This is a genomic window from Mycobacterium sp., from assembly GCF_036273375.1.
Taxonomy (GTDB): Bacteria; Actinomycetota; Actinomycetes; order Mycobacteriales; family Mycobacteriaceae; genus Mycobacterium.
Genome location: NZ_DASUHS010000027.1, coordinates 1 through 56,580, shown reverse-complemented (window position 1 = coordinate 56,580; position 56,580 = coordinate 1). Strand labels below are relative to the sequence as shown.

At 66.4% G+C, this 56,580-nt stretch carries 59 protein-coding genes and 1 pseudogene (1 of these 60 only partly in view); 31 read left to right on the top strand and 29 right to left on the bottom strand.

What is annotated here, in order from left to right:
* On the top strand, positions 1-133 hold the 3' end of the coding sequence (locus tag VFW69_RS03070; protein ID WP_526498046.1) for a TetR/AcrR family transcriptional regulator. Its footprint begins 581 nt before the window's first position; only the last 133 of its 714 coding nucleotides appear in the window; its start codon lies beyond the left edge, outside the window; the stop codon is at positions 131-133.
* Between the two features lie 187 nt (positions 134-320).
* Positions 321-1,184, top strand: a complete 864-nt coding sequence (pcaA, locus tag VFW69_RS03065) for a cyclopropane mycolic acid synthase PcaA (RefSeq protein ID WP_526498044.1) — start codon at positions 321-323, stop codon at positions 1,182-1,184.
* Positions 1,185-1,331: 147 nt separating this feature from the next.
* On the opposite strand, the gene VFW69_RS03060 is transcribed toward pcaA, so the two are convergent.
* The 3 genes from VFW69_RS03060 to VFW69_RS03050 form a co-directional block, all read right to left on the bottom strand.
* Positions 1,332-2,195, bottom strand: coding sequence for a 3-hydroxyacyl-CoA dehydrogenase family protein (locus tag VFW69_RS03060; protein WP_526498042.1), 864 nt, complete (start codon positions 2,193-2,195; stop codon positions 1,332-1,334).
* Between the two features lie 177 nt (positions 2,196-2,372).
* Positions 2,373-3,659: an isocitrate lyase gene (gene aceA / locus VFW69_RS03055; RefSeq protein WP_526498040.1), complete on the bottom strand. Its 1,287-nt coding sequence runs from the start codon at positions 3,657-3,659 to the stop codon at positions 2,373-2,375.
* Between the two features lie 269 nt (positions 3,660-3,928).
* Positions 3,929-4,723 carry an acyl-[acyl-carrier-protein] thioesterase gene (locus VFW69_RS03050; protein WP_526498038.1) on the bottom strand — a complete coding sequence of 265 codons (795 nt, stop codon included), beginning with the start codon at positions 4,721-4,723 and terminating at the stop codon, positions 3,929-3,931.
* Between the two features lie 159 nt (positions 4,724-4,882).
* On the opposite strand from VFW69_RS03050, the gene ramB reads away from it, so the two are divergent.
* Positions 4,883-6,307, top strand: coding sequence for an acetate metabolism transcriptional regulator RamB (gene ramB / locus VFW69_RS03045; protein ID WP_526498036.1), 1,425 nt, complete (start codon positions 4,883-4,885; stop codon positions 6,305-6,307).
* Positions 6,304-6,864, top strand: coding sequence for a carboxymuconolactone decarboxylase family protein (locus VFW69_RS03040; RefSeq protein ID WP_526498034.1), 561 nt, complete (start codon positions 6,304-6,306; stop codon positions 6,862-6,864). The genes ramB and VFW69_RS03040 overlap by 4 nt, the downstream gene beginning before the upstream one ends.
* On the opposite strand, the gene VFW69_RS03035 is transcribed toward VFW69_RS03040, so the two are convergent.
* From VFW69_RS03035 to exaC, 6 genes are read right to left on the bottom strand one after another with little or no spacing between them, the layout of a single operon-like run.
* On the bottom strand, positions 6,865-7,146 hold the full coding sequence (locus tag VFW69_RS03035) for a hypothetical protein (RefSeq protein ID WP_526498032.1): 282 nt from the start codon (positions 7,144-7,146) through the stop codon (positions 6,865-6,867). It lies immediately after the preceding gene.
* An 8-nt stretch (positions 7,147-7,154) separates the two neighbouring features.
* The gene (lpdA, locus tag VFW69_RS03030) at positions 7,155-8,552 is read right to left on the bottom strand and encodes a dihydrolipoyl dehydrogenase (RefSeq protein WP_526498030.1); all 1,398 of its coding nucleotides are present in this window, start codon (positions 8,550-8,552) and stop codon (positions 7,155-7,157) included.
* A gap of 49 nt (positions 8,553-8,601) precedes the next feature.
* Positions 8,602-9,192: a hypothetical protein gene (locus VFW69_RS03025; protein ID WP_526498028.1), complete on the bottom strand. Its 591-nt coding sequence runs from the start codon at positions 9,190-9,192 to the stop codon at positions 8,602-8,604.
* Complete coding sequence (locus tag VFW69_RS03020; protein WP_526498026.1) at positions 9,185-9,463, bottom strand: putative holin; 279 nt, start codon at positions 9,461-9,463, stop codon at positions 9,185-9,187. The genes VFW69_RS03025 and VFW69_RS03020 overlap by 8 nt, the downstream gene beginning before the upstream one ends.
* Positions 9,460-9,960: a DUF779 domain-containing protein gene (locus VFW69_RS03015; protein ID WP_526498024.1), complete on the bottom strand. Its 501-nt coding sequence runs from the start codon at positions 9,958-9,960 to the stop codon at positions 9,460-9,462. Before VFW69_RS03015 ends, VFW69_RS03020 begins: the two co-directional genes overlap by 4 nt.
* Positions 9,960-11,483, bottom strand: a complete 1,524-nt coding sequence (gene exaC / locus VFW69_RS03010) for an acetaldehyde dehydrogenase ExaC (protein WP_526498022.1) — start codon at positions 11,481-11,483, stop codon at positions 9,960-9,962. Before exaC ends, VFW69_RS03015 begins: the two co-directional genes overlap by 1 nt.
* Before the next feature lie 66 nt (positions 11,484-11,549).
* Between exaC and VFW69_RS03005 the strand changes: the two genes are divergently transcribed.
* Entirely contained in the window at positions 11,550-13,598 is a 2,049-nt protein-coding gene (locus tag VFW69_RS03005) for a prolyl oligopeptidase family serine peptidase (RefSeq protein WP_526498020.1), read from the top strand.
* A gap of 146 nt (positions 13,599-13,744) precedes the next feature.
* On the opposite strand, the gene VFW69_RS03000 is transcribed toward VFW69_RS03005, so the two are convergent.
* Complete coding sequence (locus VFW69_RS03000; RefSeq protein ID WP_526498018.1) at positions 13,745-13,960, bottom strand: hypothetical protein; 216 nt, start codon at positions 13,958-13,960, stop codon at positions 13,745-13,747.
* A 200-nt stretch (positions 13,961-14,160) separates the two neighbouring features.
* Here VFW69_RS03000 and VFW69_RS02995 point away from each other — a divergent pair, with 200 nt between their 5' ends.
* The 4 genes from VFW69_RS02995 (at position 14,161) to VFW69_RS02980 (ending at position 16,266) form a co-directional block, all read left to right on the top strand.
* On the top strand, positions 14,161-14,472 hold the full coding sequence (locus tag VFW69_RS02995; RefSeq protein ID WP_526498016.1) for a hypothetical protein: 312 nt from the start codon (positions 14,161-14,163) through the stop codon (positions 14,470-14,472).
* Between the two features lie 7 nt (positions 14,473-14,479).
* On the top strand, positions 14,480-15,391 hold the full coding sequence (locus tag VFW69_RS02990; RefSeq protein ID WP_526498014.1) for a crotonase/enoyl-CoA hydratase family protein: 912 nt from the start codon (positions 14,480-14,482) through the stop codon (positions 15,389-15,391).
* 79 nt (positions 15,392-15,470) lie between these two features.
* On the top strand, positions 15,471-15,923 hold the full coding sequence (locus tag VFW69_RS02985) for a DUF5078 domain-containing protein (RefSeq protein WP_526498012.1): 453 nt from the start codon (positions 15,471-15,473) through the stop codon (positions 15,921-15,923).
* A gap of 70 nt (positions 15,924-15,993) precedes the next feature.
* Positions 15,994-16,266, top strand: a complete 273-nt coding sequence (locus VFW69_RS02980; protein WP_526498090.1) for an MmpS family transport accessory protein — start codon at positions 15,994-15,996, stop codon at positions 16,264-16,266.
* Here VFW69_RS02980 and VFW69_RS02975 read toward each other — a convergent pair.
* The 3 genes from VFW69_RS02975 to VFW69_RS02965 form a co-directional block, all read right to left on the bottom strand.
* Complete coding sequence (locus VFW69_RS02975) at positions 16,217-19,147, bottom strand: MMPL/RND family transporter (RefSeq protein ID WP_526498010.1); 2,931 nt, start codon at positions 19,145-19,147, stop codon at positions 16,217-16,219. The genes VFW69_RS02980 and VFW69_RS02975 overlap by 50 nt on opposite strands.
* On the bottom strand, positions 19,144-19,692 hold the full coding sequence (locus VFW69_RS02970) for an MmpS family transport accessory protein (RefSeq protein WP_526498088.1): 549 nt from the start codon (positions 19,690-19,692) through the stop codon (positions 19,144-19,146). Before VFW69_RS02970 ends, VFW69_RS02975 begins: the two co-directional genes overlap by 4 nt.
* Before the next feature lie 81 nt (positions 19,693-19,773).
* Positions 19,774-20,460, bottom strand: a complete 687-nt coding sequence (locus VFW69_RS02965; protein WP_526498008.1) for a TetR/AcrR family transcriptional regulator — start codon at positions 20,458-20,460, stop codon at positions 19,774-19,776.
* A 120-nt stretch (positions 20,461-20,580) separates the two neighbouring features.
* On the opposite strand from VFW69_RS02965, the gene VFW69_RS02960 reads away from it, so the two are divergent.
* From VFW69_RS02960 to VFW69_RS02940, 5 genes are read left to right on the top strand one after another with little or no spacing between them, the layout of a single operon-like run.
* Positions 20,581-22,320, top strand: a complete 1,740-nt coding sequence (locus VFW69_RS02960) for a cytochrome c biogenesis protein DipZ (RefSeq protein WP_526498006.1) — start codon at positions 20,581-20,583, stop codon at positions 22,318-22,320.
* Positions 22,321-22,358: 38 nt separating this feature from the next.
* Positions 22,359-23,657: an NAD(P)/FAD-dependent oxidoreductase gene (locus VFW69_RS02955; protein WP_526498004.1), complete on the top strand. Its 1,299-nt coding sequence runs from the start codon at positions 22,359-22,361 to the stop codon at positions 23,655-23,657.
* Positions 23,651-24,373: a DUF1365 domain-containing protein gene (locus VFW69_RS02950; protein ID WP_526498002.1), complete on the top strand. Its 723-nt coding sequence runs from the start codon at positions 23,651-23,653 to the stop codon at positions 24,371-24,373. Before VFW69_RS02955 ends, VFW69_RS02950 begins: the two co-directional genes overlap by 7 nt.
* Complete coding sequence (locus VFW69_RS02945; RefSeq protein ID WP_526498000.1) at positions 24,370-25,653, top strand: SAM-dependent methyltransferase; 1,284 nt, start codon at positions 24,370-24,372, stop codon at positions 25,651-25,653. Before VFW69_RS02950 ends, VFW69_RS02945 begins: the two co-directional genes overlap by 4 nt.
* Entirely contained in the window at positions 25,650-26,450 is an 801-nt protein-coding gene (locus VFW69_RS02940; protein WP_526497998.1) for a DUF1295 domain-containing protein, read from the top strand. Before VFW69_RS02945 ends, VFW69_RS02940 begins: the two co-directional genes overlap by 4 nt.
* A gap of 123 nt (positions 26,451-26,573) precedes the next feature.
* Here VFW69_RS02940 and VFW69_RS02935 read toward each other — a convergent pair whose 3' ends face one another.
* From VFW69_RS02935 to VFW69_RS02925, 3 genes are read right to left on the bottom strand one after another with little or no spacing between them, the layout of a single operon-like run.
* A complete protein-coding gene (locus VFW69_RS02935; RefSeq protein WP_526497996.1) occupies positions 26,574-27,428 on the bottom strand; it encodes a hypothetical protein in 855 nt (284 codons plus the stop codon).
* 10 nt (positions 27,429-27,438) lie between these two features.
* A complete protein-coding gene (locus tag VFW69_RS02930; RefSeq protein ID WP_526497994.1) occupies positions 27,439-27,957 on the bottom strand; it encodes a mycothiol transferase in 519 nt (172 codons plus the stop codon).
* Between the two features lie 10 nt (positions 27,958-27,967).
* Entirely contained in the window at positions 27,968-28,339 is a 372-nt protein-coding gene (locus tag VFW69_RS02925; RefSeq protein WP_526498086.1) for a VOC family protein, read from the bottom strand.
* 47 nt (positions 28,340-28,386) lie between these two features.
* On the opposite strand from VFW69_RS02925, the gene VFW69_RS02920 reads away from it, so the two are divergent.
* Genes VFW69_RS02920 through VFW69_RS02905 form a run of 4 tightly spaced genes read left to right on the top strand, consistent with a single transcriptional unit; the run spans position 28,387 to position 31,775 of the window.
* Entirely contained in the window at positions 28,387-30,117 is a 1,731-nt protein-coding gene (locus VFW69_RS02920) for an N-acyl-D-amino-acid deacylase family protein (protein ID WP_526497992.1), read from the top strand.
* A gap of 38 nt (positions 30,118-30,155) precedes the next feature.
* A complete protein-coding gene (locus VFW69_RS02915; RefSeq protein ID WP_526497990.1) occupies positions 30,156-30,743 on the top strand; it encodes a PPE family protein in 588 nt (195 codons plus the stop codon).
* Between the two features lie 54 nt (positions 30,744-30,797).
* Positions 30,798-31,193: a pyridoxamine 5'-phosphate oxidase family protein gene (locus VFW69_RS02910; protein WP_526497988.1), complete on the top strand. Its 396-nt coding sequence runs from the start codon at positions 30,798-30,800 to the stop codon at positions 31,191-31,193.
* Positions 31,194-31,211: 18 nt separating this feature from the next.
* Positions 31,212-31,775 (top strand): carboxymuconolactone decarboxylase family protein, encoded by a 564-nt coding sequence (locus VFW69_RS02905; protein WP_526497986.1) that lies wholly within the window; start codon positions 31,212-31,214, stop codon positions 31,773-31,775.
* On the opposite strand, the gene VFW69_RS02900 is transcribed toward VFW69_RS02905, so the two are convergent.
* The 3 genes from VFW69_RS02900 to VFW69_RS02890 all read right to left on the bottom strand — a co-directional run bounded on the left by VFW69_RS02900 (position 31,764) and on the right by VFW69_RS02890 (position 35,136).
* The gene (locus VFW69_RS02900) at positions 31,764-32,588 is read right to left on the bottom strand and encodes an SDR family NAD(P)-dependent oxidoreductase (RefSeq protein ID WP_526497984.1); all 825 of its coding nucleotides are present in this window, start codon (positions 32,586-32,588) and stop codon (positions 31,764-31,766) included. The two genes, VFW69_RS02905 and VFW69_RS02900, sit on opposite strands and share 12 nt — an antisense overlap.
* Before the next feature lie 178 nt (positions 32,589-32,766).
* The gene (groL, locus tag VFW69_RS02895) at positions 32,767-34,392 is read right to left on the bottom strand and encodes a chaperonin GroEL (protein WP_526497982.1); all 1,626 of its coding nucleotides are present in this window, start codon (positions 34,390-34,392) and stop codon (positions 32,767-32,769) included.
* A gap of 177 nt (positions 34,393-34,569) precedes the next feature.
* A complete protein-coding gene (locus tag VFW69_RS02890; protein WP_526497980.1) occupies positions 34,570-35,136 on the bottom strand; it encodes a TetR/AcrR family transcriptional regulator in 567 nt (188 codons plus the stop codon).
* 104 nt (positions 35,137-35,240) lie between these two features.
* Between VFW69_RS02890 and VFW69_RS02885 the strand changes: the two genes are divergently transcribed.
* Positions 35,241-36,155 carry an SDR family oxidoreductase gene (locus VFW69_RS02885; protein ID WP_526497978.1) on the top strand — a complete coding sequence of 305 codons (915 nt, stop codon included), beginning with the start codon at positions 35,241-35,243 and terminating at the stop codon, positions 36,153-36,155.
* A 54-nt stretch (positions 36,156-36,209) separates the two neighbouring features.
* Here VFW69_RS02885 and VFW69_RS02880 read toward each other — a convergent pair whose 3' ends face one another.
* Positions 36,210-36,908, bottom strand: a complete 699-nt coding sequence (locus VFW69_RS02880) for a M24 family metallopeptidase (protein ID WP_526497976.1) — start codon at positions 36,906-36,908, stop codon at positions 36,210-36,212.
* 29 nt (positions 36,909-36,937) lie between these two features.
* Between VFW69_RS02880 and VFW69_RS02875 the strand changes: the two genes are divergently transcribed.
* Entirely contained in the window at positions 36,938-37,432 is a 495-nt protein-coding gene (locus VFW69_RS02875) for a cupin domain-containing protein (RefSeq protein ID WP_499917969.1), read from the top strand.
* 4 nt (positions 37,433-37,436) lie between these two features.
* Positions 37,437-37,733 carry a hypothetical protein gene (locus VFW69_RS02870; protein WP_526497973.1) on the top strand — a complete coding sequence of 99 codons (297 nt, stop codon included), beginning with the start codon at positions 37,437-37,439 and terminating at the stop codon, positions 37,731-37,733.
* A 110-nt stretch (positions 37,734-37,843) separates the two neighbouring features.
* On the opposite strand, the gene VFW69_RS02865 is transcribed toward VFW69_RS02870, so the two are convergent.
* Positions 37,844-39,295, bottom strand: coding sequence for a flavin-containing monooxygenase (locus tag VFW69_RS02865; protein WP_526497971.1), 1,452 nt, complete (start codon positions 39,293-39,295; stop codon positions 37,844-37,846).
* Entirely contained in the window at positions 39,286-39,765 is a 480-nt protein-coding gene (locus VFW69_RS02860) for a VOC family protein (RefSeq protein ID WP_526497969.1), read from the bottom strand. The genes VFW69_RS02865 and VFW69_RS02860 overlap by 10 nt, the downstream gene beginning before the upstream one ends.
* Before the next feature lie 120 nt (positions 39,766-39,885).
* Here VFW69_RS02860 and VFW69_RS02855 point away from each other — a divergent pair.
* Positions 39,886-40,084: pseudogene (locus VFW69_RS02855) on the top strand (short-chain dehydrogenase); the annotation flags it as partial.
* Positions 40,085-40,103: 19 nt separating this feature from the next.
* A complete protein-coding gene (gene moeA, locus VFW69_RS02850; protein ID WP_526497967.1) occupies positions 40,104-41,309 on the top strand; it encodes a molybdopterin molybdotransferase MoeA in 1,206 nt (401 codons plus the stop codon).
* A gap of 67 nt (positions 41,310-41,376) precedes the next feature.
* Here the strand turns inward: moeA and VFW69_RS02845 are convergent, their stop codons facing one another.
* Positions 41,377-42,591 (bottom strand): MFS transporter, encoded by a 1,215-nt coding sequence (locus VFW69_RS02845; protein ID WP_526497965.1) that lies wholly within the window; start codon positions 42,589-42,591, stop codon positions 41,377-41,379.
* A 65-nt stretch (positions 42,592-42,656) separates the two neighbouring features.
* Here VFW69_RS02845 and VFW69_RS02840 point away from each other — a divergent pair, with 65 nt between their 5' ends.
* The 3 genes from VFW69_RS02840 to VFW69_RS02830 are packed head-to-tail and all read left to right on the top strand — an operon-like array spanning position 42,657 to position 46,431.
* On the top strand, positions 42,657-43,379 hold the full coding sequence (locus VFW69_RS02840; RefSeq protein ID WP_526497963.1) for a phosphatidylserine decarboxylase: 723 nt from the start codon (positions 42,657-42,659) through the stop codon (positions 43,377-43,379).
* A complete protein-coding gene (gene pssA / locus VFW69_RS02835; RefSeq protein ID WP_526497961.1) occupies positions 43,376-44,239 on the top strand; it encodes a CDP-diacylglycerol--serine O-phosphatidyltransferase in 864 nt (287 codons plus the stop codon). Before VFW69_RS02840 ends, pssA begins: the two co-directional genes overlap by 4 nt.
* The gene (locus VFW69_RS02830) at positions 44,236-46,431 is read left to right on the top strand and encodes an AAA family ATPase (RefSeq protein WP_526497959.1); all 2,196 of its coding nucleotides are present in this window, start codon (positions 44,236-44,238) and stop codon (positions 46,429-46,431) included. Before pssA ends, VFW69_RS02830 begins: the two co-directional genes overlap by 4 nt.
* Here VFW69_RS02830 and VFW69_RS02825 read toward each other — a convergent pair.
* Positions 46,405-47,001, bottom strand: a complete 597-nt coding sequence (locus VFW69_RS02825; RefSeq protein ID WP_526497957.1) for a TetR/AcrR family transcriptional regulator — start codon at positions 46,999-47,001, stop codon at positions 46,405-46,407. The two genes, VFW69_RS02830 and VFW69_RS02825, sit on opposite strands and share 27 nt — an antisense overlap.
* Positions 47,002-47,022: 21 nt before the next feature.
* Between VFW69_RS02825 and VFW69_RS02820 the strand changes: the two genes are divergently transcribed.
* The 5 genes from VFW69_RS02820 (at position 47,023) to VFW69_RS02800 (ending at position 52,367) form a co-directional block, all read left to right on the top strand.
* Entirely contained in the window at positions 47,023-47,853 is an 831-nt protein-coding gene (locus tag VFW69_RS02820; protein ID WP_526497955.1) for a DUF2867 domain-containing protein, read from the top strand.
* Between the two features lie 86 nt (positions 47,854-47,939).
* Positions 47,940-49,376 (top strand): long-chain-fatty-acid--protein ligase, encoded by a 1,437-nt coding sequence (locus tag VFW69_RS02815; RefSeq protein ID WP_526497953.1) that lies wholly within the window; start codon positions 47,940-47,942, stop codon positions 49,374-49,376.
* Positions 49,373-50,830, top strand: coding sequence for an acyl-CoA reductase (locus VFW69_RS02810; protein ID WP_526497951.1), 1,458 nt, complete (start codon positions 49,373-49,375; stop codon positions 50,828-50,830). Before VFW69_RS02815 ends, VFW69_RS02810 begins: the two co-directional genes overlap by 4 nt.
* On the top strand, positions 50,827-51,747 hold the full coding sequence (locus VFW69_RS02805; protein ID WP_526497949.1) for an SDR family NAD(P)-dependent oxidoreductase: 921 nt from the start codon (positions 50,827-50,829) through the stop codon (positions 51,745-51,747). The genes VFW69_RS02810 and VFW69_RS02805 overlap by 4 nt, the downstream gene beginning before the upstream one ends.
* Positions 51,744-52,367 (top strand): TetR/AcrR family transcriptional regulator, encoded by a 624-nt coding sequence (locus VFW69_RS02800; protein ID WP_526497947.1) that lies wholly within the window; start codon positions 51,744-51,746, stop codon positions 52,365-52,367. The genes VFW69_RS02805 and VFW69_RS02800 overlap by 4 nt, the downstream gene beginning before the upstream one ends.
* A 12-nt stretch (positions 52,368-52,379) precedes the next feature.
* Here VFW69_RS02800 and VFW69_RS02795 read toward each other — a convergent pair whose 3' ends face one another.
* The 5 genes from VFW69_RS02795 to sodC all read right to left on the bottom strand — a co-directional run.
* The gene (locus tag VFW69_RS02795; protein ID WP_526497945.1) at positions 52,380-53,198 is read right to left on the bottom strand and encodes an enoyl-CoA hydratase/isomerase family protein; all 819 of its coding nucleotides are present in this window, start codon (positions 53,196-53,198) and stop codon (positions 52,380-52,382) included.
* Positions 53,195-54,217: a TIGR03617 family F420-dependent LLM class oxidoreductase gene (locus tag VFW69_RS02790; protein ID WP_526497943.1), complete on the bottom strand. Its 1,023-nt coding sequence runs from the start codon at positions 54,215-54,217 to the stop codon at positions 53,195-53,197. Before VFW69_RS02790 ends, VFW69_RS02795 begins: the two co-directional genes overlap by 4 nt.
* Positions 54,218-54,248: 31 nt before the next feature.
* The gene (locus VFW69_RS02785) at positions 54,249-54,887 is read right to left on the bottom strand and encodes an LON peptidase substrate-binding domain-containing protein (protein ID WP_526497941.1); all 639 of its coding nucleotides are present in this window, start codon (positions 54,885-54,887) and stop codon (positions 54,249-54,251) included.
* Positions 54,887-56,017 carry a glutamate--cysteine ligase gene (locus VFW69_RS02780; RefSeq protein WP_526497939.1) on the bottom strand — a complete coding sequence of 377 codons (1,131 nt, stop codon included), beginning with the start codon at positions 56,015-56,017 and terminating at the stop codon, positions 54,887-54,889. Before VFW69_RS02780 ends, VFW69_RS02785 begins: the two co-directional genes overlap by 1 nt.
* Positions 56,007-56,580 (bottom strand): superoxide dismutase[Cu-Zn] (sodC, locus tag VFW69_RS02775; RefSeq protein ID WP_526497937.1); only part of this gene is annotated, 574 nt, incomplete at its 5' end. The genes VFW69_RS02780 and sodC, both read right to left, overlap by 11 nt.

The window sequence follows — 56,580 nt, the reverse complement described above, 5'->3', positions numbered from 1 at the left end:
CGACTACCTGACCATGCTGAGCTGGAATGCGCTCAAGGGAATCGTCGAGGTCGGCGGATCGCTGGAGAAGTTCCGCGAGGAACCCCATCCTTCACCGATCGTGCCGCCCCGAGACGGCGAGTTCGGACCCTAGAGATGGCCTCGGTACGCACTGCGCGTTTTGGGGATTACGCCCGTCCCGTGTGACGCTACGCACGCGACTTGCAGGGCGACCTGGACCATCGCAGGCACTAGCATCCAGGGGAGCATCGGGGGATATAGCGGGGTCGGCGTTCGGCTGCCTACCCCTGTCCCCCGCATATAGAAAGGCTCGAATCGACATGTCTGTGCAGCTCACGCCGCATTTCGGAAACGTGCAAGCTCATTACGACTTGTCCGACGACTTCTTCCGGCTGTTTTTGGATCCCACCCAGACCTACAGCTGCGCGTACTTCGAGCGGGATGACCTGACCCTCGAGGAGGCGCAGATCGCGAAAATCGATCTGGCGCTCGGAAAGCTCAAGCTCGAGCCCGGGATGACGTTGCTGGACATCGGCTGCGGCTGGGGAGCAACCCTGCGCCGAGCCATCGAGAAATACGACGTCAACGTCGTCGGCCTGACGCTGTCGGAGAACCAGGCCGAGCATGTCCAGAAATCCTTCGACCAGATGAACAGCCCCCGCACCAGGCGGGTGCTGCTGGAGGGCTGGGAAAAATTTGACGAGCCGGTGGACCGCATCGTGTCGATCGGCGCGTTCGAGCACTTCGGCCGCCAGCGCTACGGCCGCTTCTTCAAGATGGCCTACCAAGCGCTGCCGCCCGGCGGAGTGATGTTGCTGCACACCATCGTTCGGCCCTCGTTCAAAGATGCCCGCGCCAAGGGCTTGACGCTGACCCGCGAGATCGTTCAGTTCTCGCAATTCATCCTGACCGAGATCTTCCCGGGCGGCGCGCTGCCCACGCCCCAAACCGTCGGCGAGTACGGGGTCACGGTGGGCTTCGAGTTGACTCGGGTCCAGTCGCTGCAGCTGCACTACGCGAGGACATTGGATCTGTGGGCCGAGGCACTCGAGGCGAATCGCGAGCGGGCTTTGGCCACCCAGTCCCAAGAGGTTTACGACCGCTACATGAAGTACCTGACCGGCTGCGCGGACCTGTTCCGGCAGGGCTACACCGACGTCAATCAGTTCACGCTGGAGAAGTAGCCGGCTCATCAAAGCAATCAGCCCCCACCGGAGCACCGTTGGGGGCTGAATTGATTTGCCCTACTTAACCATTGTGAATTGCCCCACATTGCTGATGCCCTGCGGAAGAAGTTCTCGCACCCCGTCCGGTGGGACATCAGTTATTACTCAGTAGGTATAGAAGCCCTGGCCCGTCTTCTTGCCGAGCCTGCCGGCCTCCACCATGCGCAGCAACAGCGGCGGCGGGCCGTACTGCGGTTCCTTGAACTCCTCGAACATCTTGTCCGCGATCAGTTTCAAGGTGTCCAGACCGACCAGGTCGGACAGCCGCAGCGGGCCCATCGGGTGCGACAGCCCGGCCACCACGGCCTTATCGACGTCTTCGACGGTGGCAAAACCGGCTTCGACCATGCGGATTGCCGACAGCAGGTACGGCACCAGCAGCGCATTCACCACGAAGCCGGACCGATCGGAGCAGCGCACGACCTGCTTGCCCAGCACCGCGCTCGCGAATTCCTCGGTGCGCGCGGCGGCGGCGTCGTCGGTGACCAGCGTGCTGACCAACTCGACCAGCGGCAGCACCGGGACGGGGTTGAAGAAGTGCAGGCCCAGCACGCGTTGCGGGTTCTTGGTGGCCGCGGCGATCTTCATGATCGGGATGCTGGAGGTGTTGGACGCCAGAACCGCGTCCGGGTCGGTGATGAGCCGGTCGAGTTCGGCGAAGACCTGCGCCTTGACGGCGTCATCCTCGATGATCGCCTCGATGACCAGTTGGCGGTCGACGAGGTCCTTCAGGTCTGTCGTGAAGGTGAGCTTGCTCAGCGCCCGGTCGCGTTCCCGCTCGGTCACCTTGCCGGCACTGACGCCGCGCTCCAGCGACTTCACGATGCGGTTGCGTCCGGCCGTAATGAGGGACTCGGTGGTTTCGAACACGATCACGTCGACACCGGCGCGGACCGAGACCTCGGCGATGCCGGAACCCATCTGGCCGGCCCCGACAACTCCTACCCGCTGAATCGTTGCGTCACTCACTGATCTCTCTCCGGTGTCGTATCGTCTTGCACCGCAATAGGCCCCGCCCAGATTTAGCTGGGCGGGGCCTACGCTACTTCATCTCATTTCACGGCGCGGCTTGCGCCGCGGGGGCAGTGGCTCAGTGCCTCGCGGGCCAAAGCCCGCTTGTCCTCGCGGGCCAAAGCCCGCTCGTCCTCAGTGAAACTGGCCCTCTTCGGTGGAGCCGGTCAGCGCGGTGGTCGACGAGGTCGGGTCCACCGTGGTGGCGATGCGGTCGAAGTAACCGGCGCCCACCTCACGCTGGTGCTTGGTGGCGGTGTAGCCACGCTCCTCGGCGGCGAACTCGCGCTCCTGCAGCTCGACGTAAGCGCTCATCTGGTTGCGGGCGTAGCCGTAGGCCAGATCGAACATCGAGTAGTTCAGGGCGTGGAAGCCGGCCAGCGTGATGAACTGGAACTTGAATCCCATTGCCCCGAGCTCCTTTTGGAACTTCGCGATGGTGGAATCGTCAAGGTGCTTGCGCCAGTTGAACGACGGCGAGCAGTTGTAGGCCAGCATCTGATCGGGGAACTCGGCCTTGACGCCCTCGGCGAATTTGGCGGCGAGCTCGAGATCCGGAGTTCCGGTCTCCATCCAGATCAGGTCGGAGAACGGCGCGTAGGCCTTGGCCCGGGCGATGCAGGGCTCCAGGCCATTGCGGACCCGGTAGAAGCCTTCCTTGGTCCGCTCACCGGTGATGAACGGCTGGTCGCGCTCGTCGACGTCGGACGTGATCAGCGTGGCGGCCTCGGCGTCGGTACGGGCGATGACGACGGTCGGAACGTCGCACACGTCGGCAGCCAGGCGGGCCGAGGTCAGGGTCCGGATGTGCTGCTGGGTCGGGATCAGCACCTTGCCGCCCAGGTGACCACACTTCTTCTCCGAGGCCAGCTGGTCCTCCCAGTGCGATCCCGCCACGCCGGCGGCGATCATGGCCTTCTGCAGCTCGTAGACGTTGAGCGCACCACCGAAACCGGCCTCCCCGTCGGCGACGATCGGCGCCAGCCAGTTCTCCACCGAGGTGTCACCCTCGACCGCGGCGATCTCGTCGGCGCGCAGCAGCGCGTTGTTGATCCGGCGCACCACCTGCGGTACCGAGTTGGCCGGGTACAGGCTCTGGTCGGGGTAGGTGTGGCCAGACAGGTTGGCATCGCCGGCGACCTGCCAGCCCGACAGGTAGATGGCCTTCAGGCCGGCGCGCACCTGCTGCACGGCCATGTTGCCGGTCAGGGCGCCCAGCGCGTTGATGTACTCCAGGTCGTGAAGCTGCTCCCACAGCACCTCAGCGCCGCGGCGCGCCAGGGTGGCCTCCTCGACCACGCTGCCCTGCAGGGCGACGACGTCCTTGGCGGTGTAGGTCCGGGTGACATCCTTCCAACGCGGGTTGGTGTCCCAGTCCCTCTGGATCTGTTCGGCGCTCTTGGGGGTGCCAACGACAGACATTGGGCATGCTCCTTCACGATCTTCACTACTGAGTTGCTGGATGCCTCACCGGCGGTAGCTAGCGGCTCAACTTCACTGGTGTGCTAACTCGAAGATGGCACAGCTCGTGGGGGGCGGTCTACCCGTTTCAGTTGCCAATTTAAGCAACGGGAACGCACGAATTTGCCAAGCTTGCTAACTTGCTAACAAACTTAACCGTTTCAGAAGCTACCCGTCAGTAACCCTATCGCCGCAGGTCAAAGCACAATTTAACCGGGACGCTTGTCCTGTTACCGAGCAAAGATCGCGGCGACGGCTTTGGTCTCGTCGCCGACGGCATATGTGAGCGTTGTAACAGCGCGATCGGCCAGCCCGGGGCCGAATTGTTCGGTGGATCCGGCGGGGTGGACGTGCGAAATGATCTCCAGCTTGTCGCCCAGCGCCACCGGCGCCTCATGTTCGATGGTGATGCGCAGCGGTGCCCGCATGAGCTCCTGATGCGACGCCAGGTAGTCCTCGATCACGCTCCAGTACACGGAGTTGTTCATGTGGTCGAACAGGTCGATATCGGTGACACGGACGGGAAACTCGTGGATCTCCGCCGCGTCGTCGCGGCTGCCCGGCTTGAGGTAGGACTTCCACCGCAACCGGTCGACGGAGGTCGTCTTGTGCAGGCCCGCCAGGAAGTCGTCGGCGATCCGCGAGGGCATCTGGGTTTCGCGGTTGATGTTGATCCAGAAAGCCTCCGACTCGATGAGCCCGCCCTTGCGGCCATCGATGCGAACCCGCATCTCACACCAGCGGTTCGAGGTGCCCGAGCACCACCTACGCATGCGCAGCATGTCCTGGAATTCGATCGGACGCAGAAAATCGAGCATGGTGCGCCGGACGATCCACAGGGGATGAGTCTCCTCGAAACCCATCTCACGCAGCTGGTCCTGGCCGATGTCCTGGATGTGGCGGGCGGCAGCGTCCAGCCGCAACCGGCCCGTGCGGTCGATATCGCCCACCCGCAACGGCCACTGGCGATCGAAAACGTCAGGGTGACCGTCGGGCACCGGCATCATTTGTTTATCCAGGCTCACGCCGTCGCTCCCCGTTCCTCCTCGTGGTTGCCCCAGGTTAAGGCCGAAGGCCCGGTCGAATCATGCCAACGAGGTGCGTCGAATACTAATCCCGACGAGACCGTACCCGATGCCAAGTCTGCGAATTGATTCTTCGCATGGACCGGTAATCTTGGAGAAGTGTCCAAAACGTTCGTCGGCTCACGCGTTCGCCAGCTGCGCAACGAACGCGGGTTTTCCCAGGCCGCGCTGGCTCAGACGCTGGAAATCTCGCCGAGCTACCTCAACCAGATCGAGCACGACGTTCGCCCGCTGACGGTGGCCGTGCTGCTGCGCATCACCGAGGTGTTCGGGGTGGACGCGACCTTCTTCTCCTCCCAGGACGACACCCGACTGGTGGCCGAGTTGCGCGAGGTCACCATGGACCGTGATCTGGACATCGACGTCGACCCGACCGAGGTCGCCGAGATGGTCAGTGCCCATCCCGGGTTGGCCCGCGCCGTGGTCAATCTGCACCGGCGCTACCGGATCACCACGGCGCAGCTTGCGGCCGCTACCGAGGAGCGGTTCTCCGATGGCAGTGGCAGCGGCTCGATCACCATGCCGCACGAGGAAGTGCGCGATTACTTCTACCAACGCCAGAACTACTTGCACGAGTTGGACACCGCCGCCGAGGACCTGACCATCAAAATGCGGTTGCATCACGGCGATTTGGCGCGGGAGCTGACCCGCCGTCTCACCGAGGTGCACGGAGTGCACATCAACCGCCGGATCGATCTGGGCGACACCGTGCTGCACCGCTTCGACCCCAAAACCAAAACGCTGGAATTCAGCAACCATTTGTCGTTGGGCCAGCAGGTTTTCAAGATGGCCGCGGAGTTGGCCTATCTCGAGTTCGGCGATCTCATCGACACCTTGGTCGAGGAGGGCAAATTCACCAGCGACGAGTCACGCACCCTGGCGCGGCTGGGGTTGGCCAACTATTTCGCCGCGGCCGCCGTGCTCCCCTACCGCCAATTTCACGACGTCGCAGAGAATTTCCGCTACGACGTCGAGCGGTTGTCGTCGTTCTACTCGATCAGCTACGAGACCATCGCGCACCGGCTTTCGACGTTGCAGCGCCCGTCGATGCGCGGCGTGCCGTTCTCCTTCGTCCGGGTCGATCGGGCCGGGAACATGTCAAAGCGGCAGTCCGCTACCGGCTTTCACTTCTCGTCCAGTGGAGGCACCTGCCCGCTGTGGAACGTCTACGAGACGTTCGCCAATCCGGGCAAGATCTTGGTGCAGATCGCGCAGATGCCCGATGGCCGCAACTACATGTGGGTGGCCCGCACCGTGGAACGTCGCGCGGCCCGGTATGGTCAGCCGGGTAAGACCTTCGCGATCGGGTTGGGCTGCGAGCTTCGGCACGCTCACCGGCTCGTCTACTCGGAGGGACTCGACGTCTCGGGGGAACCAGGAACAGTGGCCACACCGATCGGCGCGGGTTGCCGGGTCTGCGAACGCGACAATTGCCCGCAGCGCGCCTTTCCCGCGCTCGGACGCGCACTCGATCTCGACGAGCACCGCAGCACGGTGTCTCCCTACCTGGTGACGCAACCGTGAGCGGCCTGCCGGACGGTCGCATCCCGTCGGGGCGGTTTCGCGAACTGGGACCGATCAATTGGGTGATCGCGAAGCTGGGTGCGCGCACCGTGGCCGCCCCGGAGATGCACCTGTTCACCACGCTGGGTCAGCGCCGGTTGCTGTTCTGGACCTGGCTGGCCTACGGGGGCCGGCTGTTGCGCGGGAAGCTTCCCACCATCGACACCGAATTGGTGATCCTGCGGGTGGCGCATCTGCGCGCGTGCGAATACGAACTGCAGCACCATCGCCGGATGGCACGGGCGGCCGGGTTGGATGCGGACCTGCAGGCCGCCATCTTCGCCTGGCCCGAGAAGCTGGACCCGGTCGGTGCGCGCCTGACCGTGCGCCAGCAGGCGCTGCTGGCGGCGACCGACGAATTCGTCAAGGACCGGACCGTCACCGCCGGCACCTGGCAGCAGCTGGAGACTCACCTGGATCGGCGGCAGCTGATCGAATTCTGTTTACTCGCCAGCCAATACGACGGCCTTGCCGCGACCATGTCAGCGCTCGACATTCCGCTGGACCATCCGCATTAGCTACAGGTAGACGTCGGCGAGGATAGCCAGCGTCAGTATCACGGGAAGTACCGGCAGCGCGAAGGCGAACGCCGCCCATGCCCGCTTGGCGCGACGGCGCTGCGTGAAGCCCCATGCCGCGGCGCAGATCCCCAGCACCACCGAGGCCAGCAGTACCAGTGGTCCCCACTGGCCGGCCGTCGCATTGTCGCCGTTCGAAATGGCCAGCAACCACAGGACATAACCGGTCACCAGGCCACCGACGGCACCCGCGATGGCCTCAAGCGTGACGGTGCGCATCATCTCTTGTCTCAGAAATTGATCATGTGTCCGGTGAGGCCGTGGAAGCATTCCTGCAGCGCCTCGGACATGGTCGGGTGGGTGTGCACGTTGCGGGCCAGCTCGGTCGCGGTCAGGTCCCACTTCTGGGCCAGCGTCAGCTCCGGAAGCAGTTCGGAGGCGTCGTGGCCGACCAAGTGTCCACCCAGCAGCTCACCGTATTTGGCATCGGCGACCAGCTTGACGAACCCACTGGGGTCACCCACACCGTGGGCCTTGCCGTTCGCGGTGAACGGGAACTTCGCCACCACAACATCGTGGCCTTCGTCGCGGGCCTGTTCCTCGGTGAGCCCGAAGCTGGCGACATTCGGTTGGCAGAACGTCGCGCGCGGCATCATTCGGTAGTCACCGAGCGCCAAAGTCTCTGCGCCGGCGATGGTTTCGGCGGCCACCACGCCCTGGGCCTCGGCGACATGGGCCAGCTGCAGCTTTCCGGTGACATCACCGATGGCGTAGATGTGCTCGATGTTGGTGCGCATGTAGTCGGTGATTCCGATGGCCTTGCGGTCGGTCAGCGCGACGCCGGCCGCCTCCAGGCCGAAGCCCTCGACATTGGGCGCAAAACCGATGGCCTGCAACACCTTCGCGGCCTTGAGTTCCTGTGAGTTGCCATCCTTGCTGACGACGACGGTCACCTCGGAGCCGTTGTCGGAGATGGACTCGACTTTCGTTCCGGTAAGGACCTTGACGCCCAGCTTCTTGAACTGCTTCTCGATCTCCTTGGAGACATCGGCGTCCTCGTTGGGCAGGGCGCGCGCCAAGAACTCGACGATGGTCACGTCGACTCCGTAGTTCTTCAGCACATAGCCGAACTCCATGCCGATGGCACCCGCGCCGGCGATGATGATCGACGCCGGCAACTCCCGGGACAAGATCTGCTCTTCGTAGGTGACCACGTTGGCCGACAGCGACGTGCCGGGGACCAGGCGGGTGCTGCTGCCGGTGGCGATGATGGCGTTGTCGAACGTGACGGTTTCGGTGCCGCCCTCGTTGAGCTCGACCGACATCGTGTTGGCGTCGGTAAAGCGGCCGTAGCCATGGATTTCGGTGATTTTGTTTTTCTTCATCAGGAAGTGCACGCCGGCGACGCGGCCCTCGGCCACTTTGCGGCTGCGGTCAAACGCGACACCGTAGTCGAAGCTCGCCTCGCCACTGATGCCGAACGTCTTGGCCTCTTTGGTGAAGATATGGGCGAGTTCGGCGTTGCGCAGCAGGGCCTTGGACGGGATGCATCCGACGTTCAGGCAGACTCCACCCCAGTACTTCGGTTCGACGACCGCGGTGGACAGGCCCAGCTGTGCGGCGCGAATGGCTGCGACATATCCGCCGGGACCGGCACCGAGGACGACGACGTCATAGTGAGAAGTCACGAGCCCACCCTAGTTGGCCACGACCCTTGGAGACCGCCGGGGCGAGGCCTCAATACGGAATGAGCCCAACGAGGCAGCGCCCCACCCGCTCGCAGTGGTAATAGCCGTACAGAGGCGCCGAGGCGACCAGCGCGGCGAACGGGCCGGACATGATCGCCACCGAGAGCGCCGAGATCACCGGCCTGCCCTGGGTCATGGCCAGCATCACCGCGCCGACGATGCACACCACCACGTAGACCAGGACCACGAACAGCGCGGGCGTCTTGTCGACGGAGTGGTACCACCAATAGAAGAGCCCCAGCCCGATCACCGCCGCCGCGGCCCACACGCCGAGCAGCACCAGGGCCAACTTCCACCACTTGAGGTAGAGGTACCGGCCGGGCACGTTGACCGGTTGTACCGGGCCGACGGGCTCGGCCGAGTCCGGCTCGCCGGCGTCGGCCGTGGGCGTCGCCGCCTGGTCTTCCGCGGTGCTGCCCGCGGGCTCTGGCTCGGTAGCGGCGGGGTGCTCGCCGGTGTCGTCATCGAACTCGGGGACCCACGCCTGGGTGCCGGTGTGCTCGGAGTCGCCTTCGTCATCGGAGAAGTCCGGCACGAACGCCTCCGTGCCGGGGCTCGAGGCGTCCTTGTCGTCAGGCACCGGCGGTCACCCGCAACGCGACCAGGACACCGAACCAGCCCGGCCCCACCGACAGCAGGAAAGCGCCCAGCATCGTGACCCACCGGCGTCCGGAAAACAGGATCATCGTCAGCCCGACCACGCTGAGGATGCCGACCACCGACGCGATGGCGATGCCCGGGTGGACGCCGGCGTGGATCGCCACGGTGCACGCCACTCCCGCCAAAAGTCCGACCGCACTGCCGATCAGCATGGCGCTGGCCAACAACCAGGGACGCGGCAGGGGGATCACTTTCTCGACTGTACTGCGGTTACCGGGCATGTCGCCGAGGCCGCGTCGGCCACCACCGGAGCCCGCGCCGCGGGGCGTTCGCCGCGTTCGTAATCGGCGCCGGTGATCACCGCCGCGCCGACCAGCGACGCCCGCTCTTCCTCGGTGAAGGCGCGGCCGCGGGACAGGAATCGCACCCCGTCGGGTGCTTCCAGGCTGAACCCGCCGCCACGGCCCGGCACCACGTCGATGACCAATTGGGTGTGCTTGTCGCGATAGTGGGCCGTGTACTGCGGACCCGAAATCCACACCGGCACGCCGTCCGTCCCGACGTCGAGCACGCCGAGCAAGACGTCGCGGTCGCCGACGAGGAAATCACCGAGCGGGTAACACATCGGCGACGAGCCGTCGCAGCAGCCGCCGGATTGGTGGAACATCACCGCACCGTGGGTGGCCTGCACCCGCGTCAGCACCTCGGCGGCCGGGGCGGTGATGACCACCCCAGCTGGCGGAGCCATCAGAAGAACCCGAGCGCCTTGTCGGAGTAGGACACCAGCATGTTCTTGGTCTGCTGATAATGCTCGAGAGCCATCTTGTGGCATTCGCGCCCGAAGCCGGACAACTTGTAGCCGCCGAACGCCGCATGCGGGGGATACACGTGGTAGCAGTTGACCCACACCCGGCCGGCCTGGATGTCGCGCCCGGCGCGGTAGGCGGTGTTGCCGTCGCGGCTCCACACGCCCGCCCCCAGGCCGTAGAGGGTGTCGTTGGCGATCGAGATGGCGTCGTCGTAATCGTCGAACGACGTCACCGTCACCACCGGCCCGAAGATCTCCTCCTGGAAGACCCGCATCTTGTTGTTGCCGCCGAAGATGGTGGGCTGCATATAGAAGCCGCCGGACAGGTCACCGCCGAGCTCGGCGCGCTCGCCGCCGGTGATCACTTTGGCGCCCTCGTCCTTGCCGATTTCGATGTAGGACAACACTTTTTCCAGTTGGTCGTTGGACGCCTGGGAACCCAACATGGTCTCGCTGTCCAGCGGATCACCCTGGCGGACCGCTTTGGTGCGGATCGCGGCCAGCTCGAGGAACTCGTCGTAGATGTCGGCCTGGACCAGGCTGCGTGACGGGCAGGTGCACACCTCGCCCTGGTTGAGGGCGAACATGGTGAAGCCCTCCAGCGCTTTGTCCTGATAATCGTCGGCCTTGGCCATCACGTCGGAGAAGAAGATGTTGGGGCTCTTGCCGCCGAGTTCCAGCGTGACCGGGATCAGGTTGTGCGAGGCGTACTGCATGATCAGTCGCCCGGTGGTGGTCTCGCCGGTGAACGCGATCTTGGCGATCCGGTTGCTCGACGCCAGCGGCTTGCCGGCCTCGGCGCCGAATCCGTTGACGACGTTGACCACCCCGGGCGGCAACAGGTCGCCGATCAAAGACATCAGGTAGAGCACCGAAACCGGTGTCTGCTCTGCGGGTTTGAGCACCACCGCGTTGCCGGCCGCCAGCGCGGGCGCCAATTTCCAGGCGCCCATCAAGATGGGGAAGTTCCACGGGATGATCTGCCCGACCGCGCCGAGCGGCTCGTGGAAGTGGTAGGCCACGGTGTCGTCGTCGATCTGCGACAGCGAGCCCTCCTGCGCGCGCAACGCCGCGGCGAAGTACCGGAAGTGGTCGGCGGCCAACGGAATGTCGGCGGCCAACGCCTCGCGGATCGGCTTGCCGTTGTCCCACACCTCGGCCACCGCCAGTGCGGCGGTGTGCTCGTCGATGCGGTCCGCGACCTTGTTCAGGATCGCCGCCCGCTCGGCCGGGGCCGCCTTGCCCCACGCCGGAGCCGCCGCGTGCGCGGCGTCGAGCGCCTTGTCGACGTCGGCCTCATCGGAGCGGGCCACCTCGCAGAAGGTCTGGCCGGTGACCGGGGTCGGGTTCTCGAAGTAGCGCCCCTTCGCGGGCGCGACCCACTGTCCGCCAATGAAGTTCTCGTAGCGGGATTCATACGACATCAATGCCCCGGCAGAACCTGGACGTGCGAAAACAGTCATCTGCTCTCACTCCTCGTGCGGATGTGTAATTCACCTCACACTACCGCCGCGGCCACAATGGTTTCCATGACGCCGCAAGCTCACCCCGCCGCCGAAGACAACCACGATCCCTACCTGTGGCTCGAGGACGTCACCGGTGACGAGGCGCTGGATTGGGTGCGGGCGCGTAACGCGCCGACGCTGGCGCGCTTTCGCGACGAGAATTTCGAACGGATGCGCACCGAGGCGCTCGAGGTGCTCGACACCGACGCCCGCATCCCCTACGTGGTCCGCCGGGGCGACTACCTCTACAACTTTTGGCGTGATGCGGCCAACCCCCGCGGGCTGTGGCGGCGCACGACGCTCGACAGTTACCGGACCGACTCTCCCGAGTGGGATGTGCTGATCGACGTCGACGAGTTGGGCAGGACCGACGGCGAGAAATGGGTGTGGGCCGGCGCCGGTGTGATCTACCCCGAATACACCCGTGCGCTGGTCAGCCTGTCCCCCGGCGGCTCGGATGCCTCCATCGTGCGTGAATTCGACATGATTACACGGGAATTCGTCGACGGCGGGTTTGAGCTGCAGGAAGCCAAGTCGCAGGTCAGCTGGGCCGATCCGGACACCGTCCTGGTCGGCACCGACTTCGGCTCCGGTTCGCTCACCGATTCCGGCTATCCGCGGGTGGTCAAACGGTGGCGCCGCGGCACACCCCTCGCCGACGCCGAGACGGTCTTCGAGGGCGCGCGTTGCGATGTCAACGTGGTGGCAAGCACCAGCCGGATCCCCGGCTTCGAGCGCACCCTGATCGGGCGGGCACTCGACTTCTGGAACGAAGAGGTCTACGAGCTGCGCGACTCGGAACTCATTCGCATCGACGCGCCCACCGATGCCAGCGTCAGCCTGCACCGCGAGTGGCTGTTGATCGAGTTGCGCAGCGACTGGTCATTGGGCGACGCTACCTACACCGCGGGGTCGCTGCTGGCCGCGAAATACGAGGAATTCCTCGCCGGCACAGCGAAATTGCAGATCATCTTCGAACCCGACGAGCACACCGCCCTCAACCACTACGCGTGGACCAAGGACCGGCTGCTGATCGTCTCACTGGCCGACGTGGCCAGCCGCGTGGAAATCGTCACGCCCGGCGACTGGCGTCGCGAAGCGGTGGCCGGCATTCCGGCCGCGACCAACACCGTCGTCGTCTCCTCCGACGACACCGGCGACGAGTTCTTTCTGGATTCCAGCGGATTCGACTCGCCGTCGCGGCTGATGCGGGGAACCGATGACGGACAACTCGAACAGATCAAGTCCGCCCCGGGCTTCTTCGATGCCGAGAACATCTCGGTGACACAGAATTTCGTGGCGTCGCAAGACGGCACCTCGATCCCCTATTTCGTGGTGCGGCCCGGCGGCTCACGGGCTTCCGACGGGCCGGCGCCCACCCTGCTCTACGGCTACGGCGGCTTCGAATCGTCGAACACACCGGGCTACAGCGGCGTGCTGGGCCGACTGTGGCTCGCCCGCGGCGGCACGTATGTGCTGGCCAACATTCGGGGCGGCGGCGAGTACGGCCCCGACTGGCACACCCAGGCGATGCGCGAGGGCCGCCACAGGGTCGCCGAGGACTTCGCCGCCGTGGCAACCGATTTGGTGGAGCGCGGCATCACCACGGTCGGGCAGCTCGGGGCGCAGGGCGGCAGCAACGGGGGCCTGCTGATGGGCATCATGTTGACCAAGTACCCGGAGAGGTTCGGCGCACTGGTGTGCAGTGTGCCCCTGCTGGATATGAAGCGCTACCACCTGCTGCTGGCCGGTGCCTCGTGGGTCGCCGAATACGGCGACCCCGACAACCCCGATGATTGGGAGTTCATCTCCGAATATTCGCCCTACCAGAACATCTCGTCGACGCGCCGATACCCGCCGGTGCTGATGACCACGTCCACCCGCGATGATCGCGTGCATCCGGGCCACGCCCGCAAGATGACCGCGGCACTCGAGGCCGCCGGTCACCCGGTCTTCTACTACGAGAACATCGAGGGCGGGCACGCCGGTGCGGCGGACAACGAGCAGGTCGCCTTCAAGTCGGCGCTGACCTACTCGTTCCTCTGGCAGACGCTTACGGTCGGCTCGGGATGAAGCGGCGCGGGATTGCGGCGCTGCTGGCGGCGGCGGTCGTGGTCGCACGCGGTCACCAGGGCGCCCAATCCCATGGGGCCGCAACCACTACCGGGCTGCTGCCGGCGGGCGTGCCCACCGGGGGGTCGCGGCCGCCGGCCGCGACATTACCGCCGGCGGCTGAGCCGCAGAACGCGACGCCGCCGATCGGGACACCACCGGGCCGGGTGGTGCCGGTTGCCGGTCATCCGGAAGGCGTCGCCGTCGACGCCGTGACCCGCATCGTGGCGGTCGCTACGCACGATCCCGATCAGCTTGTCCTGCTCAACGCCGACTCGTTGGGCATATCCGATCAGATTCCGCTGCCGGGTTCGGCACGCCATGTCGAGTTGGCCGCCCGGGCGGACCGGTCCTGGTGCCGGTGCCCTCGCGAAATCCGACGGATCTCAACGGTGCAGAACCCGTACAGCGTGGGGGTGGATTCGCAGACCGGACGCCTCATCGTCGCGGGGCGTCACCGCGGGCGTGATCCAGGTCGTCGAGCCCGGCGTCTGAGCATCCGCTCACCCTTAAGATCGTCAACGTGGCCGCGATTCAACGCATCGAGCTCACCCTGCTGGCGACGGGATTGATCGGCATCCTGGCCTCAGCGGCACAGGCGCGCTATCGCTTCATCAAGCACCGTCGCGCCGGCCGGCGGTTCTACTGGGCGACCGCGATCATCGGCATCGTCTGTTTTGCCTTCGGGACCGGCCAGCTGTGGCCGAATGGCGTCCTCGCGGCGGCGGTTTTTTCGGGCATCGTGGCCTTCTCGGCCTACCTCACCACGCCGTATTTGAAGATCGGCGGGCGAATCTACGCGTCCTCGCCGGAGAACCGCGAGCCCGACCCCTAAGGACGCCATGCCGACCAGCGACTTCCAGACCCTGCTCTATCGGACGGCCGGCGCGGTTGCCACCATCACGCTGAACCGTCCGGAGCAGCTCAACACCATCGTGCCGCCGATGCCCGACGAGATCGAGGCCGCCATCGGCCTGGCCGAACGCGACCCGGGCATCAAGGTCATCGTGCTGCGCGGCGCCGGCCGGTCCTTCTGCGCCGGCTACGACTTCGGCGGCGGGTTCCAGCACTGGGGCGAGGCCATGATGACCGACGGGAAGTGGGATCCGGGCAAGGACTTCGCGATGATCACCGCGCGCGCGACCGGGCCGACGCAGAAGTTCATGGCCATCTGGCGGGCGTCCAAGCCGGTGATCGCGCAGGTGCACGGCTGGTGCGTCGGCGGAGGCAGCGACTACGCGCTGTGCGCGGACCTCGTGATCGCCAGCGAGGACGCCGTGATCGGCACGCCTTACAGCAGGATGTGGGGGGCGTATCTGACCGGGATGTGGCTCTACCGGCTGAGCCTGGCCAAGGTGAAGTGGCATTCCCTGACCGGCCGGCCGCTGACCGGGGTGCAAGCCGCCGATGTTGAGCTGATCAACGAGGCGGTGCCATTCGAGCGCCTCGAGGCGCGGGTCGCCGAGGTCGCGGCCGAGCTGGCGCGAATCCCCTTGTCGCAGCTACAGGCGCAGAAGCTGATCGTCAACCAGGCCTACGAGAACATGGGGCTGGCGTCCACCCAGACGCTGGGCGGCATTCTGGACGGCCTGATGCGCAATACCCCCGACGCGCTCGACTTCATCAAGACGGCCGAAACGCAGGGTGTGCGGGCCGCGATCGAGCGCCGCGACGGCCCGTTCGGCGACTACAGTCAGGCCCCGCCGGAGCTGCGGCCCGATCCCACACACGTCATCGTCCCTGATCGCGACTGATACTGAGATGCACTAGCGAAATCCTGAGAGTGAGCTGGAAACTATTCCAGTCGGGCCAAAGAGTGTTACCGTAATAGCTATGTCTCGGCTGAGTACTGGCCTGCGTGCAGGCGCTGCGTTCCTTGCTCTGGGTATTACCGCTGCGATTTTCCCGTCGACTGCGGTAGCCGACTCCACGGAGGACTTCCCAATCCCCCGCCGAATGATCAACACCACGTGCGACTCGGAGCAGATCCTGGCGGCTTCCCGGGACACCAGCCCGGTGTACTACCAGCGCTACATGATCGACTTCAACAACCACCCCAACGTGCAGCAGGCGACCATCGACAAGGCGCACTGGTTCTACGCGTTGTCGCCGCCGGACCGCCGGAACTACTCCGAGAACTTCTATGCGCCACAGGCAGATCCGCTGTGGCTGGCCTGGCCCAACCACATGAAGATCTTCTGGAACAACAAGGGCGTGGTGGCCAAGGCCACCGACATCTGCAACACATACCCGCCGGGCGACATGTCGGTGTGGAACTGGGCGTAAGCCCTACGGCTTCAGGTATTCCCGTCCCCATAATTGGGGATCATCTCAGTCATTGAGTCACGCCTTGGGCGTGGTCGGTCCCTTGGTGATCGTCATCGTCATTGCGGTAGCGGCGTTCTGCGTCTCGCGGCTGCGCACCTTCTTCGGCAACCTCCCAGAACCGGCGTCGCACCGACATCAAAGGCGAAGGCCGCGTCGACAATTCTCACCGCGAAGTGTTCCAACCACGCCCCGAGGCCGAGTCGCAGTTCTTCACGCCAGCGCGAATCTCGACACTCACGCGCCACGTAAGATCAGCGCGGTTGTACCAATCCGCCCGTCGGGTGCTCCTCGACGCCGTTGAGGATCAGCTCGCGCACGGCGGGACGCGGTCCGTACGGTCGCAGCATGGTGCTGGCCGGCCGTGGACGCACGTGCTGCGGCCACCAGAACCAGCGCCCGAGCAAGGTGGCCAGCGACGGTGTCATGAACGACCGCACGATCAAGGTGTCGAACAACAGACCCAGCGCGATCGTCGTACCCACCTGGGCCATCACCAGCAGCGGGCTGAACATGAACGTGGCCATGGTGGCGGCGAACACCAGACCGGCGGAGGTCACCACCGAGCCCGAACCGGCCATCGCGCGGATCGTCCCTGTCTTTAGCCCGGCGTGGATTTCCTCCTTGAACCGCGATATCAGCAGCAGGTTGTAGTCCGAGCCGACCGCCAGCAGCAGGATGACCGCCATCGCCAGCACCATCCAGTGCAACTTCATGCCCAGGATGTACTGCCATACGAGCACGGAGAGTCCGAATGAGGCGCCCAGCGACAGCAACACCGTACCGACGATCACGAAGGCCGCCACGACGCTTCGGGTGATCACCAGCATGATGACGAAAATCAAAGTGGCTGCGGCGATTCCGGCGATCATCAGGTCGATGTTGGAGCCGTCGTGCATGTCCTTGTACGTCGCGGCGGTGCCGCCGAGGTAGACCTTTGCGCCCTCCCAGGGGGTGCCCTTGATCGCCTCGTGCACGGCCTGCTTGATCGGCTCGATGTGGTTGATGCCTTCAGGAGTCGCCGGGTCGCCTTCATGGGAGATGATCAGCCGGACAGCGTGTCCGTCCGGCGAGATGAACTGTTTGAGACCCCGCGCGAAGTCCGGGCTCTTGAACGCTTCCGGCGGAAGGTAGAACGTGTCGTCGTTCTTCGCTTTGTCGAAGGCATCGCCCTGCGCGGTGGCGTTGTCGGACTGCGCTTTCGCCTGGTCGTTGAGACCCTGTGTGGTCGCATAGTTCGACATGATGGTGTCGAGGTTGTGCTGCTGGCTCTCGATCTGCGGCGGTATCAGTGCCACCAGCTTCGGCTGGATCTGATCCAGCTTGTCGAGATTCGCGCTGAGGTTCACGATGTTCTCAGCAATCTGATCGATGCCGTCGAGCGCGTTGAAGATAGACCGGAGTGCCCAGCAGGCCGGGATGTCGTAACAGTGCTTCTCGAAATAGAAGTAGCTTCGGATCGGCCGGAGGAAGTCGTCGAACTCGGCGATTTGGTCGCGCAACGACTCGGTGATCTGCACGGTTTCTTTGGTGAGCTTGGTGGTTTCGTGTGTGGTGTTGCTGAGATCCTGGGTGACCTGCATCTGCTCGTGCAGCGTTGCCATCGTCTTGCGCAGCTCGTCCGCCTGCTTGAGCAGGTTTGCCGCCTGCTCTTCCTGATAGTGCTGGGTCTGGATCCGCCCTGCGGCTTGTGCGCCCATCTGAAAACCGAGGGTGCTGTGGTCGAGCGGCGTGCCCAACGGCCGGGTGATGGTCTGCACCCGGCCGATACCGGGGATGTGGAAGACCGCCTTGGCGACCTTGTCCAGGACGATGAAGTCGGCGGGGTTACGCAGGTCGTGATCGGTCACGATCATCAACAGCTCGGGATTGAGCCGGGCCTGGTCGAAGTGCCGGTCCGCGGCGGCATAACCGACATTGGCCGGGGTGTCCGCCGGCAGGAAGTGGCGGTTGTCGTAGTCCGTCTTGTAACCGGGCAGGGCGAGCAGACCAACCAATGCGACCGCGATGGTCACCGCGAGAACCGGTGCGGGCCAGCGGACGATCGCGGTGCCGATGCGACGCCAGCCCCGGGTCTGCAGCTTTCGCTTCGGATCCATTAGCTTGAAGAACGAGGCCACCGTCAACAGCGCCGGGCCCAGCGTCAAAGCCCCGAACACCGCGACCAGCATGCCGACCGCACAAGGCACCCCCAGCGACTCGAAGTACGGCAGCCGGCAGAAGCTCAGGCAGTACATCGCGCCGGCGATGGTCAGGCCCGATCCCAGCACGACATGCGCGGTGCTGTGGAACATGGTGTAGAACGCTTCTTCGCGGGTCTCGCCCAGACCACGGGCCTCCTGATAGCGGCCGACCACGAAAATTGCATAGTCCGTCCCGGCGGCGATCGCCATCAGCACCAACATGTTGTTGGCGAAGGTCGACAGCCCCATGATCCCGTAATTGCCCAGCGTCGCGACGACGCCACGGGCGGCGGCCAGCTCGATGAACACCATCGCCAGCATGATCAGCATGGTGACCACCGACCGGTAGACGAAAAGCAGCATCACCACGATCACCAGGAAGGTGACAAGGGTGACGACCGCGACGCCCTTCTGCCCCGAGTGCGACTGGTCGGCGAACAGCGGACCCGCGCCGGTGACGTATGCCTTGATTCCCGGCGGCGCGGGCACCGAGTCCACGATCTTGCGGACGGCCTCGGCAGACTCGTTCGCCAGCCCGCTGCCCATGTTGCCGGCGAGGTAAACCTGGACGTACGCGGCCTTTTGATCGTGGCTCTGGGAACCCGCCGCCGTCAGCGGATCACTCCAGAAATCCTGGACGTGCTGAACGTGTTCCTTGTCTTGCTCGACGCGCCTGACGATCTCGTCGTAGTAGCGGTGCGCTTCGGCCCCGAGTGGCTTGTCGCCCTCCAGCAAGATCATGGCCGAGTTGTCGGAGTTGAACTCTTTGAACGTCGATCCGACCCGCATCATCGACTGAAAGGATGCCGCGTCAGTCGGACTCATCGACACCGAGTGGGTTTTGGCGACGACCTCCAGCTGCGGGGCCACGGTGTTGGTGACGAACACGATGCCCAACCACACCAGGACGATCGGCAGCGCCAGCCGATGGATCATCCGCGGCAGGAACGGCGGGATCAGCGGCTGGTCGACGCGCGGCGGAGCCTCGTCCGGCCCGCTCATGCGGACTTGTCCAGGCAATAGACGAAGGCGTTCACGGTTTGGTTGGGATCTGAGCGATTCGGAGTCTTGATGACGTCACCGCTCCCGTCGTGCTTGTTCACCACGAATTGGCAGGCGATCCAACTGCCGTCTCCTTGCGCCACCAGGTTTGCCGGGATACCGGGCTTCGTTGAACTCAATACTTTGCTCCAGGGCAAGGGCACGTTGAGGGCCTGCTGCGGATGGGAGTTTTCGTCGAGGTAGTTGATGGTTGCCGTGCTGCCCGGTGAGCCCCAGACCTGGAGCGTGATCGTCTTGGCGTTGAACTCATCGAGGACCTCGCCCGAGGTGCCGCCGCCGAACGAACCGCGGTGAACGCCAAAGACGCCATGCAACCGGTACACCACGAATCCTGAGAGCGCGACGACAGCTACGATCGTGAGCACCAGCCAGAAGCGCCCCAGAAGCCCCTTTTTCTTGGCGCGCTGCGGGGCGATTTTGTTGCCCTCGCTGCCGCCAGAGCCCTGCGTCTTTAGCGGCTCGGTCCTTGGCTCAGTCGTCGTCATGGGCGCTTCAAGTTCTTCACCACGGGCGTGTTCACCGGTTGCAGTTCGCCAAGCCACAGCGCTTCGGCCTCCTTTCTGGGTTCATGCGGATTCCGCGATGAGGCCGACGCACGTCGCAGTCAGCAGGCGGGTAAGCGCAGACGCGAAGTCCAGATTCCACTCGGGCGGAACCACTTCGGGCTCCTCGGCGTAAACGTCGGTCAGGTGCGCCGGCGGGTTCGCGACTTGCCACAGCGTCGCCGCCAGCGAGTATGCCGCCAGCAGGATGTCGAGTGAGCCCGACCGTCCGAGTGCGGGCAGCGCGCTGCCGATCGTATCGGCCAGCGAGAGCGTGGCCCCGGTGCTGATCCGCCTGACCTCGATGACCCGTTCCGCGTCCACCTCGTGTTCCAGGTGCAGGTGCAGATTCGCCAACAGGTCGCAGAACAACGGATCCTCGGCCAGGGCTTCGGCCAGTGTCTCGGCGATGCGCGAGGGCGACTTCTTGCCGGGCTCGGCCAGCTTCTCCGACACGGTATTCGACCATCGCACCCAGCCCTCGGCGGACAGGTGCAGCAGGACTTCCTTGTGTGAAGTGAAGTAGCGGCGCACCGCCGAGTAGTGAATTCCCGCGCGGCTGGCGACTGCGGTCAGGGTGACCGACGCGACGCCTGTCTCCATTGCGAGCGAGCGCGCGGCTTCCACGAGGGCCTCCGCACGTTGGCGCTTCTTTTCCTCAGTGCGGGCGCGCTGGAATGTGAGTTGCGCCACCGGCTGAGCGTAACGCACGTGGTGTGATTTGCATAACGCACGTGGTGTGATTTGTGTGGGTCACCCGTGGTCACCAAAACAGGTAAAGGTATAACCATGCTCATCTTCCGGCACCCATCGAGCCCCTCCGAGTAGCCCGTGCAGATCATCGCCCTGATCGGGTTCTTCGGCGGGCTGATCACTGGGATCTCGCCGTGCATCCTGCCGGTGCTTCCGGTGATTCTGTTGTCCGGCATGGACAGCACCCGAGCGGACAGCCCCACCGTGAGTTCCGCGGCGCGGCCATACCTGGTGATCGCGGGCCTGGTGTGCAGCTTCAGCCTCGCCACGCTGATCGGCTCCGCGCTGCTGACGGCGCTGCACCTGCCACAGGACGCGATCCGATGGGCCGCACTGGTGGTGTTGATCCTGATCGGCCTGGGCTTGATCTTCCCGCCGGTGCAGCACCTGCTCGAGCGGCCATTCGCGTACTTCCCACAGCGTCAAATCGGCTCGGGGACTAATGGTTTCGGGCTAGGATTGACGTTGGGCGCTCTCTATGTGCCGTGCGCGGGGCCCGTGCTGGCCGCCATCGTCATAGCCGGCGGGACGTCATCGATCGGGCTCGGCGCGCTCGTGCTGACCGCGACGTTCGCCATCGGCAACGCGTTGCCGCTACTGGCCTTCGCGCTCGCCGGACGGCGCGTCGCCGAACGGGTGGCCGCATTCCGCCGCCGGCAGCGCGCAGTTCGGATCGCCGGCGGGATCGCGATGATCGCGCTGGCCGTGGCCCTGGTGTTCAACCTGCCCGCCTTGCTGCAGCGCGCCGTGCCCGATTACGCGACGGCGATGCAGAACAGACTGGGGGCCAACGACATCGCGCGCAGCCTGGCCCCGGCCGCGCAACAGTCGAACCGCGGCGGCGCGCTGCAACTGAGCCAGCCCGGCACCACCGTCGCCGGCGCACTGAGCGACTGCGCCGGCGTCTCCGCCGGGCTGCAACAGTGCGGACCGGCACCCGCCGTCACCGGCGTCACCGGGTGGCTCAACACCCCGGACGGCAAGCCGCTGGACCCCGCGTCGGTGCGCGGCAAGGTGATCCTGATCGACTTCTGGGCCTACTCGTGCATCAACTGTCAGCGCGCCATCCCGCACGTAATCGATTGGTACAACCGGTATCGCGACAGTGGGTTTCTCGTCATCGGGGTGCACACCCCCGAGTACGCCTTCGAGCGGGTGCCCGAAAATGTGGCCAGCGGCGCCGCCGATCTGCACATCACCTATCCCATCGCACTGGACAACGACTACGCGACGTGGAACAACTTTGACAACCTGTATTGGCCGGCCGAGTACCTGATCGACGCGAATGGGCAAGTGCGGCATACCAAGTTCGGCGAGGGCGATTACGACGACACGGAGAAGCTGATCCGCAAGCTGCTCATCGACGCCCATCCCGGTGTCCAGCTGCCCGCGCCGAAGCACTCGGTCGACATGACTCCGCAGACCAGGCTCACACCCGAAACGTATCTGGGTGTCGGCAAGTCCGGAAACTACGGCGGCACCGGGGATTACAAAGCCGGCACTGCCATGCTGAGCTTCCCGCCGAACCTGGCCGACGACAAGTTCGCCCTGCGCGGCCGCTGGACCCTGGACGACCAGGGGGCCACCGCAGACGGCGATGACTCCGTCGTTCGGCTGAACTTTACCGCGAAAGATGTCTATGCCGTCGTCGGCGGCAGCGGCACCATCACCGTGACCCGGGACGGCAAGACCACCACGACCCCGATCGGCGGAGCGCCCACGTTGCACCGGATCGTCGCCGACGACGCCGCGCACCGAGATCAGCTGGACATGCGGGTCAGCAAGGGCTTGCAGGTGTTCTCGTTCACCTTCGGCTAGTCGCCCATCCGCCACGTCGGCGGCTCCGAATAACGGCCGTGGATCACTCACGCGCCCGCTCAGTCGCGGTCATAGGCAGCGGCGTGGCCGGCCTCACCGCAGCCTATGTTCTGTCCGGCCGTGACCGCGTCTGCTTGTACGAGGCCGACGCGCGCCTGGGCGGCCACGCGCACACCCATTTCATCGACGACGGCGCCGGTCCAATCAGGGGCATCGACTCCGCATTCCTGGTGCACAACGACCGCACCTATCCAACCCTGTGCCGATTGTTCAGCGACCTCGGTATCGCCACCCAGGACGCGGAGATGTCGATGTCGGTCAGAGCCGACGACATCGGCCTCGAATACGCCGGCGCCCTGGGGCTGCGAGGTCTGTTCGCGTGCCGGCAGTCTTCGCGACCGCGGTATCTGCTGATGCTCGCCGAGATCATCCGCTTTCACCGCGTCGCCTCCCGAGTGCTGGATGACGACGCGGACAACGAGCTCGAGACGCTAGAAAGCTTTATGAACCGGCACCGCTTCTCGTCGTACTTTGTCGAGTACTTTCTCACCCCCTTGGTGGCGGCGGTGTGGTCCTGCGCCAGCGGCGATGCCATGCGTTATCCCGCCCGGTATCTGTTCGTCTTCCTCGCTCACCACGGAATGTTGTCGGTTTTCGGGTCCCCGAAGTGGCGCACCGTCACCGGCGGCTCGGCGTCCTATGTGAAGGCCGTCGCCGGTTGCCTGGACGAAGTGTCGGTCCGGACGCCGGTGAGTTCGCTGCGGCGGGTGCCCGACGGGGTGATGGTGCAGTCTGGCGGCGAGGCGCCGCGGCTTTTCGACGCCGCCGTCGTGGCCGTCCATCCCGACCAGGCTCTGCTGTTGCTCGACCAACCGACGCCGTGGGAGCGCGCGGTGCTGTCCGCGCTTCCCTATACGACCAACCGGGCCCAACTGCACACTGACACCTCGGTACTGCCCCGACGTCGCGGGGCCCGAGCGTCGTGGAACTACCTGGTGACACCCGGGACGGATCAGGCGGTGGTCAGCTATGACGTCAGCAGGCTGATGCGCCTGCACGGCCTGCGCCGATATCTGGTCACCCTCGGTGGTGAAGACCTCGTCGATCCCGAGTCGGTGCTGGCCGAAATGACCTACGACCACCCGTTGTATACGGCGGAATCCGTTGCAGCTCAACGCTTGCTACCGACCCTTGACGACGATCAGGTGGTGTTCGCGGGCGCCTACCACGGCTGGGGCTTTCACGAAGACGGCGCGGCGTCGGGACTGCGCGCGGCCCGCCGGCTCGGTGCCGACTGGCCGGCCGCGACCCGCCGCCAAGAGATGGCCCAATGCTGAGCCACGCTCCGACACCAGCGATCTACCGCACCACGATCACCCACAGCCGACAGCTCCCGATACACCACTCGTTCGAATATCGGAGCTACAGCTGGTATGTCGACGTTGACGATCTGCCGCGGTTGCCCTGGTGGCTGCGGCCGTTCGCTGGTTTCCATGCCGCAGATCATTTTCCAAACGCCTCAAATAATGTTCCCAATAACTCGTTGCGCGAACGACTTTCCACCTTTCTCGCCGATCGCGACGTGCCCCCTCCCGATGGCCGCATCACCGCACTGCTGCAGGCTCGCGTCTTTGGCTACGTCTTCAACCCGCTGAGTGTCTTTTGGTGCCACGATCGAAACGGGCAGCTGTGTCATGTGATCGCCGAGGTGCACAACACCTACGGCGAGCGTCATGCGTATCTGTTGCCGCCCGCTGAACTGCCGGTGGTGGCGGGCAAGGAGTTCTACGTCTCACCGTTCAATCCGGTAGACGGCTACTACATGGTGCTGGCGCCCCGGCCCGCAAGCCAAGTCGACATCACGGTCGCGCTGCACCGCGACGGCGAGCAGGCGTTCGTCGCCAACCTGCGCGGACAGCGGCGGCCCGCGACAACGAGACAGGTCGCGCTCATGCAAATCATTTCACCGCTGGCGCCGTTGGTGGTGGCGGCGCGCATCCGGACACAGGGGATCAAGCTTTGGTTACGTCGGCTTCCGCTGATCCCGCGATGAGCTCGCAAGCAGTCTACGAAGTCATCGGAAGGCCCTCGGCAGCAATCGATCCGGAACGCTGGCCAGCGGTCGCGCAGGTGCCGTCCGGCCCGATTGCCGCGGCATCAGCGGTGATCGCCGACAGGTTGCTCCGGCGCGCGGTCGCTCGACTACCACTGCGACTCCTCTATCCGGACGACGGTGTAATCGGCGCGGCCGACACAACGGCTCCCGCTCTGGTGGTCCATCAACCCAAAGCACTGGCGCGCCGCCTGGGGCGGCACGGCCTGATCGGGTTCGGTGAGTCCTACATGGCCGGCGAATGGTCGTCGGATGACCTCGCCGCGGTACTGACAGTCTTCGCGACCTCGGTGGCCGACCTGGTGCCGCGCATGTTGCAGTGGCTGCGACCGATCGCACCGGCCTTTCGGCCGCGCTGGCGGGGAGCCACTCGAGACCAGGCGCGGCGCAATGTCGCCGAGCACTACGACTTGTCGAACGACCTGTTCGCGCAGTTTCTGGACGAGACCATGACGTACTCGTCAGCGCTGTTCGAGGAGTTGCCGGCGTCGTGGCCCGATTTGGCTGCAGCACAACACCGAAAGATCGACCGGCTACTCGACATGGCCGGTGTTGGATGCGGCAGCAGGGTTCTCGAAATCGGTACGGGTTGGGGCGAGCTGTGCATCCGCGCAGCCGCGCGCGGAGCACATGTCCGATCGGTGACGTTGTCAGCCGAGCAGCAGCACCTTGCGCGGCTTCGGATTGCCGCGGCCGGGCTATCTGACTCGGTTCAGATCGATCTGTGCGACTACCGCGATATCGAAGGGTGTTATGACGCCGTGGTGTCGGTCGAGATGATCGAGGCGGTGGGCTTCCACTCGTGGCGTTGGTATTTCACTACGCTCGAACGGCTGGTACGCCCCGGTGGCCGGGCGGCGATCCAGGCGATTACCATGCCGCACAACCGGATGCTGGCCAGCCGCAACACCCACACCTGGATCCAGAAGTACATCTTCCCCGGCGGGCTGCTTCCCTCCACCCGGGCTATTTCCGGTATCACCGAGCGGCACACCGGTTTACACACCGTCGAAATGACTTCGCTGCGTCGACACTATGCCGAAACTCTCCGTCTCTGGCACGCGCGGTTCATGCTGCATCGAGATGAGTTGGTGCACTTAGGATTCGACGAAGTATTCGCACGGATGTGGGAGCTTTACCTGGCCTATTCGGAGGCGGGATTCCGGTCGGGCTATCTTGACGTCTACCAGTGGACGTTCGAACGCGAGGATCGCCGATGACCTCAGTGACCGTGGCCAACCTCCTTTCAGTTTCGGGTGCCTCGCTGGTGGCGCTGGCCGTGGTGCACTCGGTCACGTTCGTGATCGGCCGGCGGATCGGCCGCTACAACGTCGTCGACGTCGCATGGGGCGTGGGCTTCGTCGCTGTCGTCACGGTCGCCGCGACGCTCGGGCACGGCGCGCCGACCCGGCGATGGCTGCTGCTGGCGCTGGTGGCGATCTGGGGTTTGCGGCTGAGCTGGCACATCCACCGCAAGACGGTGGGCAAAGGTGAGGATCCGCGCTATGCCGCCCTGCTGCGGAACGCCACCCGCGGACAGGTCATCCGCAAGGTGTTCGTCTTGCAAGGCTTGATCACCTGGTTTGTCTCGTTGCCGCTGCAACTGTCGGCGGTGACCGGCCCCACGTCGAAACCGCTGACGGCCGTCACGGTGTTCGGCCTGGCCGTATGGCTGGTCGGTCTGATGTTTGAAGCCGTCGGGGATTTTCAGCTCAAGGCCTTCAAGTCCGACCCGGCCAATCGCGGTGTCGTGATGGACCGTGGCCTGTGGGCATGGACCCGCCATCCCAATTACTTCGGTGACGCCACGGTGTGGTGGGGGTTGTGGCTGATCACCATCAACGGCTGGGTGGCCCTCGCCACAATCGGCTCTCCGCTGCTGATGACTTACTTTCTCGTGTGGGTGACCGGCGCGCGGTTGACGGAGAAGGTGATGGCGGACCGTCCCGGGTTCGGCGAATACCAGGAGCGGACGTCATTTTTCTTCCCTCGACCCCCCAGATCGGCGCACCGATGACTTCTGGCCGAGCCGGAGTCTTCGGTGGCGATAGGCTACCGATGACCGGACCAACGCGGTTGAGCGGCGACTCGGACGCCCTGTTGCTTGGCAGAGTTGCGCTACGGTGATACCCCGCGGTCGCTACGACTTCTTCGCGAGACTGCCCAGCATCGCGACGATCACGCCGAATGCGACCACGGCGGCGCCGGCGAGCAACGTGACGTCGAGCCATTGGTGCAGACCGGCTTTGGCGTGTTCGATCATCACCTCGGCGACTTGGCGGACGTTGCCGGTGGTGCGATTCAGTTCATCGTTGACGTAGCGGCCGGCGACCTCGATACCCGCCCAGCCGCCCGCACCGACGAGCAGCGCGGAGACGCCCAGGCTGCTCAGCGCCTTGCCGCGGCGGCGCGCGGCCGCCACCGTGAGCAGCGCGCCGACACCGCACAGCGCCGCCGCACCCAAACTCATCCACGGACCCCAGGTCGACATCCGGCTCAGCCGCCCCTGCCGCATCGAATGCGGTACCGAAACGGTAAGCGGGACACTAAGTTTCGCGGGGACCACCACGTTGTGGCGGGCGAGCAGCGGCTGAATCGAGCCGTCGTTGAGCATCGGTGCCACGTCGACCGCCCACTGGTTCCCGTTCTCGGCCGTTCCTGGGTCGCTGAACAACCAGCCGTGCGCCGCCCGGTTCGCCTGGGCGAACAGCGGCGGAAACGCCGGGCCGGCGGTGAAGGCGCGGGCGGCGTCGAGCACCTCGGAACTGTCGACTTCAGAGCGGCCCCCGCCACGCTCGGCGATGAGAGTCATTGCCCGGCTGCTCAGTTCGGACGCCATGGCGGACTGCAGAGCCGGATCCGTCGCCGCGTGCTGCGCCAGTTCGGCGTAGCCGTCGGCTTCAACGACATACAGCTGCGTCCACGCCGCGGGGATCGCCACCGCCAGCGCGAGCGTGGTGATGAGCCACAACAGCACGGTCGCCGCGAATCGCACGCCTGCGAATCTACTGAATTCCCCGCACGTACGCGGCCTGCCCGAGGTGCTGGGCGCAGTCGTCGATGATGCTCACCAATCGCGCGCTGGCCGTCACCGGCGGATCCCAGTTGGTGTCCACGACGCGGGCAAGTTCCTCGGCGGTGACTCCCGCGACGTATTCGAGGGTGAGCTTGTGCACCGCGTGGTAGTAGCCGGACAGCAGATCCGCGGGCGCACTCACCTTGGCCACGTCATCGGGCCCGTGTCCATAGCCGGTGTCGTGGCGCGGCAGGTCCAGCCCGAACCGGTCCACCCAGCCGTCACGGAACCACACCTGCTCGACGCCGGCGACGTCGGCCAGCTGAATGTCCTGCACCCGAGCGCTGTGCCAGAGCAGCCACCCGATGCTGTTGGCGTTCGGGGTGGGCCGGTAGCCGGACTCCTCGTCGGTCAACCCGTCGGTGATCGAATCAACGTGCTCGATCAACCGGGTGAACGCGTCGCGCAGAAGCTCTTGTAGGACGCCGGCTTCGTCGGTGCTGGCCATACTCGCGACACTACGGGAGGGTCCCGTGGAAGACCGCTTCGACGTTGTTGCCGTCGGGGTCGCGCACGAACGCCCCGAAGTAGCCGGGGTGATATTCCGGCCAGAGCCGCGGCGCATGCAGCGGCTCGGCGCCCAGTTCGACGGCAGCCTCATAAAAGGCGCGCACCGCGTCCTCGTCGGCGGCCTCGAAGGCCAGGTGGACTTCCCGATTGGGTCCCGCCGCCGCGCTCGAGATCCAAAATGTCGGCTTGCCCGCACGGCCATATCCGATGGCGCGACCCACATCCAGCTGCCGGGAGAAACCCAGCGTCCCCAGCACGGCGTCGTAGAACCGCTGAGATTCGGCGTAGTCGGCGCAGTTGATTCCCACGTGGTCCATCACGGAGAAGATCCTGGCACGACCCACCGCTACGGTCGTAGATTGTTTGGATGACTTACGACCTCATCATCTGCAATGGCACCATCGTCGACGGGCTGGGGGGTGAGCCGTACGTCGGTGACGTGGCGGTGAAAGGCAACGTCATCAAGGCGGTCGGGGCAATAAACGGGGCGACCGCCGCGCGGGAGATCGACGCCACCGGGCTGCTGGTCACGCCCGGCTTCGTCGACCTGCACACTCACTACGACGGCCAGTCCATCTGGTCGGAGCGCCTGACCCCGTCCTCGGCGCACGGGGTGACGACGGTGGTGATGGGCAACTGCGGGGTCGGCTTCGCGCCCTGTCGCCAGTCCGACCACGACGTACTGGTCGACGTGATGGCGGGTGTCGAAGACATCCCCGGCGTCGTCATGACCGACGGACTGCCGTGGACGTGGGAGACGTTCCCCGAATACCTGGACGCGCTCGAGTCGGGTAAGCGCGACATCGACGTGGCCGCGTACCTGCCGCACTCACCGCTGCGGGTATACGTCATGGGCCAGCGCGGCGCCGACCGCGAGCCGGCCACCGACGACGACCTGGCCAAGATGCGGGAGCTGGCCAAGGAGGCGATCGAGGTCGGCGCGCTCGGCTTCGCGTCCTCGCGGCTGACCATTCACAAGACCGAAAGCGGTTCGCCCATCCCGAGTTACGAGGCCGCCCGGGAGGAGATCGAGGAGATCGCCCGCGGCGTCGTGGACGGCGGCGGCGGGCTGCTGCAGTTCGTTCCCGACATCCCGTCGGGCGGCTACCAGCCCGTGCTGCAGACGGTTTTCGACGTCGCCGAGGACGTCGGTCTGCCGGTCACTTTCACCCTCGTCGTCGCCAACTCGGGCGACCCGTCCTGGCCGGACGCCATCACCATGATCGAGAAGGCCAATGCCGCCGGAGGCGACGTCACCGCGCAGCTGCTGCCGCGCCCGATCGGGTTGATCATCGGCCTGCAACTGACGGCCAACCCGTTCGTGCTCTACCCCAGCTATCGCGAGATCGCGCACCTGCCGCTGGCCGAGCGGGTCGCCGAGATGCGCAAGCCCGAGGTCCGCGCCCGCATCCTGGCCGACAAGCCCGGCCAGGGACACCCGATCCTGTACGTGGCCCAGATGTGGGATTGGATCTTCCCGCTGGGCGACACCCCCGATTACGAGCCCGACCCGTCCACCAGCGTCGGGGCCCGCGCCCGCGCCCGCGGCGTGAATCCGATGGAGGAGGCCTACGACCGGCTGCTCGACGACGAGGGCCGGGCCATGCTGCTGGTCGCGACCAGCAACCTGCAGAACAACTCGCTGGACACCGTCGGAGAGCTCTTGCACCGCGACGACGTGGTACTCGGCCTCGGCGACGGCGGCGCGCACTACGGGATGATCTGCGACGCCAGCTACTCGACCTACTTCCTGACGCACTGGGCACGGGACCGCAACGCCGGACGGTTCACGGTGTCCGAAGCGGTTCGCGAGCTCACATCGGTGCCGGCCCGCATCGCCGGGCTGGGTGATCGCGGCCGGATCGCGGTCGGCTATAAGGCCGATCTCAACGTCATCGACCACGCCGCATTGCGGCTGCACAAGCCGATGATCAGCTACGACCTGCCGGCCGGGGGACGGCGCCTGGACCAGACCGCCGACGGGTATGTCGCCACGATTGTGGCCGGGGAAGTGATCGCCGAAAACGGCGTCCCCACCGACGCCCGTCCTGGCAGGTTGGTGCGCGGCCGCCAGCCCATCCCCGCAGCCTCACGATAACCCCACCAAAAGTGGCATATACCAGCTAAGTTGGGTCGGTGACGAGCCCGCATTTTGCGTGGTTGCCGCCAGAAGTCAACTCGGCATTAATTTTCTCCGGTCCTGGTCCCGGGCCGCTGCTTGCTGCCGCGGAGGCGTGGGACGGGCTGGCCGGGGAGTTGGCATCGTCGGCATCGTCATTTTCCACGGTGACGGCAGATCTCGCGAGCGCTTCGTGGCAGGGCACGTCGTCGACGGCCATGATGTCCGTGGCCAGCAAATACGTGAGCTGGCTCAGCGCGGCGGCCGCGCAGGCCGAAGAGGTGTCGCACCAGGCCTCGGCCATCGCGACCGCGTTCGAGGTGGCGCTAGCGGCCACGGTGCAGCCCGCTGTGGTGACGGCCAACCGCGCCTTGGTGTCGGCCTTGGCGGCAAATAATCACCTGGGTCAGAACACCCCGGCCATCGCCGACATCGAGGCCGCCTACGAGCAGATGTGGGCCTCGGACGTGGCGGCGATGTTCGGCTACCACGCCGACGCGTCGGCGGCGGTAGCCAAGTTGCCGCCCTGGAATGAGGTGCTGCAGAACCTCGGCTTCTCCAACACCGGCACCGCCGTCACGCACCCGGCCGGCTCCGGCGCCTAGATGTCACGGCTACCCGCCGCAGTAATCCGGAGTCCGCGCCTATCCTGGAAGGTCATGCGCACCAAGAAGAAAGTCGATCTCCAGGCGCTCGCCGACGCGCTGGCCGACTACCCGTACGCGTACCTGATCACGGTCGACGACGATTACCGGGCGCACACCGTGACGGTCGAGCCGCAGCTGCGCGAGGCCACTCTCGACGTCGGCCTCATCGGGGGGCGAACCCGCAACAATCTCGCCCAGCGCGCCGACGTGACCCTGTTGTGGCCGCCCGCCGAACCCGGCGGCTACGCGCTGATCGTCGACGGCAGCGCCGAAGTGACCGACGCCGAGGCCGAGACCGCCCGCCTGACCGTGGTTCCCACCCGCGCGCTGCTGCATCGCGACGCCGACTCCCCCGACGCGGCGAAGGGCTGCCTGCACGACTGCGTGGTGTTCTCGCTGCCTGCCTGACGCCGTACAGTCTCATCCGTGAGCCGCGTCGCACCGCTCGCTCCGCCGTGGAGCGAAGAAGATGCCACTGGCATCAACAGCTGGGGTCACCCCGACCGCACCTATGAGCCGCTGCTCCTGGTGCGTTGCCTGCAGCGCCATCCGGCACTGGCCTCCCGCCTGCGTAAGCTGGGCGAATCCCTTTATGTCGCAGCGCTTTTGCCCGGCCGGACGCGGACCATCGCCATCCTTCGCATCTGCGCACTGCTGCGCTGTCAGTACGAGTGGGGCGGACAGGCGGCGTTCTGGGGCCCGATCGTGGGCGTCAGTGACGACGAGTGCGACGCGCTGGTCACCGGCGGCCCCGCCGACCCGCGGTGGAGTCCGGCCGAGCGGACGCTGATCGAGGCGGTGGACGAACTCGAGCGCACCGGCACGTGGTCGGACGCGACCTGGACCGCGCTCGGCCGCGACCTCGACGACGAGCAGCGCATCGAATTGCTCACGGCCGTGGGCTGGTATCGCACGATCTGCACGCTATGCAACGCGCTCGCGCTGCCGGTGGAGGGCTGGATGCGGCCCTGGCCCGGCTTAGCGCGCTGAGCGGTCCCTGCGCAATCCCGGATGCCGGCTATTCACTAGCGGCAGCAGCATCCGACGCGGCATGAACTGAAACAGGCGGGTGGTGATCTGGCTCGGCAGCCCGGGGATCAGCGTTCCGCGGTCGTGTTCGAGCGCGTCGACTCCGGCGCGCGCCACATCACGCGACGGCTTCCAGAGGAACTTCGGGAACGCGTCCGCGAAATCCCGCTCGTTCATGCCCGCGCTCTGCACGAACTCGGTGCGCACCGGGCCCGGGCACAGCAGCGCGACGGTGACGCCGGTGCCGGCGAGTTCACCGCGCAGCCCTTGTGTGTAGTTGTTGACGAACGCCTTGGTGGCCGCGTAACCGACCTGCCCCGGAAAGGGTTGGTAGCCCGCGGTGGATCCGACGTTGAGGATCGCGCCGCGTCCGCGGGGCACCATCTGCTGGACGGCGCGGGTGGTCAGATCGATGACGGCTTCGACGTTGACCCGCACCTGGGCGATCTCGTCGTCGACGGAGGTGGTCGCCACCGATCCGATGGTGCCGATGCCGGCGTTGTTCACCAGGATGTCGGCGGTCAGGCCGCGACGCTCGACCTCCTCGAGAAGACCGGCGCGCGCGGCGGAATCGCCGACGTCGCAGGCGATCACCTCGACGCGGACGCGGCCGGCGAGTTCGTCGGCCAGCTCGCGCAACCGCTCTTCGCGGCGGGCGACCAGCGTGACGCCGTGGCCGCGGTCGGCCAGCTCGCGCGCGATATCGGCGCCGATGCCCGACGACGCGCCGGTCACGACGGCGGTGCTGGTGGGTGAGGGAGTCGGAAGGGCCACGGGCTAACACTAGGTCGCCGAGTGTTCGGAGCATTCACCGCCGCCGAACGTGAAGCTGGCCGCACGCTCGGCGGCGAATGTGCGGCTAACTTCACACTCGGCGGACGTCGGGGCCCGCAGACACGAAAAAGCCCGGCCCCTTATGAGGGCCGGGCTTTTTCGTACTTGAGTCGTGGACTTAGAAGTCCATGCCGCCCATGCCGCCGGTCGGGTCGCCCGCGGGTGCGGCCGCCTTCTCCGGCTTGTCGGCGACGACGGCCTCGGTGGTGAGGAACAGCCCCGCGATGGACGCCGCGTTCTGCAGCGCCGAACGGGTTACCTTCACCGGGTCGGCAACGCCGGCCTTGAGCAGGTCCTCGTACTCGTTGGTGGCGGCGTTCAGACCGGTGCCGGCCTTCGAGTTGCGCACCTTCTCGGCGACAACGCCGGGCTCCAGCCCGGAGTTGAAGGCGATCTGCTTCAGCGGGGCCTCGAGCGCCACGCGGACGATGTTGGCACCGGTGGCCTCGTCGCCCTTGAGCTTGAGCTCCTCCAGGGCCGGGGCCGCCTGCAGCAGGGCCACGCCACCACCGGCGACGATGCCCTCTTCGACGGCCGCCTTGGCGTTGCGGACCGCGTCCTCGATGCGGTGCTTGCGCTCCTTGAGCTCCACCTCGGTGGCAGCGCCGGCCTTGATCACCGCAACACCGCCGGCCAGCTTGGCCAGGCGCTCCTGCAGCTTCTCGCGGTCGTAGTCGGAGTCGCTGTTCTCGATCTCGGCGCGGATCTGGGCCACCCGGCCGGCGATGGCGTCGGAGTCACCGGCGCCCTCGACGATGGTGGTCTCGTCCTTGGTGATGACCACCTTGCGGGCCTTGCCGAGCAGCGAGACGTCAGCGGTCTCTAGCGAGAGGCCGACCTCTTCGCTGACGACCTGACCACCGGTGAGGATGGCCATGTCCTGCAGCATCGCCTTGCGACGGTCACCGAAGCCGGGGGCCTTGACCGCCACCGACTTGAAGGTGCCGCGGATCTTGTTGACGACGAGCGTGGACAGCGCCTCGCCCTCGACGTCCTCGGCGATGATCAGCAGTGGCTTGCCGCCCTGGATGACCTTCTCCAGCAGCGGCAGCAGGTCCTTGACGGTCGACACCTTGGAGCTGACCAGCAGGATGTACGGGTCCTCGAGGACCGCTTCCTGACGTTCGGCGTCGGTGACGAAGTAGCCCGAGATGTAGCCCTTGTCGAACCGCATGCCCTCGGTGAGCTCGAGCTGCAGGCCGAAGGTGTTGGACTCCTCGACGGTGATGACGCCCTCGTTGCCGACCTTGTCCATCGCCTCGGCGATCAGGTCGCCGATCGACTGGTCGCCCGCGGAGATAGCCGCGGTAGCCGCGATCTGCTCCTTGGTCTCGACGTCCTTGGCCGACTTGAGCAGGGTCTCGGTGACCTTCTCGACCGCCTTCTCGATGCCGCGCTTCAGTGCCAGCGGGTTGGCGCCGGCGGCAACGTTGCGCAGGCCCTCCTTGACCAGGGCCTGGGCCAGCACCGTGGCCGTCGTCGTGCCGTCACCGGCGACGTCGTCGGTCTTCTTGGCGACCTCTTTGACCAGCTCGGCGCCGATCTTCTCGTAGGGGTCCTCCAGCTCGATCTCCTTGGCGATGGACACACCATCGTTGGTGATCGTGGGGGCGCCCCACTTCTTCTCCAGGACGACGTTGCGGCCCTTGGGGCCCAACGTCACCTTTACCGCGTCGGCGAGGGCGTTGAGCCCCCGCTCGAGGCCGCGACGGGCCTCTTCGTCGTACGCAATTGTCTTGGCCATTGCGAAGTGATTCCTCCGTATTGGGGATGACACGTTCTGGCCGGGCGCAGTGCCCGCGACGGACGACCGCAGCTGTCTTCTGGCTAGGTCTCACCGTCCCGACCTAGCACTCGCTGGTCGCGAGTGCCAACGTCATTCTTAGCACTCGCCTATGTCGAGTGCAAGAAGCGGTCACCCCTATCGCCCAGCGCGTAAGCCGTCGACGACGACGTCGGTCACCCGCTCGGCCAAGTCCGAGTTGTAGGCCTCCATCGCCTGGCACCCAACCATGATCGACTTCACTTCGCGCACCCCGATGTCCTGGCGCGCGGAGCCCGCTCGCTGCGCGGCCCGCAGCAGCTCGTCGAGCATGGCCAGGAACGCGTCCTCGGCCTCGGGCGCGGCGGCGGCGATGTCGATGCCGAGCCCGGCCAGCGCGTCGGCCAGACCGCGGTCCGTCGCGCCCCAGTGCAGCACCATCGAGCGCAGGAAGGTGAAGAGCGCTTCGCCGGGCCCTTCGGATTCCAGCAGGGCGCGGCCGTCGTCGACGAGCCGCTGCATCCGGTCCTCGATGACCGCCTGGAACAGCGCCTCCTTCGTCGGATAGTGCCGATAGACGGTGCCGGCCCCCACGCCGGCCCGCCGCGCGACCTCGTCGATGGGCACCGACAAGCCTTCGGCCGCGAAGGTTTCGTAGGCGACTTCAAGCACGCGGGCACGGTTGCGCGCCGCGTCGGCGCGCAACGGCCGTGCGGGTTGCGCCATTTGTTCACTCCTCGAAAGGTTGACAAAGCGGGGCGTGCGTTCCATATAGTGGCAATCAACCGGAGCGATCGCCCCGTTTACTCTACAAGTTCAAGGAGCCTCTCATGGCCAAGTGGACCACCGCGGACATCCCCGACCAGACCGGACGGGTCGCCGTCATCACCGGAGCCAACACGGGCCTGGGCTACGAGACGGCCCTGGCGCTGGCCGACCACGGCGCCCACGTGGTGCTGGCGGTGCGCAACCTGGACAAGGGCAAGGACGCGGCGGCCCGAATCACCGCCCACAGCCCGCATGCCGACGTCGCGCTGGCCGAGCTCGACCTCACGTCGCTGACGTCGGTCCGGGCGGCCGCCGAGCAGCTGCGGTCCGCGCACGACCGCATCGACCTGCTGATCAACAACGCCGGGGTGATGTACACGCCGAAGTCGAACACCAAGGACGGCTTCGAGCTGCAGTTCGGCACCAACCACCTGGGCCACTTCGCCTTCACCGGCCTGCTGCTGGATAGGCTGCTGCCGGTCGCCGGCTCGCGGATCGTCACCATCAGCAGCGTCGGCCACCGCATCCTCGCCGACATCCACTTCGACGACCTGCAGTGGGAGCGCCGCTACAACAGGGTCGCCGCCTACGGGCAGGCCAAGCTCGCCAACCTGCTGTTCACCTATGAACTGCAACGACGGCTCGCCCCGCATGGCACGACGATCGCCGCGGCCGCGCACCCCGGCATGTCGGACACCGAGTTGATGCGCAACATGCCCGGCCCGCTGGTCGTCGCCTTCGAGCGGATCGCACCGTTCGTCGCCCAGAACCCGGCCATCGGCGCCCTGCCGACCCTGCGCGCCGCTACCGACCCGGGGGTGCTGGGTGGGCAGTACTACGGACCCGACGGCCCGGGCCAAACGCGGGGCTATCCGCAGGTCGTGGGCTCCAGCAAGAAGTCGCACGATGTCGACCGGCAGCACCGGCTGTGGACGGTCTCCGAGGAGCTCACCGGCGTCGTCTATCCCCTCGACTAGCCCGATGGTGCCGACCCGCTGCGCCCGGCGCATGCGCCGCCCTTGCGATCGGCACTAGGGCAGGTCGAGCAGCTGCTCGTAGAAGCCCCCGAAGCCGCGCGGGCGATCGACGAGGTGGATCTCGAGGATCCAGTGGCAGATGCGGCCGCGCGGATCGGTGCGGCGCATCGGCTTGTTCGATCCGGGCATGATGATCCACTCGACGCCGGGGCCCGCGATCTTCTTGTGCGGAAACTCGCCGATCAGGTGGCCCGCGATGCTGCTGCCCCACTCGAAGCCCTCGGCGCGGGCCACCCCGACGACGTAGTCGAACAGCTCGGCGCCGGTGATGTCGGGATGGTTGGCGAAGTGGTCGTGGCCTGCCTCCCACACGCGTGGCAGGGCGTCGCGGACGGCCGTCTTGTGCGGGTCGTCGCCGAGCACGAAGGTCCGCCCGAAATCGGCCTCCCACTCCTCGAAGATCGGGCCCAGGTCGAGGAAGACGATGTCGTCGTCGACGATCACGCGATCCGGCGGGCGTTCCTGGAACGGCTGCAGCGTGTTCTCTCCGGCGCGCACGATCCGCCGGTGCCAGTGCCGGGTCACGCCGAACATCTCGCCCGCGAGGTCGTGGATCCGGTCGGAGAGTTCCTTCTCGGCCAGCCCGGGGCGAATCATGGCCCGCCGCTCGATCTCGTCGAACAGTTGCGCGGCTTTGCGTTCGGCGTCGAGCAGCCGTTGCACGCGAACATCTTCGGCGGTCGATCGGTCCACACCGGCGATGCTATGCGCACACTGGAGCCATGTCCCTCGTCGTGCCGCCCTACCCGCCAGCCCGATACACCAAAGACGAACCGGAGATCAGCGCCTGGCTCAAGCGAGCCGATCAGCCGCCCGACTACGAGACGTCCGGGGTCAAGTACCACTACCTGGCCAACCAGCAAGACACCGCCGGCGACTACGGCCTATACCGCGTCGACATCGCCCCGGCCGGCGGCGGGCCCCCGGCGCACTTCCACCGCGCCATGTCCGAGGCGTTCTTCGTCCTGTCCGGAACGATGAAGCTCTACGACGGCACGCAGTGGGCGGACGGCCATCAAGGCGACTTCCTCTACGTCCCGCCCGGCGGCGTGCACGGGTTTCGCAACGAGGCGGACGAACCGGCGTCGATTCTGATGTTGTTCGCGCCCGGCGCACCCCGCGAGGCCTACTTCGAGGGCTTCGCGGCACTGGCCGACATGACCGACGACGAGCGCCGGGAATGGTTCATCCGCCACGATAATTTCTGGGTGCAGTAAACCGGTGCATCAACACGAAATTTCTTCTGCCGTAACGTTTCTGATCTTCACGCCGGCCGCGAAAGCGATGGGCGCAGGGTGTGGCCGTGCGGACCAGAAAGCCATCGAAACGGGCTGCGGTCTGGATGCGGCAACGGATCGATTGGTCGATGAGCGCCCCGGTGATGATCGACCTGCGGATCAAACGCCGGAAACCCCGGAGCACGCCGGTCTTTCGGCCGCAGTCACCGGCGCCGGTCGCCGTGCGGGCACGCGGCATCCGGGTGATTGGATATCAGCGCGGCGGGCGTGGACTACGTGACCGGCCCTGGCACGCTTGACGCTCGCACCGGCAGCGATGACGCGACTGCCGCGGGTCACCTCTCCCGCGTCGGGTCGACGTACTGCTGCGGTTGGGGCTAAGAACGCGGGCTACGGACGTAGCAGGTAGTCCTCGGCGACCATGCCGCGAGTGCGTTCGAAGAATGCCCGGCCCCTAAAGGGCAATTGGGTGACGACCTTCCCGCTGGGATGTCGAAAGTAGTTGGTACAGGCCAGCCAGACCTTGCCTACCATCGCGGCCTGGATCTCGTCGTTGTAGCGGCGCTGCGCCGCGGCCGTCACCTCGACGGTGTGCGCTCCGCGGCCGTCCATCACGTCGAGGATGTGCCGGATGAAGGTCGTCTGCGCCTCGTGGATATAGATAATCGAGTTGACGCCGTTGGTGTTGGGGCCATACAGCACAAAAAAATTCGGATACCCGGCGATCAGCGTGCCCAGGTAGGCCTCCGCACCGTCACTCCAATCATCGCGAAGGTGGCGGCCGCCGGCTCCGTACACGTCGACGCTGGCCAGATAGTCGGCGGCGGTGAACCCGGTGCCGTAGATGATGGTGTCGACGCGGTGTTCGACGCCATCAACGGTACGCACCCCGCGTTCGGTCAGTTCGGCGATCGGGGTCGTTTCCAGGCTGACGTTGGGCAGTGCGAACGTGGGGTACCACTCGCGCGACATCAGCGGCCGCTTGCATCCGGCGGGATAGTTCGGTGTCAGCTTCGCCCGCAACTCGGGGTCGGCCACCTTGCGGGCCAGGTAACTGCGGGCAAGCTCGGTCGCTTCGAGGGTCTGTGGGTGGTCGACGTCGAAGCTGGCCGACTCGTAGGCATCAAAGGCCTCGTCGCGCAGCTTCTGCGCGGTAGCCGGTTCACGTGCGAACAGCTCGTGCTGATCGGGAGTGAACGGGAAGTCGAATCGCGGCGCAATCCATATCGGGGTCCGCTGAAACACGGTCAGGTGGGCGGTCTTTCGCGCTATCGCGGGCACGTATTGGATCGCGCTGGCGCCGGTGCCGATGGAAGCGACGCGTTCTCCGTCCGTCGACTTGCTGTGGTCCCAGCGCGAGGAATGAAATCGGCGGCCGCGAAACCGCTTCGCCCCCACAATGTCCGGGATGTATGGCATATCGAGCATACCGACCGCGCTGACCACCACATCGAATTCGTGCTGTCGGCCGTCGTCACCGGTCAGCGTCCAGCGGCGCTGCGAGTCCGACCAGCGCGCGGTGGTGATCGCGGTGTTGGCCCGCAGGTGCCCGGCCAGCTTGTGCTCGGCCGCCACCCTCTCGAGATAGGCAAGGATCTCGGGCTGATTGGCATAGGTCTTGCTCCACAGAGGGTTGGGCGCAAATGAATACGAGTACAGGTGGGACGGGACGTCGCAGGCCGCGCCCGGAAAGGTGTTGTGGCGCCATGTGCCGCCGAATCCGTCGGCTCGGTCGAAGATCGTGAAGTCGTAGCCCGCGTCGGCGAGCTGGATCCCCATCGCGATGCCGCCGGCGCCGGCGCCGATGATCCCGACCGAGGGCTTCGGGGCCGCTATGCCCATTGCGCAAAGTACGGTCGTCCGGGCCGGCTCTTTTCCACCAGAATGAACACCACGCCCCATGGATCGACGAACCAGGTGGTACGAACCCGCGCCACGTCCGCGATTCCGCTGACCAGGAAGCGCACTCCCCTGGACTCCAGTTCCGCCCGGGTCGCGTCGAGGTCCGCACAGATCAGTCCGACGTGCGAGAGCCCGGGGTCGGTCAGTGTTCGGCCGTCATCGGAAGGTCCGCTTTCGACTCCGAGGTATTCGATCACCTCGAGCACCCTGTCACCGTCATCTTCGAATCCGAGGATGGCGGCTTTCATGCTGGGATCGGACACCAACTCGCCCATGTCGTCGCGAATGTCGTTACCAGCCATGACATATGGCGGCGAGAGCACACGCAGGCCCAACACATCGCGGTAGAACGCCACCGCGGCCTCGCAATCCGGAACGCACACCCCAGTGTGAGCCAAACCGGTGATCACGTTTTCACCTTACGTCGGCCCGGCCGGGCCCACGCGCCCATCCGGTAGCAGCAGATCCGGATGAGTATCTTTTGGGCCATGCCGTCCAACGACGAAGAGACCCGCTCATGGTCGGAGGCCGACCCGAAGACCATTGCCGCCGCGGCGCACCCGGGCGGCTCCGATACCGAGTTGGCACGCAACCTGCCAGGCGTCTTGCGGCCGGTGAAGGCCGTGCTGGGCCCGGTGCTTTTCCAGCGCCCAGTCCCACGACGAGGAGCTGCAGCATCCGCTCTGGGCCGTCTCCAAAGAACTCACCGGCGTCAGCTTCCCCGTCTGACACGCGGATAATGGCTGCGATGCGCTCAGTCGCCGAACACCAGCGGGTCGTCACCGAGTTGATTCGTGCGCGGCCGCCGGTCGCGGTCCCGCTGGCCGATGCCCAGGGTCTGGTTCTGGCCGAGGACGTGGTGGCGCAGCTGGCGTTGCCGGTCTTCGACAACTCCGCGATGGATGGTTACGCGGTGCTCGCTGAAGATACGGCGGCCGCCACGCCGGAAAATCCGGTGGTGTTGCGTGTCGCCGAGGACATTCCGGCCGGGCGCACCGACGAACTGACGCTGCAGCCCGGGACGGCGCACCGGATCATGACCGGCGCGCCGCTGCCGGCGGGAGCGACGGCCGTCGTGCCGGTGGAGGACACCGACGGCGGCGTGGACACGGTGTCGATCCGCGCGGCCCGCGCGGCCGGCATGCACATCCGCCGCGCGGGTGAGGACGTCTCCCCCGGCACCACGGTCTTGCGCCAGGGTCAGGTAGTGACGCCGGCCGTGCTCGGCTTGGTGGCGGCGCTGGGCATCGCCGAGTTGCCGGTGATCCCGCGACAGCGCGTGCTGGTGATCTCGACCGGATCGGAGCTGGTGACACCGGGCACGGCGCTGCTGCCGGGGCAGATCTACGAGTCCAACTCGATCATGCTGGCCGGTGCCGTTCGGGATGCGGGTGCCGATCTGGTCGCCGTCGCGACCGCGGAAGACGAAGTGGCCCAATTCAGTTCGATCATCGACCGATATGCGGGCGATGCCGATCTGATCATCACTAGCGGCGGCGTCAGCGCCGGCGCCTACGAGGTGGTCAAGGATGCGTTCGGGCGCGAGGGCGACCAGGGCGTGGAATTCGTCAAGGTCGCCATGCAGCCGGGCATGCCGCAAGGCGTGGGACGGGTGGCCGGTGCGACGATCGTCACGCTGCCGGGCAACCCGGTCAGCGCGCTGGTGTCCTTCGAGGTGTTCATCCGGCCCGCGCTGCGAAAGGCCATGGGCCTGCCGGACTCGGAACGCCCGCACCGCAGGGCCGTCCTCGCCGAGTCGCTGACGTCGCCGCGCGGCAAGCGCCAATTCCGGCGCGCGGTGCTCAACGACGACGCCAGCACGGTCACCAGTTACGGACCGCCGGCGTCGCACCACCTGCGCTGGCTGGCATCGGCGAACGGGCTGCTGGACATCCCCGAGGATGTCGTCGAGGTGCCCGAGGGAACCCGACTGCAGGTGTGGGATCTGCGCTAGCCGGCGACGATGCAGCCCGCTAAGCCGGGGTGCTGAGGAGCCCGGCAATCAGACCCAGCGAGTACAGCTAGGCCGCGGGCCTGGCCACGTCCCGATGGAACTCGTCGGCCTTGTCGAAAGCCGGAGTGCATCGGATGGCGACGCCGACGATCGACATCACCACCGGAATGGTGACCAGCGCCGCCGCCAGCCCCACCCGCCCGGAGAGGTGGCCGATCAACGGCGGCCCGAGGAGGTAGCCCAGCCAACCGGTCGCGGCCACGACGGCGATCGCCGATCCGGCGCCGCTCGCGCCGTAGGCCGCGCTGAAGGCGGTGGGCACCAGCAGCGCAACACCGACACCCAGCGCGGCAAAACCGAGCACGCTGACCCAGGAGTTGGCGGCCGCCAGCATCACGCTCATGCCCACGACGGCCACCAGCGTCAGCGCCGGCAGCAGCCGGCGGCTGGACACCCGCTGGTGCAGCCGGGGTGCGCCGAACCGGGTGATGACCATCGCACACGTGTAGGCGGCGTAGCTCAGCGCGGCGACGCTCGGGCCGGCGCCGATGACGTTGCGCAGGTAGTTGGCCGACCAGTCGGTGGCGGCGCCTTCACACAGAAACGACGCGAATGACACGGCGGCGAGGATCGCCACCGCCGGCGTCATCCAGGCGCGCTTACCCTGCGCCGCTGTCGATGACGCGGCGGCGTCGTCGGCCGCGTCGGGGATCAGGCGACGGGTCAGCGGCTCCACCACGATCAGGACGACCAGCCCCAGACCCGTCAGCTGCGCAGTCAGGCCGACGCCCACGCTGACGCACGCCGCGCCGATCACGGCCCCCGCCAACGCCCCGACGCTCCACATGCCGTGGAAACGCGCCATTATCGGAGCCTTCGCGAGCCGCTCGACCGTGCCGGCCTGGGTATTCATCGCGACGTCCAGCGCCCCCTGGAACAGTCCCCACAGCGTCAGCGCACCGAACAGTGCGGCCGCGGATCCGGCCAGGCCCACCGTCGCTCCGGCCGCGACATAGCCCGCGACCGTGACCGGGATCAGCCGGTGGCTGCCCCACCGGGGCAGCGCCCAGTGGCTGAGCAGCGTGGCCACCACCGATCCCAACGGCGCGCCGAACAATGCCGTTCCGAGGGCCGCGTCGGAAAGGCCGAGCTCGGCCTTGACGTGGGGAATGTGAGCGGCCCAGGAGGAGAACACCAGACCGTGCGCGACGAATACGGCAATCACCGCGACCTTCGCCCGGAGCAACTGTGGTGCTCGCCGATCCGCGCTGTGCGATTGCATGTCGAAGGTGGGCGTTCCCTCTGCGGGCGTCCACGAATCAGCCGCGGGCTCCGTAAGATGGCCGCGTGGCAAGACGCCCCCCCACCATCGGCCCCACAGCTTCGGACCCGGGCTTCAGCCCGCAACACGCGCTGGGGTTGGTGCGCTCCGCCATCCCACCGGTGCATCCGGCCGGACGGCCGTTCATCGGCGCCGGGCTGGCGCTGGCCCTCGTCGGACGCAAGCACCGATGGGTTCGTCGGGCGGGCCTACTTGCCGCCGGTGCCTGTGCGGGGTTCTTCCGTCATCCGCCGCGGGTGCCGCCCACCCGGCCCGGCGCGATCGTCGCACCCGCCGACGGCGAGATCTGCGTGATCGACTTCGCCGCCCCTCCGGCCGAACTGAGCATGGGCGACGCGGCGCTGCCGCGAGTCAGCATCTTTCTGTCGCTGATGGACGCCCATGTGCAGCGCGCCCCGGTCAGCGGCGAAGTGATCGCCGTGCAGCACCGGCCGGGCCGATTCGGCTCGGCCGACCTGGCCACGGCGAGCAGCGAGAACGAACGCACCAGCCTGCACGTCCGCACCGCCAGCGGCGCGGACGTCGTCGCGGTGCAGGTCGCCGGGTTGCTCGCCCGGCGCATCATCTGCGACGCACACGTCGGGGACAAGCTGTCGATCGGTGACACCTACGGCCTTATTCGGTTCGGTTCCCGGTTGGACACCTACTTGCCGGCGGGTTCCGAACCACTGGTGAAAGTCGGCCAGCGCGCGATCGCCGGCGAGACTGTCTTGGCCGAGCTGCGATGATCAGCAAGCCGCGCGGGCGCCCGGCGGTCAACCTGCAGATCCTGCCGAGCGCCATGACGGTGCTCTCCGTGTGCGCGGGACTGACTTCGATCCGGTTCGCCCTCGAACACCAGCCCAAGGCCGCGATGGCGCTGATTGCCGCGGCCGCCATCCTGGACGGACTCGACGGCCGAGTGGCCCGCATCCTGGACGCCCAGTCGCGGATGGGCGAAGAGATCGACTCGCTGGCGGACGCGGTGAACTTCGGCGTCACCCCGGCGATCGTGCTGTACGTGACGCTGCTGACCACGTCGCCGGCCGGGTGGGTGGTGATCCTGCTCTATGCGGTCTGCGTGGTGCTGCGGCTGGCACGATTCAACGCCCTGCAAGACGACGGCAGCCAGCCCTCCTACGCGCACGAATTCTTCGTCGGCATGCCCGCGCCGGCCGGCGCGATCTCGATGATCGGTCTTATCGGACTCAAGCTGCAGTTCGGTGACGGCTGGTGGACGTCGCCGCTGTTCCTGTGCATCTGGATCACCGGAACCTCGATCCTGATGGTCAGCAAGATCCCGATGCGCAAGATGCACGCGGTCGCGGTGCCACCGAGTTGGGCGGCGCCGCTGCTGGCGGTCCTGACGATCTGCGCGGCGGCCGCGGTGCTGGCCCCCTACATGTTGATCTGGGTGATCATTCTCGCCTACCTGTGCCACATTCCGTTTGCCATCCGCAACTCGCGCTGGCTGGCCGCGCACCCCGAAGCATGGGGTGACGAACCCAAGCAGCGCCGCGCCGCGCGGCGGGCCATCCGCCGGGCACAGCCCAACCGCCGGTCGGTGGCGCGGCTGGGCCTGCGCAAGCCGGGCAGGCGCTTGCCGTGAGTCGCTCCGGCGACGACGCGGCCCGCGCCAGCTCGGTCCGTCAGCTCACCCTGACCGCCCGGCTGAACACCTCCGCCGTCGACTCCCGCCGCGGCGTCATTCGATTACATCCCAATGCCATTGCCGCACTGGGGATTCGGGAATGGGACGCGGTGTCGCTCATCGGATCGCGGACCACGGCTGCCGTCGCGGGCCTGGCCGGCCCGGACACGCCGGTCAGCACCGTGCTGCTCGACGACGTGACGCTGTCCAACGCGGGACTGCGCGAGGGAACCGCGGTGGTCGTCGGCACGGTCACCGTCTACGGCGCACGGTCGGTGACGTTGTCCGGCTCGGCGCTGGCCACCCAGTCGGTCATGCCGGTCACGCTGCGCCAAGCCTTGCTGGGCAAGGTGATCACCGTCGGCGACGCCGTGTCGCTGCTGCCCCGCGACCTGGGTCCCGGCACGTCGACGTCGGCGGCAACCCGCGCGCTGACCACCGCGGTGGGCATCAGCTGGACCTCGGAGCTGCTCACCGTCACCGGCGTCGACCCCGAGGGACCGGTGAGCGTGCAGCCCAACTCGCTGGTCACCTGGGGCCCCGGTGTTCCGTCCGGTGCCGGGGCCTCGTCGCAGATTTCGGTCGAAATCGCCAGGCCGGAGATGGTTGTCGAGGAACTGAAAGGCACTCAGCCGCAGGCGGCCAAGCTCGTCGAATGGCTCAAGCTGGCGCTCGATGAACCGCACCTGCTCAAGACATTGGGCGCCGATGCCAACCTTGGCGTGCTCGTGTCGGGCCCCGCCGGCGTAGGGAAGGTGACGCTGGTGCGCGCGGTGTGCGGCGACCGCAGGCTGGTGACGCTGGACGGCCCGGAGGTCGGCGCGCTGGGCGCCGAAGATCGGCTCAAGGCCGTCGCTTCGGCGGTGCAGACGGTCCGCGACGGTGGCGGCGTGTTGCTGATCACCGATGTCGATGCCTTACTGCCGGCCACCGCCGAGCCGGTGGCCTCGCTGATCCTGAGCGAGCTGCGTACCGGCGTGGCCAGCGAGGGCGTCGCCCTCATCGCCACCTCCGCGCGACCCGACCAGCTCGACGCCCGGCTGCGGGCCCCCGATCTGTGCGACCGCGAGCTGGGCCTGCCGCTTCCCGACGCCGGCACCCGCAAAGCTCTGCTGGAGTCGCTGCTGCGAAACGTGCCCACCGGCGATCTTGACCTCGATGAGATCGCTTCTCGTACACCGGGTTTCGTTGTCGCCGACCTGGCCGCGCTGGTGCGCGAGGCGGCGCTGCGGGCGGCGTCGCGGGCCAGCGCCGACGGCCTGGCGCCTGAGCTGAAGCAGGAGGACCTGGTCGGTGCGCTGACCGTCATCCGGCCGCTGTCCCGCTCGGCCAGTGAGGAAGTCAGAGTCGGCAACATCACGCTCGACGACGTCGGCGACATGGCCGAGGCCAGACAGGCGCTGACCGAGGCCGTGTTGTGGCCGTTACAGCATCCGGACACCTTCGCGCGGTTGGGCGTGGAGCCGCCGCGCGGAGTGTTGCTGTATGGGCCGCCGGGATGTGGCAAGACCTTCATCGTGAGGGCGCTGGCCAGCACCGGGCAGTTGTCTGTGCACGCCGTGAAGGGCTCCGAGCTGATGGACAAATGGGTGGGCAGCTCGGAAAAGGCCGTGCGCGAGCTGTTTCGGCGCGCCCGGGATTCGGCGCCGTCGCTGGTCTTCCTCGACGAGGTGGACGCGCTGGCGCCGCGGCGCGGACAGAGCTTCGATTCGGGCGTGACCGATCGAGTGGTGGCCGCGTTGCTGACCGAGCTCGACGGTGTCGACCCGCTGCGCGACGTGGTCGTGCTCGGCGCCACCAACCGGCCGGACCTCATCGACTCCGCGCTACTGCGCCCAGGCCGGCTGGAGCGGCTGGTCTTCGTCGAACCGCCCGATGCCGCGGCTCGGCGCGAAATTCTGCGTACGGCAGGCAAATCCATTCCGCTGAGCGCCGACGTCGACCTGGACGAGGTGGCAGCCGGACTCGACGGCTACAGCGCGGCCGACTGCGTGGCGCTGCTGCGAGAGGCCGCACTGACCGCCATGCGTCGATCCATCGACGCCACCAACGTGACTGCCGCCGACCTCGCGGCGGCACGCGAAAACGTCCGTCCCTCATTGGATCCCATGCAAGTCGAGTCGCTACGGGCGTTCGCCAAAGCTTTGTAGCACGGCCAGGGCCGACGCCGCCACATCCTTCTCGAGCCAGGTCGGCATCGAGTCATCGCGCGCGTGGCGCCGCACCACGGCGTAGGGCAGGTCGGCGACCGCGCGCGCGACGGCATCGATGGATCGCGGTTTGTTGTTGCCGTACAGTTGCCGCGCCAACACCGCGATGCGCTGCGTCAGCGGGGCGTTCATCGCGGCGAGCGTCTGCTGGAATGCGGCGTCCGGTTCGTCGTCTAGTAGGTCACCGGGCCGAATCGTCAACAACAGCCGGGCATCGTCGGGCAGGGCCCGCGCGAAGCCGACGGCGGCCACGGCCATCGCCACGGCCGTGTCCGTCGGGGTGTCGCCGTCGGCGGCCAGCGCCCGCGTCTGGAAGCGTTCCAGCGCGCGCAGCCACGCCGCGGTAAGGATGCCGTCGCGGTTGCCGAAACGGTGATACAGCGTGCCCGCGGGCGCGCCACTGGCTTTCGCGATTGCGGCCACGCTGGCCGCGCGCGGACCGCCGTCGAGCACCAGGGCTCGGGCTGCGTCGAGGATCACATCGGTTTCGTGCTTTCGCGGAGGTGCCACGATCTAGTACATTCCTTCTATATGAAACGATTACCCTATATCGATGAGCATGCCATAACGATCGACGCCAGCCGCGAAGACACGTGGGCGGCGCTGCTGCGGCTGATGTGCCGCGACCCGCACGACCCGTCGACGGTGCCCTTCGGCTTCACCCTGGACGAAGCCCGACCGCCCGCGCGGTTCGCGCTCAAGGGCCGCCACTGGTTCGCCGTCTACCGATGGGTGTTCGAGCTGGACGCGCTCGACGCCCCCGAGCGCACCCAGCTGCGCGCCACCACCTGGGCGGACTTCCCCGGTATCCACGGCAAGTCCTATCGGGCGCTGGTGATCGGCACCGGCGGGCACCGCATCGTCGTCCGGCGGACCCTGAAACGTGTTGCCGCAGCGGTGCTCGACGAGCGGGCGCAGACCGGTGAGACCGCGGCCGATTACGTAGACGTTTTCGAGGTGCCCATCGCCGCCGGTGACGCGCGCAGCGCCGAACAAGCCTTTCGCGACGGGCTCGGCGATAAACCGGGCGCGGGCGGACGCCTGGTGTTGTGGATCCACCGCAACGTGCTGAGGTTGCGGCTGGGTCCGCCCCGCTCCCCCGGTCACCTCATCGGCTGGCCGATCGTTCGTTCGGATCAAGACGAGTTGGTGCTCGCGACGCGCGGGCCGCTGATGCGTGGCGAGCTGACGCTGCGCCGCCAGGACGGCCGGCGGGCGGTCCTCACAACGCGACTTCACTACCGCCGCCGGATCGCCGCCCGGGCGGTCTGGGCGTTGATCGGCCCACTGCATCGGGTGGTGGCGCCACGGTTGATGCGGCGCAGCGCGCGCCGGGGCATCCACGAGCCGGCGCAATCCTGAATTGCAGTTAACTGCAATATTGCCTATAACTGCATAATGTGGCTATGGTGGCTCTCCAGGGACGGCAACGAATCGAGGGATCACCGATGAAGGTCACGGAAGAAACAGCACGACCCGTGCACGAATTCATGAACGACCCGATCAGCTTCTTTGGTCAGTCCTATACGCAGATGCACAGCATCGGCCGTCATGAGCTGGAAAAGCTGCAGCGCCAGGCCATGCGCATCCGCTTTGCCGAGCATTACCAAAGCATCGAGATACTGCGCAAGTTGGCCGACCGTCTGGGCATCAGCGCGCTTGATGAATTCAATGACGTTGTGCCGCTGATGTTTTCGCATACATCCTTCAAATCCTACCCAGCCGCGCTGATCGACAAGAAGCGCTTCGACCTAATGACCCAGTGGCTGGACAAGCTCACCAGCTACGACCTGGCTGGCGTGGACACCACCGGCTGCACCGGGGTCGACGACTGGATCGACCGTCTCGACGCACAGACTCCGCTGGAGGTCATCACCTCCAGCGGCACCACTGGCACCATCTCGATCCTGCCCAAGGACAAGCGCGGCGCCGAAGAAGGCATGACGCTGTGGAAGATCTGCTTATTTCAGACCTTTGGTCACGAACCGACGGTGGCGGAGCTCAACCCGTCGGTCGATGTGGTGTGGCCCAACTTCGCCAGCGGCAAGCTCGGTCACCTGCGCATCGCCAACATGATCAAGCGGGGTTTCACCGGCGGCGACGAAGCCAGATTTCACGCGCTGTATCCCTTTGCGGTCGACACGGATCTGATGTTCCTGGCATCCAAGATGCGGGCGGCGGCATCGCGCGGCGAACTCGACCGGCTTGAGATCGATCCGGCGCTGGCCGCCCGCAAGGCCGAGTTCATCGCGATGCAGGCGCGCCAGGCCCAGGACATGGATGCGTTCTTCACCCGCATCACCGACCAGCTGCGCGGGAAGCGGGTGTTCATGCTGGGCACATATCACCTGATGTACGACATCGCGAAGGCCGGTCTGGAGCGCGGAGTGCGAAACGTGTTCGCCCCAGAGTCGGCGGTTCTGACCGGCGGGGGCATGAAAGGCGTCGCGCTGCCTGACGACTTCATGAACGTCATCGAAGAATTTCTCGGCGTCAAGCGCATCCAGGTCGGTTACGGCTTCTCCGAATCGAGCACCTTCCACTGGGGATGCAGCCAGGGCCGCTACCACGTGGCGCCGTGGGTAATCCCATTTGTGCTCGATCCCGACACCAGCGAACCGCTTCCCAGAATTGGCGTCCAGACCGGCCGCGCGGCCGTGTACGACATCCTGCTGCGTGCCCACTGGGGCGGCGTCATCTCCGGCGACGAAGTCACGATCGACTGGGATCTGCACTGTCCCTGCGGGCAGGCCAGCGTCGCGTTCGAGAAGGACATCATCCGCTACAGCGAGAAGCAGGGCGTCGAGGACGACCGAATCACTTGCGCCGCAACGCAGGAGGTGCAAAACGAAGCGATCAACTTCATGAAGGGCGTGGAGCTGTGATCGCGTACACCGTCCCACTGTTCTTGCGAGGCCAGGTCATCGCCGACGACCTCGTGCCGTTCGACACCCGCATAGGCGCCTCGCAATTCCAGGCGCCGGACATGAGCAACTACGTCGAGCGCCTGCCGCTGAAGAACCCGGGACAGCTGAGCGACCTCTACGAGCTGAGCTTCGACGAGATCCTCGATGTCCTCGCCGCCCTCGGCGAAGCGCTGGATTTCGAGACGAACACCCACCTACAGGAGGCCTACGAAGCCTCCCTAATCGCCAACGTGCTGCCGGCGGAGATGCTCAAGAACAGCTATCGCGTTCTGCCGCCGCTGTTTTCGCGTGCCAATGTCACCGAAATCGCCGACACTCAAGTGGGACTCGACTACCTGAACGGTTGGGTGCCGCACACGTTGGGCGACGGCCGTGAATTGCGCGTGCGTGCCTTCGGGTCGCGCGTGCTGCACATCCCGGCGGGCAACGGCGGCCTGGTCTCGGCGGTGACCATCTTGCGTTCGGTGATCACCCGCTCCGACGTCATCATCAAGGCGCCATCCAACGATCCCCTCACCGCGGTCGCCATTGCCCGCACCCTGGCCGACGTCGCACCGGATCACCCGATCACCAAACATTTGGCGGTCGGCTATTGGAAGGGCGGCGATCTGGCCGTCGAGGAAACCCTCTACCAGCCGCATAACATCGAAAAGATCGTGGCCTGGGGCGGATTGGCGTCGGTCAAGCACGTGACCCGTTACATTCAACCCGGTTTGGAGCTGATTGCTCTGGACCCCAAACGCAGCGCCACCATCATCGGTTCCGAGGCATTCACGGACGACGAGACCCTGCGCGAGGTGGCCCGCCGCGCGGCGATCGACATCGGCGTAGCCAACCAGGAAGGCTGCGCGAACGCCCGGGTCGTCTACGTGCTCACCGGAACGGACGCCGCGGGCCTGGCCAACGCCAATCGGCTCGGCGAACTGATCTACTTCGAACTGGTCAGCCTGCCCGCGGTGGTCAGCACCGCGCCGCGCTACCCCAACCGCGAGCTGCTCGACCACGTCGAGGCCTCGAGGATGGCCGAGGACTTCTATCGTGTCGTCGGCGGCGAGCAACGCGAGGGGGCGATCGTCATCTCTCAAATCGATGAGCCGGTCGATTATTCGCCGATGTTGTCGGGTCGTGTCGCCAACATCGTCCCGGTGGATAGCATCGACAAGGTGACCGCGGCCGTGAACGCCTACACGCAGACCATCGGCATCTATCCCGAATCGCTCAAGCGCCGGCTGCGCGACACCCTGCCGTTGTTCGGCGCTCAGCGACTGACCAGCCTGGGGTATGCCTGCAGCGTGGCACTCGCCATGCCGCAGGACGCCATCGAGCCGATCCGGCGGATGTGCAAATGGATCGTCGACGAGGAATGCGACCCGAACGTCGTCATCCCGCTGTGGCAGGCTGCACCGGCATGACCGACCGTCCAACCGCTTTGCAGGTCGTCGATGGAACCGACCTGTCCGCCAAGACATGTGTCATCACCGGCGCGTCGTCGGGGCTGGGCCGCGAGTCGGCCCGGGCGCTCGCCGCCGCGGGCGCGCATGTCATCTTGGCCGGACGCGATCCCGATGCGCTCTCGGAGACGGCCCAGCGGATCGCGGCCGAGGTACCCAGCGCCCGCACCTCGACGGTGCAGCTCGACCTCACCGCGCTGTCCCGCGTTCGCGCGGCGGCTAGCGCGATCGGTGACATCACGTCGGCGGTGCATGTGTTGATGAACAACGCCGGCGTCATGTTCACCCCCTTCGGCCGCACCCGGGACGGCTTCGAACTACAAATCGGCACAAATCATTTCGGGCACTTCGAACTCACCCGACTGCTCATCCCCCAGCTCGCTGCCGCCGGGAGCGCCCGGGTGGTGATCCTGTCCTCGGGCGGCCACGTGATGGGTGACGTCGACTTCGGCGATCCCAACTGGGAGCGCCGCGAGTACGACAAGTTCGCCGCCTACGGCGCCTCCAAGACCGCGAACATCCTGCACGCGGTGGAATCCGACCGACGACTGCGCGACTTCGGAATCCGCGCCTACGCTATACATCCCGGCACGGTGGCCACCTCGCTCGCACGGTATATGTCCCACGAGGACTTCTCGCAGCTGCGCAAGTTCGCCGCCGAAAACAGCCCCGTACCCTCCGACGGCTTCCTCGACTTCGTCATGCCCGACCAGGGCGCGGCCACCCAGGTGTGGGCCGCCGTCAGCCCGGAACTGGCCGGCAGCGGTGGCCTCTACCTGGAAGACTGCGGCATCAGCGAGGCCGCTCTCCATGCTCGTGACGAGCAGCGTGCCGCCGAACTGTGGGAGCTCTCCGAGAAGCTTTGTGCCACAGCATGAGTAGGCTCGAGAGACGCAAACGCGAGGTGCGGGAGAGGATTCTCACGGCCGCCTTCGATCTGTTTTTGGAACACGGTGTCGGGTCCACCACCATAGAGGGGATCTGCGAACGCGCCGACGTGGCCAACCGAACGTTTTTCAATCATTTCGCCACTCGGCAGGACATGATTCGCGCTCTGGCCGAGCAACGGCTGGTCAACCTCCACGATGTCGTGTTCGACCGTGCCGACGAGGCGATCCCCGCGCGGCTTGTCGGTGTGTTCGACGACATCGCGACGACGCTGGCCGGATCGGGCGACACCTACCGCGAGATGATCGGGGAAATGCTGGCCGCCACGGGCACTGGCATCCAGCGCGGATCCAACCTGCACAACACCTTTGTCGAGCTGGTCAAAGAAGGGGTGGCGCGCGGTGAGGTCAGTGCGCGCCACGACGCACAAACCTTGGCCGACATCATGGTTGGCGCCCTGTCCGGGGGCATCCTCAACTGGACTCTGGACCGAACCTATTCACTGGACACCAACCTGCACAACCTCGGCACCGCCTTGGCCGAGTTGCTCACCGTGGACGCCATTCCGTCGCGTCGGCGCGCACGGCGGTCCGGATCCCGGACAACCTGACCGCTCACCCGCTTACGGTTCGGGCAGCGGCGTCCATTCGCGGGACAGCTGTGCGGTAAAGCGCGGCGGCCGGTGATCGAGGAACGCGGCGACGCCTTCGTCGGCGTCGGCGCTGCCCATCACCCGTTCGTGCACAAGGGTTTCCAGCGAGGCGACCTGTCGCGGCGTGTAGTGATTGATCGCGCTGTCCCACAGCAGGCGTTTACACAGCGCCGCCGACATCGGTGCCACGTTGACGGCGATGTCGCGGGCCAGCGTCAGCGCATGGTCGAGCACCTGCCCGGCGGGCAGGGCGCGGTTGGCGACGCCGAGCGCGGCGGCCTCGGTCCCGCCGAAGGTGCGTCCGGTAAGCAGGATGTCGGCGGCCACTCCCAGGGTGGTCAACTGGGTCAGCGTCCAGTGCGACATGCAGTCGGGCAGCACCCCCCGACGAACCTGCACCACACCGTATTTCGCGTCCTCGGCGACGATGCGGATGTCGGCCTGCAATGCAATGGTCAGCCCGATGCCGATGGCGTGACCGTTGACCGCGGCGATCACCGGCTTACGCAACTCGAACGCCGCCGGGGTGATCGGCGAGGCCGAGAAGGTGCCGTCCTCCGCGGGTGCATCGAACGGGCTTGCGTCGCCGGAGAAGTCGGCCCCGGCGCAAAAAACACCGCCCGCGCCGGTCAGCACGATGGCCCGGACGTCGTCGTTCTCGTCACAATCCCGGTATGCGGCGCTCAGCAACGCACCCATCTCGGCGGTGTAGGCGTTGAGCTGGTCGGGTCGATTGAGCGTGAGCACCGCAACGCCGGAATCGATTTCGACGGTCAGGTCGGTGCTCATGGCAGGGCCGGCACCCGGTGCAGGGCGCCGATCATGTCGGTGACGTCGGCGGGGCGGGGGGTGTACCCGGGGAAGTAGCAGCACACCTCGTCGGCGTGCTCGCCGAACCGGGCGGCGATCTGCTCTGCGCATTCCTCGGGCGTTCCGACAATCCCGATCCGGGCCACCATCTCGTCGGTGATCAGCCGGCGCATCTCGGCGAAGCGGCCCTGCTTGGACAGCGCGTTGAGTTCGGGCTGGACGTCGTCCCAGCCCTCGACCTGCAGCACGGGCAGGTAGGCCGGCGTCGAGCCGTAAAACGCGATGAGGGAAGCCACCCCGTTGATCGCGGTCGCCAGGTCGGCCTCGTCGCGGCCGACCGCCACCATGGCCTGGGCGATGATCTCAAACTCATCGAACGTCCGCCCCGAGCGGCGCAGCCCTTCGCCGATCGCGGGCACGGTGCGTTCGGCGAAGTGGTTGGAACTGTTGAACGGCATCACCAACAGGCCGTCGGCGACCTCGGCGGCGGTGCGGGTCATCACGGGACCCAGCGCACCCAGCAGCACCGGTGGCGGCCCGAACGGGTTGGGGCCGGGGTTGAAGTTGGGCGCCATGATGGTGTGCGTGTAGAACTCGCCGCGAAAGTCCAAGCGGGCCTGTCCTTCCCACGCGGCGAAGATCGCCTTGATCGCGGCGATGGCTTCGGCCATCCGCGCCGCGGGCCTGTCCCAGCTGGCGCCATAACGCTTTTCGATGTGCGCCTTGATCTGGGAGCCGAGGCCGAGGCGGAACCGGCCGCCGCTGTAGAGCTGCAGGTCGTAGGCGGAGTGCGCCATGTGTAACGGGCTGCGCGGCGGGGCGATCGCCACGTTGGTCATCAGGTCCAGGCCGGTCGTTCCGGCGGCGATCAGCAGCGGGAAGAAGACGTCGTGCTGGCCTTCGAAGGTGAACAATCCGTCCGCGCCCGTCGCGGCGATGTCGGCGGCACTTGCCGCGGCCTGCACCGGTGAACCGCTGACCTGAAGCTGTACCTTCATGCACCCGTCCTTTTGCAAACCACGACCCCGGTCATTCGGATAGCTGGAATTCCACCACTTCGGCGACCGCGTCCACGGCTTCGCGCAGCGCGACAAGGCGACCGGCGGCCGTCGGCGCCGACAGCACCGAGTAGCGGTCGGCCGTGCCGATCGGAATGCGAGACGCCAACGCGAACAAACGTTTCCCCGCCGGACCGGTCCGGTCATACCCCAGGATCACCTCACGGCCCGGGAGCTTGATGTCGCGCACCTGCGCAATCCGCTCGAACAGTGCCATGGCCCGGTCTTCGACGTCGAGGAGCTCGGCGTCCGACACCGCATCACCGGGCTCGTCGGGCCACGGCGCGACCGTCGCCCGCGGATACGGGTCGTCGGGCAACCATTCGGATACCCGAATGCGTTCTCCGGTACTGCAATTCAACGAATACCGCCCGGCGCCGTGGTCGACGCAGTCGGCAATCCGGGACAATACGCCGACGTCGCAACGCGCATCACCGCCACCGACCTCACGCCCGCGCGAGATCAGTACCACCCCGAACGGGTCGCCGGTGTCCATGCAGTGCCGCACCAGCGCGCCATAGCGTGGCTCGAAGATCCGCAACGGCAGGTCCTGGTCGGGCAGCAGCACCGACTCCAGCGGAAACATCGCCAGCTCAAGGGGTTCCGTCATCAGATCTCCAGTTCGGCCACCAGCGCGTCGACGACCGCACGCAGGTCGCCGTCATGTTCTTCGGCCACCCTGCGCTGCCGCTGGTATGACGCACCCTGCCGCGGGATGTCGGCCACCGCGGCCAGCTCGTCGACGCAGTTCAACTTCTTCGCCACCGGCTCCAGCCGGTTCAGCACGTCGTCGAGATCCTCGGTGACCAACCGCTCGTTGCTGTCGGCGTCGAGGATGATCACCGCGTCCAGGCCGTAGCGGGCGGCGCGCCACTTGTTCTCCTGGTTGTGCCAGGGCGGCATGCTCGGCAACGACTCGTCGGCTTCCAGCCGGCGGTCCAGATCGACCACCAGGCAGTGCGTCAGCGCGACCAACGCCCCCAGTTCGCGCAGGTTGGACACGCCGTCGCAGATCCGCATTTCGATCGTGCCCAAGCGGGGTGAAGGCCTGATGTCCCAACGGACTTCGTCGACGTGGTCGATGATGCCGGTCTTCTTCTGGTCGTAGACGAAGCGTTCGAATTCCGGCCACGTCTGGAATTGGAACGGCAGCCCCGCGGTGGGCAGCTGCTGAAACATCATCGCCCGGTTGCTGGCGTATCCCGTGTCCACGCCCGTCCACCACGGCGACGACGCCGACAGCGCCAGCAGGTGCGGGTAGTAGTTGAGCAGCGACGTCATGATCGGCATCACCTTGTTCGGCGAGGAGATGCCGACGTGCACGTGCACACCCCAGATCAGCATCTGGCGTCCCCACCATTGGGTGCGCTTGATCAGTTCGGCATAGCGGGGGGCGTCGGTGAGCTTCTGAGAAGTCCACTGCGCGAACGGGTGTGCGCCGGCACAGAACAGCTCCATGCCGCGATCCCGGACGACGCGGCGCGCCGGCCCCAGGGTCTGCCGCAGATCCTCCATGGCCTCGCCAGCGGTGCGGCAGATGCCTGTGACCACCTCGACGGTGTTGCGCAGCAATTCCTTGTGCACGCGCGGGTTTTCGCCGATCTCGGCGATCACCGCGGTGGCTTCGTTGCTCAGGTCGCGGGTGTGCGCGTCGACGAGCGCGAACTCCCACTCGACCCCGAGCGTCGGCCGTGGAGAACGGGCGAAATCGATGCGCGAGTTGGCCCTGTTAGCCGGCACCGATGACACCGCACGCCACCCGCTTACCGGGGTCACCGGTACTCGTCGTCATGTCGTTGGGGCCCGGCGTGCCATTGGTCTGGTTGGTGCCCCCTGATGGGGTGTTGGCGGAGTTGGCCGCACCGGCGTGAATGATGACCGCGGTCTTCTGCCCGGTGAGCAGATCCTGCATGGCGAATGCGTCCGTGGTGGTCATCATCGTTCCGGAGCCGTCCTTGCGCACCTGCAAGGGGGGCAGGGCTCCACTGGCGGGCTCGCCGGTGTGCCCGGGCGCCTGGAAGTGGTCGCCGGCGGAAAGGAAGTCCCCCGGCGCGCCGCCGGTCGGGCCTGCCGAGTTGGGTTCGCACTTGCCGACCTGGTGGATGTGCACATCGTGGAAGCCGGGCGTGAGTACACCGTTGGCGGTCGTCTCGATGGTGATGGTGGCGTAGCCGTTGTTGAATTCGAACTTCGCGGTGGCGACCTGGGTGCCGTCCGGGGCCTTCAGGTGCGTGGTCATGCTCGGGGCCGCCGCGGCTCCGGGCTTCGAGGCTTCGGCGCCCGACTGCGATCCGGTCCAAATA

Coding starts and splice junctions, on each gene's coding strand:
- VFW69_RS02930 (WP_526497994.1), bottom strand. CDS start 27,957: ATGGCCAGCACCGACGAAGCCGGCGTCCTACAAGAGCTTCTGCGCGAC.
- VFW69_RS02815 (WP_526497953.1), top strand. CDS start 47,940: ATGAAGGTCACGGAAGAAACAGCACGACCCGTGCACGAATTCATGAAC.
- VFW69_RS02805 (WP_526497949.1), top strand. CDS start 50,827: ATGACCGACCGTCCAACCGCTTTGCAGGTCGTCGATGGAACCGACCTG.
- VFW69_RS02800 (WP_526497947.1), top strand. CDS start 51,744: ATGAGTAGGCTCGAGAGACGCAAACGCGAGGTGCGGGAGAGGATTCTC.
- VFW69_RS02790 (WP_526497943.1), bottom strand. CDS start 54,217: ATGAAGGTACAGCTTCAGGTCAGCGGTTCACCGGTGCAGGCCGCGGCA.
- groL (WP_526497982.1), bottom strand. CDS start 34,392: ATGGCCAAGACAATTGCGTACGACGAAGAGGCCCGTCGCGGCCTCGAG.
- VFW69_RS02940 (WP_526497998.1), top strand. CDS start 25,650: ATGACCTCAGTGACCGTGGCCAACCTCCTTTCAGTTTCGGGTGCCTCG.
- VFW69_RS02945 (WP_526498000.1), top strand. CDS start 24,370: ATGAGCTCGCAAGCAGTCTACGAAGTCATCGGAAGGCCCTCGGCAGCA.
- VFW69_RS03015 (WP_526498024.1), bottom strand. CDS start 9,960: ATGGCTCCGCCAGCTGGGGTGGTCATCACCGCCCCGGCCGCCGAGGTG.
- VFW69_RS02985 (WP_526498012.1), top strand. CDS start 15,471: ATGTCTCGGCTGAGTACTGGCCTGCGTGCAGGCGCTGCGTTCCTTGCT.
- VFW69_RS02890 (WP_526497980.1), bottom strand. CDS start 35,136: ATGGCGCAACCCGCACGGCCGTTGCGCGCCGACGCGGCGCGCAACCGT.
- aceA (WP_526498040.1), bottom strand. CDS start 3,659: ATGTCTGTCGTTGGCACCCCCAAGAGCGCCGAACAGATCCAGAGGGAC.
- VFW69_RS02795 (WP_526497945.1), bottom strand. CDS start 53,198: ATGAGCACCGACCTGACCGTCGAAATCGATTCCGGCGTTGCGGTGCTC.
- VFW69_RS02910 (WP_526497988.1), top strand. CDS start 30,798: ATGCGCACCAAGAAGAAAGTCGATCTCCAGGCGCTCGCCGACGCGCTG.
- VFW69_RS02885 (WP_526497978.1), top strand. CDS start 35,241: ATGGCCAAGTGGACCACCGCGGACATCCCCGACCAGACCGGACGGGTC.
- VFW69_RS02845 (WP_526497965.1), bottom strand. CDS start 42,591: ATGCAATCGCACAGCGCGGATCGGCGAGCACCACAGTTGCTCCGGGCG.
- VFW69_RS02820 (WP_526497955.1), top strand. CDS start 47,023: ATGAAACGATTACCCTATATCGATGAGCATGCCATAACGATCGACGCC.
- VFW69_RS02875 (WP_499917969.1), top strand. CDS start 36,938: ATGTCCCTCGTCGTGCCGCCCTACCCGCCAGCCCGATACACCAAAGAC.
- moeA (WP_526497967.1), top strand. CDS start 40,104: ATGCGCTCAGTCGCCGAACACCAGCGGGTCGTCACCGAGTTGATTCGT.
- VFW69_RS03005 (WP_526498020.1), top strand. CDS start 11,550: ATGACGCCGCAAGCTCACCCCGCCGCCGAAGACAACCACGATCCCTAC.
- VFW69_RS02975 (WP_526498010.1), bottom strand. CDS start 19,147: ATGAGCGGGCCGGACGAGGCTCCGCCGCGCGTCGACCAGCCGCTGATC.
- VFW69_RS02990 (WP_526498014.1), top strand. CDS start 14,480: ATGCCGACCAGCGACTTCCAGACCCTGCTCTATCGGACGGCCGGCGCG.
- VFW69_RS02920 (WP_526497992.1), top strand. CDS start 28,387: ATGACTTACGACCTCATCATCTGCAATGGCACCATCGTCGACGGGCTG.
- VFW69_RS03035 (WP_526498032.1), bottom strand. CDS start 7,146: ATGATGCGCACCGTCACGCTTGAGGCCATCGCGGGTGCCGTCGGTGGC.
- VFW69_RS03000 (WP_526498018.1), bottom strand. CDS start 13,960: ATGGCGTGCCGAACCCGGCAGCGGAATCTGATCGGATATGCCCAACGA.
- VFW69_RS02970 (WP_526498088.1), bottom strand. CDS start 19,692: ATGACGACGACTGAGCCAAGGACCGAGCCGCTAAAGACGCAGGGCTCT.
- VFW69_RS02865 (WP_526497971.1), bottom strand. CDS start 39,295: ATGGGCATAGCGGCCCCGAAGCCCTCGGTCGGGATCATCGGCGCCGGC.
- pssA (WP_526497961.1), top strand. CDS start 43,376: ATGATCAGCAAGCCGCGCGGGCGCCCGGCGGTCAACCTGCAGATCCTG.
- VFW69_RS02950 (WP_526498002.1), top strand. CDS start 23,651: ATGCTGAGCCACGCTCCGACACCAGCGATCTACCGCACCACGATCACC.
- exaC (WP_526498022.1), bottom strand. CDS start 11,483: ATGACTGTTTTCGCACGTCCAGGTTCTGCCGGGGCATTGATGTCGTAT.
- VFW69_RS02785 (WP_526497941.1), bottom strand. CDS start 54,887: ATGACGGAACCCCTTGAGCTGGCGATGTTTCCGCTGGAGTCGGTGCTG.
- pcaA (WP_526498044.1), top strand. CDS start 321: ATGTCTGTGCAGCTCACGCCGCATTTCGGAAACGTGCAAGCTCATTAC.